Source organism: Arthrobacter sp. P1_D12 (genome assembly GCF_056406175.1).
In genome coordinates, this window is record NZ_JBFUAR010000006.1 from 1 (window position 1) to 55,897 (window position 55,897).

Here is a 55,897-nt window from a genome sequence, read left to right on the forward strand (position 1 = left end):
GCGGCCGCCCCGGCCGCATCCAGGCTGCTGGTTTCGTCCACGATGATCCGGGCGTGCTGCCAGGAGATCGCCCCCCTTCTGGCTCAGCGCCGTCGTCGTCGTCATTACTTACTACGTGCGGAGCCACCTGGACGAAACCCCGGTGTTCGCCGAGGCGAAGGAAGAAAGCGCCGTTCGCAAGCTGCCGTTGAACGACGTGTTCAAGTACCACTGGCGGAAGGTCATCCGCGTCGCCGGGGCGTCATTGATGGCAGCGATGCAGACCTTGTTCGCCGTGTTCAGCCTTTCGTATGCCACCTCAGTCGGGGTGGACCGGAGCGCGATGCTCGCGATCATCTCCGGCGCAATTGCGCTGTCGATTATCGGAATCCCTGCGGCCGGCTACCTCTCCGACGTCATCGGCCGCAAGAAGACGATGCTGATCGCCTCTGCCGGCTGTTCGCTCACGATCTTCGGATACCTTTGGGCGATCTCGACGACGGATATCGTGCTGATCGCGATTTTCGGGTTCCTTAACATGACGCTGTTCTTCAGCTGCTACAACGGCGTGTGGACATCGTTCTTCGCCGAGCAATTCCCCGCACCCGTCCGGTTCACGGGCATGGCCGTCAGCAACCAACTCGGCAACCTCCTTGCCGGATTCGCCCCGATGGTCGCGGCGATTCTCCTCAAGCCGGGCCCGTCGGGCTGGCTTCCGGTGGCAATCTTCGGCGCGGTTGCCGCCGGCATTGCCGCGGTCGCGGTGATCGGGCTGCGCGAGACGTCCAAGACTCCGACGGAACTGCTCGGTGGTCGCCGGGCGGCGGACCGGGTGCATCAACTGGACACCGTCACGACCGCCTGATCCCGCTCCCAGGTGAGCCAGCCGCGGCGGGCTGACCCGTCGACGAGGTTGTCGCTCATCCAGCTCTGCCCAGTGGAGACACCGATGACCTCGAAGAGGTCCCCGGCGGGTACTCCGTGTTCGGCCGCGAGGTTGAGCATCCGTGATGTGGCGGCAAGGTTGTAGGTAGCCAGGGCGTTGTTGAGGAGTTTCACCAAGGCCGGCTGGCCATAGGACTGCATCCGGAAGACGCGGCCGGAGATGTCAGCCAGCAACCTGCCCTCGGCGTCGGTGGGGGCAGGGCCGGCGAGGAAGATGGTCATCGAACCGTGGCGTGCACCCTGGGGGCCGCCTGAGACCGGGGCTTCGAACGCGCGCCAGGACTCTGGAGCCGACGCAAAGATCCTCCGGGCGTCCGCGGGTGCGAGCGTGGTGTGGACAAAGACGGTCAGCGGCCGTTCGGTATGGTCTTTGAGGGCCTCGAACACGGAGGAGACCTGGTCGGCCAACCGCACCGCAATGTGGACGCTGTCGACCGACGGCCAGTCAACACCGGCGAGGTCGTTGCCGGCAGGTGATTTGTTCTCGTCCGACCACTCCCGGATGCGGTCCTGGTTGAAGTCGTAGCCATAAACAGCTTGCCCCAGCTCGGCGAGGTGTGCGCCGATGTTTCCGCCGATGGGTCCGAGTCCTATTACCAAATGCATGAGCGTTCCTTGAGTGTGAGGGAGGAGATTGTGGGAGGCGATGGGCGGAGTAGCATCTCAGTCCGTGGGTGAGTCCGGGGTCAGACCGCGCTCCGCCATGACCTCCTTGACGAGGGTCAGTGCGTTAAGTACGCGCGGGAACCCGATGTAGGGGATGCAGTGGATCAGGGCACCGACGATCTTCTCTTTGGTCAGGCCCACATTGAAACCTGTGTTGATGTGCAACTTCAACTGGGGCTCGGTGCCCAGGGCAACAAGCGTGGAGATGGTCACCAGTGTCTGCTCCTGCTGGGTCAGGGCAGTCCGGGAGTAGATGTCCCCGAAGGCGAAGGAGACGATGTAGTCGGACAGGTCCTCGTCCAGGCTCTTGTAGGACTCGACGAGCTTGACGTGGTCGAAGGTGTTGGCGTGTTCCGTGGAGACGAGTTCCATCATGCGGTCGAGTCCGCGCTGGTAACGATCTGTGGCCATGTCGGCGCTCCTAAAAGTGCGTAGGGTGGTTGTGGGTTTGTCGGGTGGGGGTTGCTTCAACCACCCACGAAACGCTACGTTGCGTAGCGTTATTAACTTTAGCGCTTCTGGCGCGGAACGGGAAGGGGGCGTGGATGTGGCTAACCCCACAGTGACGGGCGAGGACGGGACGGCCGCGGCCCCTCAACCCGCGGACACGGGTCGGCGCGCGAGGACGGAGAAGTTGATTCTTGCCGCAACGAGGGAAATGCTCGCGGAGTCTGGAGTCAACGGCCTGACTGTCGAGGGCGTGGCGAACCGTTCCGGCGTGGCCAAGACGACCATCTACCGCCGGTATCGGTCGAAGACCGACCTCGCACTTGCCGTCCTGCTGGACTCGGTCGAGTACCTGGGGACGACGCCGGATGTCGGGGATACGTACGCCGAACTGGCGGCAGTGGTTGACCGCACCATCGAGCTCCTTAGCTCCACCCTGATAGGCCGCATCATGCAGGGCCTCGTATCGGAGGTCGCTGCGGACCCGGAACTTGCGCGTGCTTACCGGGAGCGGGTGGTGAACCGCCGGGTGGCAGATGTACGCCTCCTGGTGGAGCGGGGCATCTCCCGAGGAGACCTGAGCCCGGACGTCGACGCCGAGATGCTCACCGACCTCCTGCTGGGGCCGATCTACTACCGGTTCTTCCTGAGCGGCTCGCCGCTGAATGAAGGCTTTGGGGTCCGGCTGGTCAACACGCTGTTTTCGCGCCGACCCGCCCACGGGGGCACGCCGTAGAAGCGATGACGGCGCGGGGCCCCGTGCCGACGTCGATCCCCTGACTCTTATTCGAAGACGGTGGTCAGCGTCCCTCACATGGGCGCGGGCATGTATAGCCCTGGCAGCAGCTCCGGGTGCGCCGGGACGAAGAGCGCGAAAACGATCAGCGAGACACCAGTTATCCGGCTGAAGGCGGGCCCGTATTTCCATGTCTTCTCCAGGAAGATAACTACCGTGAGCACGGCCATCCACGCCAGGTTCATCACGCCCACGGCAATCAGCACCAGCATGAGCCCCCAACAGCAGCCGACGCAGTACACGCCGTGATACATGCCGACGCGGACGTCCCGCAAGCGGCCCTTGTACCCGGATACGTGCAGCAGGAAGGCTATGGGCGACCGGCAGTGCCTGAGGCAGAAGTCCTTCAGCGGGGTCAGCTGGTAGGCTCCGGCCGCCACGAGGACGCCGGCACCCACCCAGGGTGCGATGTCCGCCGCGTTCTCAGCCAGCAGCGCAGACAGGGCCGCGGCCGCGTAGGCCACGACGCCGAATCCGATCCATGTCAGAAGGTAGCCGCCTACCAGGGCCGTTGTCCGGATGGCCCTGACCCGGCTGCTGCGCACGGCGCGGATGGATCTGAGATACATCGAAGTCAGGGGCGCCAGCGCCGGCAACATCATGGCTGCCATCATCAGCGTCCACACCGCCAGGAAACCCCAGAGCCTCAATCCCATCGTTCCCGGGCCTGTGGACATGTCGGAAAGGCCTAAGAAAGTCAGGTACCAGGCCAGTGCGGCGCACCCGATCAGCGCCAACTCTCCGGCATGGTGGCCGGCTGTCAGGCGGCTGCTGCCCGGCACCTAAGCGGACCAGGCGAAGGGGGCCGAGAAAGAGTTCTTACCGGCGTTATCCCAGGTCATCCCGAACACATCGACGCTGGCGGTGCTGGCTGTGCCCGCTGCCAGAGTGTCGGCCGGGAATCCGACCCCACTAAGTTTCACTCCCCGCCCTGTGGAATCAAATGGATTCATGAAGTCCTCGACCACCATGTCAACGGCACTGCCAATACGGACCTGATGGTTCCGCCCGTCGTCGGCGTAGGCCATTTCCTGGGACTCCATGCCCGCCATTTCACCGATCAAGGGAGCGAGGCCCTCCATCGGTCCGCCGAGCTGGCCGCCGAAGACTGCACCGAGCGCTTCGGCCTGCTCGGCGGAGGCGGCGGCGTCCATCAGGAGACCGACCTTCCAGCCCCCCTCACTCATCAGGGCCGGGGTATCGGCCACGACGCAGACTGTCAGACCGCCGACGTCGACACCGTTGACTTCGCCGGTTTCCACGTGGAAGGCCAAGGCCACGTTGCAGCGGTCATTGTCCGCCGGTGCCGTCTGTCCTGTCGCCGTACACGGGCAGACCATGTCGCAATTGCAGTTCTCAAAATAGGTACCTTCGACATGCCACGGCATTTAGGGCTCCTTTCGAAGAGGCCCCCCAAAACAAATCCTCCTCGCGGCCCTGAGCAGTGTCAACGCCATGCGGACACCCACGCAAAGGGCCCTCCCGGCCGGCCCCGCGCTTCGAATAAAGGGGCGCGGGTCGTCCTGCCGGAACGGTCGCCAAGGCGACTTTTCCGTTTGCAGCAGCGGTGCAACACCGCTGCTAGCTGGCCGGCGTCACGACGTCCTCCAGCATTGACCTGTCGAAGAACCGGACCTCACCCGTTGCCTGGAAGAACACCGGGACAACCGAGGTGCTCGGGTCCTTCGAGGTTTCGTAGATCTCAGGCGCGCCCCCGTGTTTGCGCGCGATGGTTCCAACCAGGTCAGTGCCGCGAACCCGGACGGTTCGATATTTGTAGCTCATGTGGACCCTTTCGTCTGCCGACCCCTTCGTCTGCCAAGGCAAACCCTACTCCTGAGGGGCGCAGTCGTCAGCGGATCCGGGCGTCGCTGGGCTTCCTTGGCGCGGGTCCCTACCCAATGTCGGCCTCATCACACGTCACGGCATAGGATCGAAACTGTGGAACTAACCGAGAGGACGCTACAGGCGGCCTTGTGGCGGGTAAGCAAGCCGCAGAAACTACTTGAGAGTATGGATCATGGCTTCCAAAAATGACCCCGAGTCCGACGTCGATGCGGAGTCGGGCCAGCACGGCGGTGTCCAGTCAGTGGACCGGGCGCTTATGGTCCTGGAAATCCTGGCGCGGGACGGCCACGCGGGCGTGAGCGAAATCGCCGACGAGATGGGCATCCACAAGTCCACAGTCTCCCGGCTGCTGGGTTCGCTGGTGAGCCGGGAAATGGTCCACCAGAACAGCGAGCGCGGAAAGTACCAGCTGGGCTTCGGCATCCTGAGGCTGGCAAGCTCCATCCCCGGGCGGCTCAGCCTGGTCCGCGAGGCCCGGCCCGTACTCGAAAGCCTGGCGGAGGAGTTCAAGGAGACGGTGAACCTGGCCGTCCTGCGCTCCAACTACGCCGTCAACGTGGACCAGGCCATGGGCCCGTCAACCTTGGCCACCTACGACTGGGTGGGCAGCCTGACGCCGCTCCACGCGACCTCCAGTGGAAAGGTGCTGCTGGCTGCACTGTCCGCGGACGAGCGGGACCGTGTCCTGAAGGAGACCGGGCTTCCGGCCCGGACGCCGCGGACCATCACCAACAGGAACAAGCTCGAAAGCCAGCTGATCGACGTCGCCCGTGACGGCTACGGAGTGGTCCGGGAGGAGTTCGAAATCGGGCTCAACTCGATGTCCGTGCCGGTGTACAACCATGTGGGAGCCGTGATCGGCGCGGTCAGCATTTCCGGGCCGGCCTTCCGTTTTGATCCGGAGACGGCGCCGGGACTCCTCGATGCGCTGAAACAGGCGGGGATGCAGATCAGCGCGAAGATGGGCTACACCGGGCGTTAAACTCCACGCTGGTGGTTGGGCTTGCTGGAGCATCACTCGGCACCAGCACGCCGCCCTTGGCATAGACCTTCGATCCCATGGCCGGCTGGCACCGCTCGCAGGCGTCGAAGTCCTGCTGGTTGACGCGGTGGAACAGCTCCACGGACGCGCTGACGTCCTTGCCGCTCTCCACGACGCTGGGCACGTAGAGCCAGTCGCACTCCACGATCGTGTGGTCCGCGGCCATGGGGAACATGCGGTGGATGATCACGTGGTCCGGGACCAGGTTCACGAACACTGTGGGCTTGATGGTGATGGCGTAGTACCGGCGGTCCTGGTCCTCCCCCACCCCCGGAATCAGGTCCAGCCCTTCCGAGCCGTCGATGGTGAAACCCTTGACGTCCTCGCCGAACTCGGCGCCGTGGCCCACGAAGTACTGCGCCGCCAGGCCGTCAGCGAATTCCGGCAGCACCTCGGTGAGTTCGGGGTGGATGGTGGCGCAGTGGTAGCACTCCATGAAGTTCTCGATGATGAGTTTCCAGTTCGCCTTCACGTCATAGCGGATCCGGCGGCCCAGGCTGAGGTTGGCCACGTCGTAGCCTTCGATCGCTTTGAGGTCGCCGAGCCGTTCCTCGATGGCACCCATCACTTCCTCTTCGAATGACGGCGGCTCGTCAGCCAGGCACACCCAGACGTAGCCCAGGTATTCGCGGATATGGACCTTCACCAGGCCGTACTCGTCCCGGTCGATGTCCGGCATCTTGGTCAGGTTGGGGGCCGCGATGAGTTTGCCTTCGAAGTCATAGGTCCAGGCGTGGTACGGGCACTGGAACGAGCGGGCGGCTTCGCCCTGCTCTTCCATGCACAGCTTGACGCCCCGGTGCCGGCAGATGTTGTAGAAGGCACGGATTCCGCCCTTGCGGGTCCGGCTGATCAGCACGCTCTCCCGCCCCACCTGGACCGTCCTCCAGGCACCCGCCTTGTCCAGGTCCGCGGACCGGACGGCGCAGAACCACATCTGCTCGAAGATCCGCTCCTGCTCCGCCCGGAATACGGGTTCATCCACGTAGGTGTAACCGGGCAGGGTGGGGATCAGACTCGGGGCGCTTACCTCAACAGACAATTTGTCCTCCTAACGAACAAAACGAACAACGAAAGCTGGAACTTGTTGGGACGGGATTTTTGGGTCAGGTTTCAGGCACGGTTATCAGGACACGGCGGCAGCCCCCACCAGGGCCACCAGCGCGGAGGCGTCCGCACAGGCAGCCTGCCCGCTGGGCGCGCCCAGCGGCCGGGCGGGTGCAGCGAGCAGGCGTCGCCACTTCGTGAACAGCCGCGGCTGGTTCATCCCGAGGACAGCCACCGGAACATCCCCGCGGTAGTACACGGCAAGACAGCTATGCGTCAGGACGTCGCCGGCTTCGATCTCCACCCGGTCATAGCCGGCACTGTGGCCGGCGAACTGCAACTTGACGCCGTACTGGTCGGACCAGAAATAGTGAGGCTTTGCCGGCTTCGGCGTGGCATCAGAGTCCAGCAGCGCCTCAACGGCCAGGGCCGCACGCTCCAGGGCACCGGTCCAGTGCTCCACCCGGCGGTGTGTGCCGGCTGCAAGGTCGAACCAGGATGCGCAGTCGCCCACGGCCACGATCCCGGGGACACCGGTGCGGCCCATGGCATCGCACAGCACACCGCCGCGGAGCTCCACGCCGGAGCCCTCCAGCCAGCCGGTGTTCGGCTCGGCTCCAATGCCAACCACCACGACGTCGGCGGCCACATAGCGTCCACCGGCCAGCCGGAGCCCGGTGACGTTGCCTTCGCCGCTGTAGAAGTCCTCTATGACTGCTGAGGAAATGAACTCCACGCCGTTGGCGGCATGGAGCCCGGCCACCACGCCGCCCATCTCCGTACCGAGCTGGGCGGCGAACGGGACGGCCTTGGTGTCGATCATCGTGACTTCCATGCCACGCGACGCGGCAGCGGAGGCCACCTCGGCGCCGATGAAACCGGCCCCGATCACAGCCATCCTGCTCCCGGGCACCAGCTCGGGGGCAAGACTCTGTGCGTCCGCCAGGGTGCGCAACGTGAACACATTGCTCAGCCCCGCCAAGATAGGCAACTGCCGTGCCTTCGCGCCGGTGGCAATGACAATTCCGTCCGCTGTCACGCTGCGGCCGTCCCTCAGGAGGATGGTTCGCGAAGTGGCATCCAAAGACGCGGCTCCGGAACCGAGCAGCCATTCGGCCTGCAGCTCGTCGGCGTCGGACTCCAGGAAAAGGTCCTCCGCTGTGATGGCGCCGAGCAGGAAGTCCTTGGACAGCGGCGGCCGGTCATACGGCCGGTGCGGCTCGTCGCCAATAATGACCAGCCGGCCGGTAAAGCCTTGGGCGCGGGCCGCCCGGGCGGCGGAAAGACCCGCCAGGGAAGCTCCCACAATCGCAAGCGCCTGCATTTCGACGTCCCTTCAATTGCTTCTTACGCAACAACAATCGCTATGTGCAACAGCGTGATCCATGCCACGCCCACTGTCAAGGGTCCTTCCGCCAAAGGGACCCTGGCACGAAACAGAGAGGTAATACCTTGACAAGCATTGTGACCTACCGCACTCTGTTGCTTATTGCGATTGCTGTTGTTCACTACGGAACACCACCAGCGGCAGTTGCACAGCCAAGGATCCCGACCGAAGAAGAGGTCCCTCCATGCACAAGGCATGCCCGCTCAGCGAACTGGCGCCCGGGGAAGCGCTGCGGCTGAACACCTCACCGCCCATCGCCGTCTTCCACACCGAGGAAGGCGAACTCTTTGCCATTGACGACACATGCACCCACCAGGATGCTTCCCTGGCGGACGGCTGGGTGGAGGACTGCTGGGTCGAATGCCCGCTCCACGCATCCAGGTTCAACCTGCGTACGGGAAGCGTCGACGCCCCGCCGGCCAAGCTGCCGGTCCGCTCCCACGAAGTCACAGTGATCGACGGCGACATCATGATCACCGAATCCAATGAGGTTCCCAACCTCCCCCCAGGCCTGACAGTGGACGGCCACGTCTAGCCCCAGCCCATGAATCCGAACAGAGGAATCCCTCATGGCATTGAACAGTGACATTGGCTTGAACAGCGACACGAACTTGAACAGTGACATCGGTGTGGACACCGACGTCAACGTCACCACCCCCGCCGGGCAGGCGGCAGTCCTCACGCCTTCAACACCTTTGGAAGCGGAGCCAACTGCCCCGGATCCCCTCCCTCCCGCACTCGTCCCGGATACCGAAAACTATGATCAGCTCCTGCAGGAACTGCGTCAGGGCAAGACCGAGCGGGCCGTGACGGAACGCCGGAACCGCAAGCTGACCCTCGACAAGGTCACATTCGGGATCACGGGCGCATGCGCCGTCGCCTTCGTGATGTGGGGTTTCCTCGGAAGGGATAGCCTTTCTGCCACGTCGCAGGGCGTTCTCGACTGGGTCATGGAGTACACCGGCTGGCTCTTCATGGTGTTGGCTTCTCTCTTCGTGGTCTTCGTGCTGTGGCTCGCCGTCGGTAAGTTCGGCAACATCCCGCTAGGCAAAGACGGGGAAAAACCCGAATTCCGCACCATCTCCTGGATAGCCATGATGTTTGCCGCAGGCATGGGCATCGGGCTCATGTTCTACGGCGTGGCTGAACCCCTGTACCACTACATCTCACCGCCGCCCGGAACCGTGGACGGACGGACCCCCGCAGCCATCCAGACCGCCATGGCAACGTCCATCTTCCACTGGACCCTGCACCCCTGGGCAATGTACGCGGTTGTTGGCATCGCCATGGCCTACGGCAGCTACCGTCTGGGGCGCAAACAACTCATCTCTGCGGCCTTCACCTCGCTTTTTGGCATACGGATGGTCGAAGGGCCCGTCGGCAAGTTCATCAACATCCTGGCAATCTTCGCCACACTGTTCGGTACCGCAGCGTCGTTGGGCCTTGGCGCCCTCCAGATCGGCAGCGGCCTGACGTCCAACGGCTGGGTCGGGGAGATCGGCACCCCGGTGCTCGTGGTGATCGTGGCTATCCTGACCACCTGCTTCGTGGCCTCCGCGGTATCCGGCATCAGCCGCGGTATCCAATGGCTGTCCAACATCAACATGGTCCTGGCCGTCGTCCTGGCACTCATCGTCTTTGTTGCCGGCCCCACGCTCTTCATCCTCAACCTGATTCCAGCCGCGATCGGTGACTATGCCAGGGACCTGGCCGAAATGTCTTCCCGGACGGAAGCAGTGGGAGACGAGGCACTGCGGAGCTGGATGTCCAGCTGGACGATCTTCTACTGGGCCTGGTGGCTGTCCTGGACGCCGTTCGTTGGAATGTTCATCGCCCGCATCAGCCGGGGACGCACCATCCGGCAGTTCGTCACCGGAGTACTGCTGGTTCCGAGCATTGTCAGCGTGATCTGGTTCGGCATCTTCGGCGGCACTGCCTTCAGCATCCAGCAGCAAGCCGACAAGACAGAGAACCCCGCTGACGGCCTCGTGAAAATGGTCGACGGCGCACCCTCCATATCCTTCGACGGTGCCCTCTTCGACCTGGTCAAGAACCTGAACATGCCCGCCTGGGCAACCACCGCAGTCATCGTGCTGGCCATGGTCCTCGTGGCAATATTCTTCATCACCGGAGCAGACTCAGCCTCCATTATCATGGCCTCGCTGAGCTCCAACGGAGCCAGCGAACCTCGCCGCGGACTGGTGATCTTCTGGGGCCTGCTGACCGGCGGAGTGGCAGCCGTGATGCTCCTGGCCGGCGGCGATGAACCGTCCGAAGCGCTATCCGGCCTGCAGCGCATCACAATCGTGGCCGCCCTGCCTTTCGTTCTGGTCATGCTGCTGCTGTGCGTCGCACTGGCCCGTGACCTGCGCCGCGATCCGCTGGCCTTGCGACAGAGGCTCGCCACGACCGTCGTCGAACGTGCCATCCGCACCGGCGTGGAACAGCACGGAGGCGTCCAGTTTGATCTCGTGACCAAGCATGAGTGCGACGGACGCTGTTCCTCAGCCACCCGCTGCCCCGGCGATGCCACAGACAGCGACGCCAAATCCGGAGCCTCTCCCGACGCTGTCGCCACGAAGTAGGAGGAAATCGTGACCACAATTCTTGATGGCCGCCCCGCCGGCGGCATTCCAGCCGCAACGGCCGAGGCCGCTGCTAAGCCCTCGTCGCCCAAAACCCGCACGCCTGAGTTCGTCCTCACCCTGGCCTGCCCCGAAAGGCCCGGCATCGTCCGGGCCGTCACCGCCTTCCTGGCCGACCGCGGTTTCGACATCGTGGAGCATCAGCAGTTCGATGACCACGTCAGCGGGAACCTGTTTCTGCGCACCGCCTTCACCGGCGGGCGCACGGACACCGGTGACGGAACCCGTCCAGATCCCGGTTCCGACGGGCTCAACGACCGGGTTTCCATCGCGGAGAGGCTCACGGCCGGCTTCGCGGCAACGGCCGCCGAATTTGGCATGAACTTCACCTTCCACGACGGCCGGCCGCAGCGCCTCCTGGTCATGGTCTCCAAATTCGGCCACTGCCTGAACGACCTGATCTACCGGTGGCGCGCGGGCAGCCTGGGTGCGGAGATCGCCGTCGTGGTTTCCAACCATGAGGACCTTCGCGCTATGGCCGAAAACGCCGGGCTCCCGTTCATCCATGTTCCGGTGACCCCCGACACCAAACCGGAAGCCGAGGCGCGGCTGCTGGAACTCGTGGCCGGGTACGACGCCGACTTGGTGGTCCTGGCGCGGTATATGCAGGTGCTGTCCAATGATCTGTGCACAAACCTGCGCGGCCGGGCCATCAACATCCACCATTCCTTCCTGCCGGGCTTCAAGGGCGCGAAGCCGTACCACCAGGCTTACGACCGCGGCGTGAAGCTCATCGGGGCCACGGCGCACTACGTGACGCCGGACCTGGATGAGGGCCCCATCATCGAGCAGGAGGTCTTCCGGGTGGACCACAGCCTGGATGCGGACGCCCTGGTGACGGTTGGCCGGGACGCCGAATCACAGGCCCTGTCCCGGGCTGTGAAGTGGCATTGCCAGCACCGCGTCCTGCTCAACAACACCCGCACCGTCGTATTCCGCTAACGCGAACCAGGAGAACAACTTATGAGCGCATCACCACGCGTCGTCATCATCGGCGCCGGCATCGTCGGCACCAACCTCGCGGACGAACTCGCCAGCCGCGGCTGGAACAACATCACAGTCGTCGAACAGGGTCCGCTGGAACTGGCCGGCGGTTCCACCTCGCACGCCCCCGGCCTGGTCTTCCAGACCAACCCGTCCAAGACCATGACGGAATTCGCCAGCTACACGGTGGACAAGCTGCTCTCCCTCAGCGCCGACGGAGTGTCTTGCTTCAACCAGCTCGGCGGGCTTGAGCTTGCCACCACCGAGGTGCGGCTGCAGGACCTCAAGCGCAAGCTGGGGTACGCCACCTCTTGGGGTATCGAAGGCCGGATCATCGACCCCGACGAGTGCGGGAAGCACTACCCGCTGCTGACTACCGGGGCGCTGGCGAACGGCAACGAGGTCCTCGGCGGCCTTCACGTCCCGACGGACGGCCTGGCCTCCGCGGCCCGCGCCGTCCAGCTGCTGATCAGCCGCACCCGCCAAGCCGGCGTGACCTACCTCGGCTCCACCACCGTGACGGGCATCCAACAGGCCTCGGGCAGGGTCACCGGCGTCGAAACGGCCGACGGCGTGATCCCGGCGGACATTGTGGTGTCCTGCGCCGGGTTCTGGGGCCGCGAGCTCGGCAAGATGGTTGGCTTGAAGGTGCCGCTGCTGCCGCTGGCGCACCAGTACGTGAAGACCACGCCACTTCCAGAGCTGAAGGGCCGGAACGAACTTCCCAACGGAGCCCGACTGCCCATCCTGCGCTTCCAGGACAAGGACCTCTACTACCGCGAGCACGGCGACCGGATCGGCATCGGCAGCTACGCGCACCGACCGATGCCGGTGGACATGGCACGGCTTCCCAGGGTTGGCGCGGAGGAGATGTCGGATCACCGCATGCCCTCCCGCCTGGACTTCACGATGGAAGACTTCCTGCCCGCCTGGGAGGACAGCCAGGACCTCCTTCCGGCCCTGCGCGGGGCCCGGATCGAGGACGGGTTCAATGGCATCTTCTCTTTCACTCCCGACGGCGGCCCGCTGATGGGCGAGTCCCCCGACGTCGACGGCTTCTTCGTTGCCGAGGCAGTCTGGGTCACCCACTCAGCCGGCGTCGCCAGGGCCATGGCGGAGCTGCTCACCGAGGGCCAGTCCCGCACCGACCTGCACGGCTGCGAGCTCACGCGCTTCGAGAAGGTTCAGACCAGCGACCAGTATGTCAGCGAAACGTCCCAGCAGAACTTCGTGGAAATCTACGACGTCCTGCACCCGCTGCAGCCCAAGGAATCCCCGCGGGACCTGCGCGTCAGCCCGTTCAACATCCGGCAGAAGGAGCTCGGGGCGTTCTTCCTGGAGTCCGCTGGCTGGGAGCGCCCGCATTGGTTCGAGGCCAACCGCGGCCTGCTCGACGAACTGCCGGCGCAATGGCAGGCACCCGAGCGGGACGAGTGGTCCGCGATGTTCCACTCCCCCATCTCGGCGGCCGAAGCGTGGAAGACGCGTACCGCCGTCGGGCTTTATGACATGACGCCGCTGAAGCGGCTGGCGGTCACGGGGCCCGGGGCGCTGCCACTGCTGCAGCGGCTGAGCACCGGCACCATCGCAAAGAAGCCGGGGGCCGTGACGTACTGCCTCCTGCTGGCGGACGACGGCGGCATCCGCAGCGACGTGACGGTCGCCCGGCTCGCTGAGGAGCAGTTCCAGCTCGGCGTGAACAGCAACGTGGACTTCGACTACCTTCGTGTCGAGGCCAGGAAGCAGTCGGCGGCGGATCCAGCCCGGTGGGTGCACGTTTCCGACATCACCGGCAGCACCTGCTGCATCGGGCTCTGGGGGCCGCTGGCACGTGAAGTGATCGGCAAGCTCAGCACGGACAACCTCAGCAACGAGGGCCTGAAGTACTTCCGCACCAAGGACATCTCGGTGGGCGGCATCCCCGTCACCGCCATGCGGCTCTCCTATGTAGGCGAGCTTGGCTGGGAGCTATACACCACCGCCGAGTACGGGCTGAAGCTGTGGGACCTCCTCTTCGAGGCAGGAAAGGAACACGGCATCATCGCGGCCGGGCGTGGAGCGTTCAACAGCATGCGGCTCGAGAAGGGCTACCGGTTGTGGGGCACGGACATGACCTCCCAGCACCACCCTTATGAGGCCGGCCTGGGATTCTCGATCGCCAAGGACAAAGAGGGCTTCGTGGGCTGCGAAGCCCTGGCCGCATGTAGGGATCAGCCGGCCACAAGGGCGCTGCGGTGCCTGACCATGGACGACGGCACGTCCATGGTGCTGGGCAAGGAACCGGTGTACGTCAACGGCGAGGCCGCGGGCTATGTCACCAGCGCCGCGTACGGCTACACGGTGCGCAAGCCGATCGCCTACGCCTGGCTGCCTGCCTCGGTGACCGAGGGCGACGCCGTAGAGGTGGAGTACTTCGGCGGGCGCATCGCGGCGACCGTCACGGCCGAGCCACTCTTCGATCCCGGCATGGAGCGGCTGCGCGGCTGACGCGATCCGGCCCGCCGGTCTGGGGAAATCCCGAGGCTGGCGGGCCGTTCGCGCGAACAGACAATGGAGTCCGCCCTCCTGCCGCCAGCTGGCATTTAACGGCAGTCCCGGCGTCGGACACTGCCGTCATCTGCCACCTGGAGCAAAGAGGCGCAACAAAATGGCCCCGCCTCCCGGGCTGGATTCCAACCAGGAAGCGGGGCCGCTCCGTCGTAGTGGCTAGCTCGCCGTGGCCGCCCCAAGCGCGGCAGCCGGCTCGAGGCGCTCCACAGGGTGCGGCACGAAGCGGACGAACATCGCCTTGAAGCCCGGGGTGTTGGATTCCCGTGCCACGTTCTCCTTGTGGACCAGGGCGTTGGCCTCGGGGAAATACGCCGCAGCGCAGCCCTTGGCCGTCGGGTAGGCCACCAGGCGGAACTTGTCCGCCTGCCGGTCGTGACCCCGGAACGTGCTCACCACGTCCACCAGGTCCCGGTCCCGGAAACCAAGCTCTGCCAAGTCCTCCGGATGCACCAGGATTACCCTGCGCCCGTCCGAGATCCCGCGGTACCTGTCATCCACGCCGTAGAACGTGGTGTTGTACTGGTCGTGGCTGCGGATGGTCTGGAGGACCAGGTGGCCCTTCGGCGGGGTGAGGTACTCCAGCGGGCTGACGGTGAACCGGCCGCGGCCGATGTCCGTCTTGAAGGACCGGGTGTCCCGCGGCGGGTTGGGCAGAACAAAGCCGTTCTTGGTCCGGATCCGGGCGTTGAAGTCCCCGAAGCCCGGGATGACGCGGGAGATGTGGTCCCGGACCACGTCGTAGTCCCCGGCCATGGCCTTCCAGTTGACCGGGTGGTCCTCGCCGAACGTGGCGTCGGCCATCCGGGCGATGATCACCGGCTCCGCGAGCAGGTGCTCGGAGACCGGCTGGAGTCTGCCCTGCGTGGAGTGGACCACGGACATGGAGTCCTCCACGGACAGGAACTGGGCGCCGCCCGGGTGCTTGTCGTCCCTGTCCGTCCGGCCCAGCGTGGGCAGGATGAGCGAGGTGCGCCCGTGCACCACGTGGGAACGGTTCGGTTTGGTGGAGATGTGGACGGTCAGGCCGATCCGCTGCATCCCGGCTTCGAGGGTTTCGGTGTCGGAGCAGGCGAGGGAGAAGTTGCCGCCCATCGACACAAAGACGTCCACGTCGTCGCGTTCGAAGGCCTCCATGGCCTCCACGGCGTCAACGCCGTGGCCGCGCGGGGACTGGATTCCAAATTCCTTGTCGAGGGCCTCCAGGAGCCATTCCTTGGGCTTCTCCCAGATGCCCATGGTCCGGTCACCCTGGACGTTGGAGTGCCCGCGGACCGGGCAGGCCCCGGCCCCGGGCTTGCCGAAGTTGCCCTGCAGGAGCAGGACGTTGACCATTTCCTTGATGGTGTCCACCGAGTGCGGCTGCTGCGTCACGCCAAGGGCCCAACAGAAGATCGTGGCCTTGGACCGGATCAGCATTCCGGCCACGTCCTCGATCTGCGTCCGGGCCAGGCCGGTGGCCTTCTCGATTTCGTCCCAGTCCAGCTCCCGGCGGGCGTCGCGGTAGGCGTCGAAGCCGTCCGTCTGCGCCTCGACGAAAGTCCGGTCGACGACGGTGCCGGGTGCCCGATCTTCCTCCTCCAAGAGCAGGTGGCCCAAGGCCTGGAACAAAGCCAGGTCCCCGCCCACCTTGATCTGCAGGTACTCGTCGGCCAAAGGTGTGCCGTTGCCGAGCACACCGGAGACGGTCTGCGGGTCCTTGAAGTTGAACAGCCCGGCCTCGGGCAGCGGGTTCACCGCCACCACCTTGCCGCCGTTGTCCTTGCATTCCTTGAGCGCTGAGAGCATCCGGGGATGGTTGGTGCCGGGATTCTGCCCGACCACAAAAATCAGTTCCGCGTCGTGGATATCGTCAAGGGACACGGTGCCCTTGCCGATCCCGATGGTCGGATTCAGCGCCGAGCCCGAGGACTCGTGGCACATGTTTGAGCAGTCCGGCAGGTTGTTGGTGCCCAGGGCCCGGGCGAACAGCTGGTACATGAACGCGGTCTCGTTGGCCGTGCGCCCGGAGGTGTAAAAGACGCAGCGGTCAGGGGTTGAAGCGCGGATGTGCTCCCCGATCAGACCGAACGCTTCGGCCCAGGAGATCGGCGAATAATGCGTGTCTCCTTCGCGGATGACCACGGGCTCACTGAGCCGGCCCTGGTTGCCCAGCCAGTATTCCGTCTTCCCAGCCAGTTCGGCGATGGAATGCCGGGCCCAGAACTCCGCCCCGACCGTGCGCAGGGTGTTCTCCTCCGCCACCGCCTTGGCGCCGTTCTCGCAGAACTCGGCCGTTTTGCGCTTCTTGTCCGATTCCGGCCACGCGCAACCCGGGCAGTCGAACCCGCCGCGCTGGTTCAGCCGCAGCAGCGAGTGGGCCGTCCGGGATACTCCGGCCTGGGCCACGGCGCGCTCCAGCGCCACCATCACCGCCTTGACGCCCGCTGCTTGCTTCTTCGGTGTGTGGACTTCCAGCTCGTCCTCGTTGATGTCCGCGACGGGAGCCGGCTGCCTGCCTAATTTCACAGCTTCACCTTGGCCAGCGTCTCCCGCTCCGCCCCGATCGTGGTGCTGTCGCCGTGCCCGGTGCGGACCACGGTCTCGGGAGGGAGCGTCAGCAGCCGTTCCCGGATCGAGGCGAGGATGGTGGGGTAGTCGCTGTAGGACCTGCCGGTCGCCCCCGGGCCCCCGTTGAACAGAGTGTCGCCGGTGAACACCGTTCCCTCCCCCGCCAGCAGGAAGCAGGTGGATCCGGGTGAGTGGCCGGGGGTGTGGATGGCCCTCAGTGTCGCGCCTCCCACGCGGAAGACCTCGCCATCGGCAAGATCACGGTCCGGCTTGACGTCGGGATAAACCTGTTCCCAGAGCATCAGGTCATCGGGGTGCAGGTGGATGGGGGCATTCACCGCCGCTGCGACCTCGCGGGCCGCGCCAATGTGGTCGTTGTGCGCATGGGTGAGCAGGATGGCAAGGACCTTCCGGCCGCGGACCTGGTCGATGATTGCTGCTGCGTCGTGCGGGGAGTCGATGATCACGCATTCTTCGCGATCGCCGACGATCCAGACGTTGTTGTCCACGTCCCAGGTGCCGCCGTCGAGCGAAAACGTCCCCGACGTCACCAGGCTCTCGATGGTGACGCTCATGCGGACTCCGCCACGGCCGCGAGATCGGCGGACGGCCGGATTTCAACCACGGAGCGCAGGACCTTGCCCTCGTGCATCTTGCCGAAGGCCTCTTCCACCTGGTCGATGGTGATGCGTTCGGTGACGAAGGCGTCCAGGTCCAGATTGCCGAGCTTGTAGTGCTGGACCAGCATCGGGAAGTCGCGGGACGGCAGGCAGTCTCCGTACCAGGAGGATTTCAGCGACCCGCCGCGGCCAAAGACATCCAGCAGCGGCAACTCGAGCAACATGTCCGGCGTCGGCACACCCACCAGCACCACGCGGCCGGCGAGGTCCCGGGCGTAGAACGCCTGCTTGTACGTTTCGGGGCGTCCCACCGCCTCGATCACGACGTCGGCACCGTTGCCGCCGGTCAGCGCCCGGATGGCTTCTATCGGGTCTTCCCTGCTGGAGTCCACGCCGTGGGTGGCGCCGAGGGACTTGGCCATTTCCACTTTGTTGGCGTCGATATCCACCGCGATGATCGTCGTCGCGCCAGCCAGCTTCGCGCCGGCGATCGCGGCGATGCCCACGCCGCCGCAGCCGATGACGGCGACGGATTCGCCGCGCTTGACCTCACCGGTGTTGATGGCGGCGCCGATGCCCGCCATCACACCGCAGCCGAGCAGCCCGACAGCTGCGGGATCGGCGTCCTCGTCAACCTTCGTGCACTGCCCGGCCGCGACGAGCGTCTTCTCGGCGAAGGCCCCGATGCCGAGCGCCGGCGAGAGCTCCGTGCCGTCCTCAAGAGTCATCTTTTGCGTTGCATTGTGGGTGTTGAAACAGTACTGCGGCTGGCCCTTGGCACAGGCACGGCACTCGCCACACACCGCGCGCCAGTTCAGGATCACGCGGTCCCCGGGAGCCACTTCGGTGACGTCCGGGCCGACGGCGCTGACCACGCCGGTGGCCTCATGGCCCAGCAGGATGGGGAAATCATCGGTGATTCCGCCCTGCTTATAGTGGAGGTCCGTGTGGCAGACGCCGCAGGTCAGAATGTCCACGAGCGCCTCACCGGGTCCGGGATCCGGCACGAGGATGTTCTCGACCGAAACAGGGGCATTCTTTTCTTTGGCGATGACCGCCTTTACTTTGTGAACCATCGTTCCTGTGTTCCTTTCCTGAGTCCGCGAGGGACTCTTTTGCGGGACTCTTGGCGACGGACACGCGATGCCAATCTGGCCCAGCCGTTGCGGCCCGAAATCGTCTGCCCGTGCCCCCAAGCTCTTGTCCTGTGCTTGGACGGTGAGGGCACGTCCCCCACCTGCCATCGAATTGCGTATTACACAACACGATTCACATAGCGCGTACTCTGAAAATATGGCAGTCATCACACCGGAGTGTCAATAGATTCCCGCAGTGCGACCTTCGCGTCCTGACGTGAAAGCTCTGCGGCGCGCGACACCGTACAGAACTCCACGCAGATCCCTTTTGTACGCGCCAGCAACCTGGGCAAAAAGTGTCAGCTACATCGCCGCCCGCGTGCCAGAATCCTCACATGAGCAAGGAACGCAATGAACTGAAGAGCATCGGATACGAAATCTTCATCGGTATCCTTTCGATCCTGTCGATCGTCAATCTCGTACTCTTGTACGCCGCGCAGGACGAGTCGCTCGACACCGTACTGAAGGCGATGAACGCCCTGTTCAGCATTATCTTCGTCGCCGACTTCCTCTACCGGATCTTCACCGCACCATCGGCGGGCGCCTATTTCTTCAAGCACTTCGGCTGGGCCGACCTGTTGGCCAGTGTGCCTTTGGCGCAGTTCAAGATCCTGCGCGTTTTCCGGCTTGCCCGGGTGTACCGGCTGCTTCGCGATGTCGGCATCCAGACGGTCGGCCGAGCGCTGATCAAAGATCGGGCCGGCAGCTCCCTGTACATACTGCTGCTCATGGGCATTTTCGTGCTGGAATTCGGAAGCCTCACGATGCTCGGCGTCGAGCAGTACGCCCCAGGGGCCAACATCACGACCGCCTCGGACTCCCTCTGGTACACGATCGTCACGATCTCGACCGTCGGATACGGTGACCAATATCCGGTCACCGATGCGGGCCGCATGATCGGGACGGGCATCATCGTCGTCGGTGTCGGCATCTTCGGCACATTCACCGGCTATCTGGCCAACTTCTTCCTGGCTCCCAAGAAGGCTTCCGCACCGCCCGTCGATGCGGCTGACACGAGTGCCGCAACGGTCGAGGGGCTCCGCCTGAGCCTCGAAGAGTCCGAGGCAAAGCTCGCCGAGATCAGAAAGCTCCTTGCCGGGCCAACCGAGTGAAAGTTCGCGCCAGACCCGACGCCACGTGTGCCAGCCCCTCGTGACCCGGCGCCTCTGACCCGGCGCCTCTGTTGAAGGGATTGTTCAACCAGACGGGGGCGTGAACTGGCTGGCGGTAAACTCCGCCCCCTGGGGGTCCCGGATCAGTGCCGTGCGCGTCCACTCGGTCTCGCTTTGGCTAAGGACTTGGGCGCCGAGCCGCTTCGCATCAACCACCGTCTGGTCCCGGTCGGCAACGGTGAACGAGACGTGCCACTGCGGCAGCTCGTCGGGGGCCGTGGTCGCGATCCAGGCGATCGCATCCTCGAAGCCAGGTGGAGGGGCCAGGGCTGACTGCCTCGCCCTGATGCCCGGATCGATTGTCGCCTCAAGGTGATCACCGTAACCGGGCCTGCGGACCATGATCCCGAAGCCGAGGTCGTCGACTTGCCAGCCAAACACGTCCTCATAGAACTTGATGGCCGCGCCGGGGTTAGGCGTGTGGAGGTCGCTGAAATTCCAGGACCCCGGCGCATTGGCGACCTGTGCCCCCAAGCGTCGCCTGGCTTGCCAAATGCGGAACCCGACGCCCCCTGGATCGGTCAACGCAGCACTGCGGCCGCCTTCTCCAGCGTCTGCGGCTGCCGACCGCACCGTAGCGCCGGCTGCGACCAGACGCTGCACTGCGGTATCCGCGTCCTCGACGGATATGTAGGTATTCCATGCCGCGGCACCACGGGCGTCCGCCATCCCGGCGACGTCCTGGCCATCGAGCTTGGCTATCAAGTATCGGCCCGGCGCGCCCGCCGGCACGGCGTCCTCGAACGTCCAGCCAAAGAGGCCGGCATAGAACTCGGCGGCCGCCTCGACGTCGGGCTGCTCGGTGTCGATCCAACACGGTACGCCCTGAGGGTAGGTTCGCTGCGTCACATCTCGCTCCCGTCCATGGACATAGCCTAACGAGCGGGGGCCCGGCCGGGCGCTCAACTCCTCTATTTAAATAGTCTTACTATGAGTCTTTGAGAGGTCCTTCGGACCCCGGTCAGGAAAGATCCGATATGGGCCGAGCCGTTGCCTGGTCAGGCACATGCGGCCCTCAACTAAAGGTGGAGTAGCAATGGTGCCAGGTTCAAAATCCGAAAAGAAACGCGGCGTCCTTTTCGACGTCGACGGGACCTTGATTGACTCCAGCTATTTCCACGCCCTTGCTTGGTGGCAGGCGTTCCGGCGGGAGGGGCTGGACGTCCAGATCTCGGCTATCCACCGCTGCGTCGGCATGGGCGGCGACAAGCTCATCGAACACTTGGTCCCCGGGTGCACCAAGGACATGCAGGACGACCTCAAGTCCTCGCACGGCGCCGTGTTCTCCACCTACTGGCCTTCCCTGCGCCCCTTCGACTCTGCCCGGGACCTCCTGGCCGCATGCTCCGACGCCGGGCTGGCCGTAGGCTTGGCATCATCAGCGCAGGAGCGCGACCTGGACGTCACCCGGCGCCTCCTGGACGCCGGCACGTCCATTGATGCGTGGACCAGTTCCAACGACGCCGCCGAGAGCAAGCCCGCTCCCGACATTCTGCTGGCGTGCCTGGACAAGCTTGAACTCAGCCCGGCGGACGTCGTGTTTGTTGGCGACGCCGTCTGGGACGTGCTGGCCGCCGCGGCAATCGGAGTTCCCGCCATTGCCCTGACCTGTGGCGGAATCAGCGAAGCCGAACTGCGGGAGGCCGGTGCCGCAGAGGTCTACGACAATCCGCGGCACCTGTTGGAAAACCTTGAAAGCAGCGCGATTGGAAAGCTGAGCGCCTGACTACGGCACGCCTGGCCTCAGGGCGCCCGGAGCCTCCCGGCGCGGACTGCCCACCCAGGGCCCAAGTCAGCCAGCGGCGAATTGAACACAGCGTGGTCCGCTGAGCTGTGACGTGGCGGCCCGGCTCAGGGATTACTTCGTCGTTTGGCTGCGGCGAGTTCGCGTTCCAAGTGCCGGTTGGCCGCCTCCAGCTCGAGGACGACCCGGATCCCGGCAAGGTTGAGCCCGTCCTGAAGGAGCGCGCTGATCCTGCGAAGCGCTACCAAATCCTGCTCGCTGTACAGGCGGGTACCGCCGTCGGTCCGGCCCGGCTGCAACAGCCCCTTGCGTTCGTAGAGACGCAAATTCTGCTGTCCCATCCCCACGAGTTCGGCCGCCACAGAGATGGCATAGACGCCCGCGGCCCCACCGGTGTCCGGCCCCATAGGATCCTCCTAAGACCTGTTAATTAACCTCTTGCACCAGTGTGGCACCGGTGTTATAAAAAATCTATCGCAGTCAGGATAGATAATCTGGCTGGGCAACGTCATACACGATCTGTAGGGAGTGAGATAGCCATGCTGATGCGCACCGACCCGTTTCGCGAGCTCGACCGGCTCACCCAGCAGGTCCTCGGCACGGCGGCAAGGCCCGCCGCGATGCTCATGGACGCTTGGCAAGACGGAGAGGAATTTGTCGTCGCATTCGATCTGCCCAGGGTGGACGTCGACTCGGTGGACATCGACATCGAACGCAACGTCCTGACGGTCCGCGCCGAACGGAAGAATCTGACGGACGACACCACGGAACTGATTGCGTCCGAGCGTCCCCGCGGCGTTTTCAGCCGCCAGATCATCCTCGGCGATGCCCTGGACACCGAGGCGGTGAAGGCCAGCTACGACGCGGGCGTGCTGTTGCTACGGATCCCCATCGCCGAAAAGGCAAAACCCCGCCGGATCCAGATCGAGACCAGTAGTGACCAGGCCCAGGAGATCAGCGCCTGACTGCCTCCACACTGACGCCGTCAGGAAAGCAGTCAGCCAAGCAGGGAATTGAGCGACGGCGCCCAGCCCAGGCGGGGGCGTCGCGCACCGGGCAGAATTCTCACCACATCCCAGGCCGGATCCGGAACAACGAAGTCAGCCAAGCTGAAGCCGAGGGGCCGGCCACGAGCAACTGCAGGAAAGGAACTGACATGACCACCACCCACTTTGACAGGTTCCTTAGCGAAGCTCTCGCCACTGGCCGCGAGTCCGACACCGGATTGGGGAAGGACGAGCTCTACGGCCTCTACACGAGTTGGTGCCTGATAAACCAGGACCGGCCACAGCCCGCCCGGTCCCTCTGGGCGGCACTGAAGGAACACCGGATCAATCCTGCGGACAACCGCCTGACTATGACCGGACCGGCCGCTACGGATTACATCCTGGCCAGCGCGCCCAACCTGGCCTGATCCGGCACACCTCCCGGCGGGCGCAGGCCTCGCACCCACTCCAACTCTCGGGAGCAGGTCACAAGTGCGCCCGCCGGTGTGCTCGCGCCGTTCCCGGAATCATTACTTCTTGAAGGCGTCCTTGACCTTTTCGCCGGCCTGCTTCAGGTCAGCTTTGACTTGGTCCCCTTTGCCTTCGGCTTCCAGCGCCGGGTCGTTGGTAGCTTTGCCGGCCGCTTCTTTGCTCTTGCCACCGAGATTCTCGGCGGCGTTCTGGATCTTGTCTCCCGCTCCCATGATGGTCCTCCGATGGTTGCGCCGCGGGCCGGTCGCCAGCGGCGATACTAAAAGTTTAAGCACCCAGGGTTTGCAGCGCGAGATGCTGGGCATCGCGTGGGCGGATCACAGCCCAGGTGCTGCCGGCTCTTTGGGTGCTCACGGTTCCGGAATGCTCACGGCTTCGCGGCAGGCGCGAGTCTAGTCCGGCAAGTGTCCAGCAGCAATGTCTCCAGGGCCTGAATTTGGACCGCCGCGCGGTTACTTAGCTGTTCCATGCGGTCCGGGTCGATGCGCTTGTCTTCACGTGACAGCACCTGGAGTGTCTTCCAGAGCAGCAGTTTTCCGGTGACGGCTGAGATCAGCGACTCAAGCTCGAGTTGCCCTTTGGCTCCCTCGATGGAATGCAGCGGGTTGAGCGGATCGAGGGCGGCAACCTGCGCCCCGGCCCAGGCAACGGGCTTCTTGTAGGCAGGCATGCTCGAATGAAGTTGTTCGCAGATTTCTTCCAGCGCCCGTTTGTCTTCACTCACCTCGGCTGCGAGCCTGCCGACTTCGCCGGCATGGGACGTGTCCCGCCAGGACTTGGCGGCCTGCTCGAAGAGACGCTCCCCCGCGCTGGCGGCGGTCAGATGGCTGTGCAAGTATGCGGACAAGGAATGGCTGGCAGCTGTATCTTCGGAATCGGCGCTCTTCTTCATCGCAATTTCCCCTCTGTGATCGGACTGATGGTCGTCTGCGGACCGGCTGTGTCCCCGGCATGGTCGGGGGATTTGCTGCGGGGTGTGCCGTCGAAGCTGCGGATCCGGTCCACCACCGCAGTGGTGGACTGTTCAGGAACGTAGTCCAGGATCGCCACCCGGCCGCCATAGCGCTCCACGACGGAGGTTTCTGCCAGCATTTCGGGGCTGTAGTCGCCGCCCTTTGCGTAGATCTCCGGACGGATCCTCTTGAGCAGGGGAATGGGCGTGGGAGTGTCGAAAACTGTGACATAGTCCACGCAGCTAAGGGCGGCAATCACAGCGGCACGGTCTGTGATGGTGTTAATGGGCCGTCCGGGCCCTTTCAACCGGCTGACGGATTCGTCGCTGTTCAGAGCCACCACCAGGACATCGCCCAACTGTTTGGCTTGATTGAGGTAACGGGTGTGGCCGCGGTGCAGGACGTCGAAGCACCCGTTGGTGAGAACCACGCGGCGTCCCTCCTCACGGTGCCGGCGCACTTGCCGGGCGAGCTCGTCGGCGTCGAGGGCGGCACCGGTGAACCCCTCAAGGTGACGGCTGAGATCCTCAGTACTGCACACCGAAGTTCCCGGACGGTGCACCGCAACGTCGGCGGCGGCCTGGGCAAGATCAACGCTGGTGGTCAGCGGCAGTGACGCCGCCCGGGCAACTGTCAGCGCGGCAACGAAAGTGTCGCCTGCGCCGGATGCTTGCGCCTCCTGGACGGGACGTGCCCAGGTCCGGTGGACTTCCCCGGATTTGGGCAACAGAACCGTCCCTTCGCGGTCCAGCGTCACAACGACCGCCTCCGCGCCGGCCGCTTCCAGCAGCTCGTTGCGGTGATCGACGACGGCGGCCGCCCGCTCGGGTCCGGCGGTGAGCTTAACGCCGAGCATGGCGGCAGCTTCCAAGGCGTTCGGGGTGGCCAGGTCCGGTTTCAGTCCGGCCCAGGCGCGTGGCTGATGCGCGTCCACGACCAGCAGAAGATCCGAGCGTCCCGGCAGCACGTCAAACAGAGCGCTCCGTACCGCTCCGCTGAGCGCCCCGGCTCCGTAGTCACACAGGACCACTGCGTCCTGGTCTTGCAGCAATTGAGGGATACATTGTGCCAATCGGCTCAAGGAGTCCGCCGGGGTCTCACCTGCGACTTCGTCGAGCCGGAGCAGAATTTGGCCGCCGCTGCTGATCCGGATTTTGGTGGTTGTGGTCAGACCGGCCACCTGGTCCACGTAGGTGGCGTCCACGCCACTGTCCCTTAATTGGCGGAGCAGCTCGGCCGAGGCATCATCGCGCCCCGTTAGCCCTGCCAGTCGTACCTTGGCCCCGAGGGCGGTCAGGTTCACGGCGGTGTTGGCGGCGCCGCCCGGAGAGAATTTCCGCTGGCCGACTTCCACGACCGGGGCCGGCGCCTCACGACAGAGCCGGTCAATGGATCCCGACCACCAGCCGTCGAGCATCACATCGCCGATGACGGTGATGGAAGGCTCAGCCGCCGCCAGCCGTCGGGGCAGCCAGCCGGTCAGGCCGCGCTGGTCCGAGAGGCCGCCCCGACGCTCGTCGCCATCCTGCGGGCGCGGGCGGGTCACGGCTTCACCCCGCAGTGTCTGATCTGCACGATCGCTGGCATGTTGTTCCTTTCCGGCGGCCCTGTGGTTTGAATGCAGACTGCCCCGTCACGGTCCGGGCGGGAGATCACTCCTACGTAGACCCATACCCTCGTGCCGGGGCATCTACACCCTGCAGCCACGGACAGTTTCACGTTCCCGAACATCCAGTGCCGGTCCGCGGAAACCGGACCATTGCTTGCGGGGCGAAATGTAGCCAAACGTTGCGTCCGGGATTTATGGTGGCCCCACACATGTGCACCGGACGGACAGGACAGGACGGGTGGTGGCGGACCTCAGGGTGGAATTCGGTGGAGCTGACATAGCAGGCTGGGGCGTCGGGCCGGTGCTGGAAAAATTTCCGAAGGTCTCGCGGATCGCGGTCCTGCGGGGCGGCGGGCTGGGTGATCTGCTGTTTGCCCTGCCGGCAGTGTCGGCGCTCGTCGCGGCGTACCCCGGGGCAAGTGTCACGATGCTGGGGACCCCCGTCCACACTGAACTGCTGGGCGGCACCCTGGGGCCGGTCAGAGACGTCCGGGTGCTGCCCATAGTGGAAGGCTTGAGGCCCGGCAGGGAAGACCCCGCAGCGATCGACGCCTTCCTGGCCTCCATGCGGGACGAGGAGTTCGATCTCGCGGTTCAGCTCCATGGCGGCGGCCGCTACTCCAATCCGTTCCTCCTGCGCTTGGGGGCCCGCCACACCGTGGGAACGCGGACGGCCGACGCTGCGCCACTGGAGCGTAGCGTCCCCTACGCCTATTACCAGCACGAGCCGCTTCGGGGGCTGGAGGTGGCGGGACTGGCCGGCGCTCCCCCGGTTGACCTGGAAGCCAGGCTGCGGCCACAGGACCAGCACCTGTCCAAGGTCAAGGAATTCCTTGATCGCCTCCGCGACAGCCCGGCAACCCCTCTTGTGGCTGTCCATCCCGGCGCCATGGATCCCCGCCGGCGCTGGCCGGCGGAGAGGTTCGGCGAGGTGGCGGCGGCCTGCGCCGCCGATGGCTGCCGTGTGGTGGTAGTGGGCACCGCGGACGAACGGCAACTCGCTGACGGGGTCGTGACGGCGGCCGGCTCAGACCGGGTCATCTCACTGGCCGGCACACTCAGCCTGGGCGCCTTGGCGGCGTTGTTGGACAGCTGTGCTGTGTTGCTGGGCAATGACAGCGGCCCCCGTCATCTGGCCCAGGCCCTGGGGACGCCGACGGTGGGCTTGTACTGGGTTGGCAACCTGATCAACGCAGGGCCGCTGGGCCGGAGCCTGCACCGCATCCATCTGTCATGGGTGACGCGGTGCCCGCAATGCGGCGCCGACCTCACCCAGGTGGGATGGACGGCGCCGCGCTGCGAGCATGATACCTCCCTCCTGGCGGGAATCAGTCCGGCGGATGTTTACGCGGACGTGCGGTTGTTCACGGCCAGGACTCCTCTTGCGCATGGCAGATGAGCAACTCGCGGACTTCACAACCCGGAGGCTGGCAAAGTGCAAACATCACGGCCTGCGCCACCCTGGCCGGATCGTTCAGGCGCGAACCGTCCTGGGGCTTGTACTTCTCGGCCCGGTCGTCGAAGAACCGGGTATTCATCCCGCCCGGGATCAGCGTGGTCACGCCGATCTCTGCACCCGTCTCCGCGGCAAGCGCCTGGCTGAATCCGATGACGCCGAACTTGGACGCGCAGTATGCCGAAGCCTCCGGCAGCGCCCGCAACCCCAACGTCGAGGCCACCGTGACAACCCGGCCGCGGGAGGATTTCAGGTACGGCAGGGCCGCCCGCACCACCGAGACTGTACCGAGGAGATTGACGAAGATGACCTGTTCCCAGTCGTCTGCCGGGACGTCCTCAAGCTTTCCGCACCGGTCAATTCCTGCCGCTGTCACCACCGCGTCCAATCCTCCCAGGGCCTCCGCGGCCTGCGCAATGGCGGCCGTCACCGCTGCCCGGTCAGCAACATCGACTTCGAGGGCCTTCGCCGCGGACACGTTCCGGACATCGCGGTCGAGGACGAACGGCGTCCCGCCGGCGTCGAGCACGGCGTTGACGACGGCGGCACCAAGTCCTGATCCCCCTCCGCTCACCACGACCCTGCCGGGCGTGGATGGGGCAGGTGGGCTAAACCTTTTCATGGTGTTCCTTTCATTGGCGGCCAATACCTGGCCGGGTTGGATTCACGGGAATTGGATTCAGATGATCTGACCATTTGCCGCTGGGTCAGCCCACCCGGGCGAGCGCCGCGGCGAGCAGGGTCGTGGAGCGGGCAGGGTGGAAGGGAACGCTAAGGCAACGGCCTCCCCAGCTCTCCACCAAGGCGGACTCGGGCAGTTGTTCTGCGTCGTAGTCACCGCCCTTCACCCAAATGTCCGGGCGCAGCCGTTCAAGGCACCGTTCCGGGGTGTCCTCGTCGAACACCACTACGGCGTCGACGCTTTCGAGGGAAAGCAGCAGCTCGGACCTGTCCTGTTCGCCCATGATGGGACGGCTTGCCCCCTTGATGCGGCGGGCCGAGGCATCTGAGTTCAGGCAGACGACGAGGCAGTCGCCCAGGGCTCTGGCTGCTGCGAGGGTGCGGGCGTGTCCGGCGTGCAGGAGATCGAAGCACCCGCCGGTCGCAACCACGGTTCCACCGTTTTGCCGCACCCTGCGGATCCAGTCCAGCGCGTCAGTTTCCTGTACCGGGAAGGGAAGTGGCGGAGGCGCCGACGGCAGGGCGGCAACGCCGCCTGTAGCCAGGAATGACGAGGCCTCGCGGACCGCTCGGCGGCAGGAATCTTCGAGCCCCCCTCCGGCCATAAGGTGGACCGCCAGACTGGCCGCGAGCTTGTCGCCCGCACCGCAAGCATCAGCCACAGCGGTCCGCGGCGCCGGGAGCTGAACAGGCGCGGGTGACGACTCCCGTACGAGGGTCGCTCCCTGTCCGCCCTGCGTGACGAGGACGGCCCTGCTGCGCCAATGCCGCAACAGCTTGCCCGCGAGTTCACCGGTCCCCGCCATCGAGTCCGTCCCTGCCTCCGGGAACGGAGCCGCCGACTCCCTGGCCCTCAGGGCGGCCGCGATGTTGGAGGCCTCGGAGTGGTTTGGTGTCACGACGGCGACCCCTGGAACAGGATCGGCTCCGGCCGGGTGCGGGTCCCAGATGACGGGGATGTCCCGGGCGAGGCGTTCGAGTGCAGTGCGCAGGGCACGGTTCGACGTCAGGCCGCGGCCGTAGTCCGCCACGACCACGGCCCCGGCTCCCTCCAGTGCCTGGAGCATGTCTGGCGTCACTTCCGGCAGGGGCCGGCACTGGCAACCTTCGTCAAACCGGGCCACCGGGTGCCCTCCTGCCCGAAGGCGGGTCTTGACCGGGGTCGGCGCTCCTGACGGGCCGGCGACCACGGTGATGCCGCCCAGCTGTTCCAGGAGCCGATGGCCTGGTTCGTCCCGGCCGAGTGCGGTCACGAGGCACACCTGGTGGCCGTCATTGCTCAGCATCCGGGCCACGAGCCCGGCACCCCCGGCTCTCGCTCTGACGGCCGCGACGTCCACGACGGGCACCGGCCCGTCCGGGCAGAGCCGGGTCGCCGAACCGTCAAGGTCAACGTCGAGCAGCACGTCACCCACCACCGCGATCGTCATCGCCTGCCCCGTTGCTGCTGGTCGTGCCGGTCCAGTCGATGGATCTCGGCGTCGAACGCCCGACACATTGCGTGCAAGGCGATCAGATGGCACTCCTGGACGTTGGCTGCGGGCCCGTCGATGGCAATCGCTTCATCGCAACTGAGCGACAGGGGGTTCGGCCCCCGGCCGGTCATAGCCCACGTCGTGACGCCCACCCGGGCGGCAGCCTCGGCCGCGCGGAGGAGGTTGGGGCTTTTTCCGCTTGTGGACAGCAGCATCAGGATGTCCCGGCGGCGGCCGTGCGCCCGCACTTGCCGGGCGTACAGCTCCTCGAAGCCGTAATCATTGGCGATGGCTGTCACCGCGGAGGTCTCGGCGTGCAGCGAAATGGCGGAGAACGGCGCCCTTTCGGCGTCGAAACGTCCCACCAGCTCGGCCGTGAGATGCTGGGCCTCCGCCGCGGAACCGCCGTTCCCGGCGGCAAGCAGGCGGTTTCCGCCCAGCAGCCGCCGGGCAAGTTCCTCGCCCCAGGCAGCCAGTGTCGGGGACTGGCTCAGCAACGATTCCAGGGACGGCAACACACATCCCAGGTGCGCCTGGACTGCTGCGACCGAGTCAGGACGAGTCTTGGTGTCCGCGCTTTCGCCACCATGAACCGCTGACGACACCAGGCCGGCCCACGGGACCGATCGGGATGTGATTTGTGCCTGCGTAAGCGGCGGCTCGATAGTCACAGCACTGCTCCTTCCGCGGCGTGCACTTGGCCGGCGGCGCCCAGCCGCCGGGCCGTAGCGTTTCCGGTGAGGGTCTGCAAATAGGCCTTCTCAGTCTCGGCCGCCACCCGGTCCCAGCTGTAGCGGGCCCGTGCGCGCTGCTGGCCTGCGCGGCCCAGCTCCTCCCGCAGCCCCTTATCGGACAGCAGCCGGGCGAGCGCAGCAGCGGTGGCCCCGGGGTCCAAAGGCGGAACGTGCAGGCCAGTGCCGCCGTCCACTACGGTGTCCCTGAGGCCGCCCACGGCCGAGGCGACCACCGGGACGCCGCAAGCCATGGCTTCGAGGGGCACGATGCCGAACGGTTCGTACCACGGCGTACACGCGACGGCGTCTGCGCTGCGGAAGATCTCCGGCATGGCCTCCCGGGGCACTTGTCCACGGAAGATGACGTGCTCCCGGACACCGAGTTCCGCAGCGATGACCAGCAGGCGGCGGGCTTCGGCGTCTGACTCGGTTGCTGTGGCATCGCCTCCGCCGCCAACGATCAGGAGTTCGACGTCGGAAAATCCGGCGTCCATCAGCAGCGGCAGTGCCCGGATGACCACGTCGACGCCCTTTCGAGGCACAAGACGTCCGACAGACAGGATTCGGTGGGTCCTGTTGCGTTTGTCGGCGGGTCCGGAACCGGTAAAGAGATCCAGATCGACCCCGCATGGGGCTATCGAGATCTTCTCCGGAGGAATCCCCATCGCCTTGAGCTCGAAGGCTTCGTCGGAGCACGTGGCGATGATCCGGTCCGCACCTTGGCCGACAGACGGCTCCAGCCATTGCCTCTCAAGGGGGCTGGTGTCCGCTCGGCCCTGATGGCGGCGTTTGACTGTGCCGAGGGCGTGGAAGGTCTGGAGCACCGGGAGGTGGGCGCTGCCGCCCGGCTTGCGCCGCGCCGCGTCAAGTGCCGCCACGCCGGACATCCAGAAGTGCCCGTGCACCAGATCAGGGGGCCGTTGCTCCCAATCGCGTGCCAATCCGTTCGCCAGTTCCCCCATGAAGGGAAGGAGTTCGTCCTTGGGTACCGGCATCGATGGGCCGGCCTGGACGTGGACCACTTCCAGCCGCGGGGAGATCCGGACCCTGCCCGGCAGGTCCGCTGAGTCCCGCCTGGTGTACACCGTGACGTCGTGGCCGCGCCTCGCCAGTGCGGCCGACAGGGCCGCCACGTGGACGTTCTGCCCACCTGCATCAACTCCGCCGAGGGCGGCCAGGGGGCTGGCGTGCTCGGAAACCATTGAAACTTTCACTGGTTCTTCCCTTCTTGAGTTGGACTAAGGAGCCGGCCGGTGCGGAAGCGCGGGTCGGTCACATCCCCCAGCAGGACATCCCAGGCAGCGAGGAAGGCCTGGAGGCCATACCGGTCCAGGGCCACCTCGCGGGCAATGTCACCACGCCGTCTTGCTTCCTGCGGGTCCTCGATGAGCACCCTCGTGGTGCGCACGAGTTCGTCGACGTCGGTGGAGATCGCTCCCGCTTCCGGCGGCAGTGCGCGTATCGCCTCTGTGGTCGCCAGCGCTACTGCGGGCATGCCGAGGTGCATGGCCTCGAGAAGTGCCAGGCCTAGAGAGGTCCAGCGGAAGGGGTGGAGGTAGACACGGCAACGGGACATTTCCCGGTGCAGCTCGGGCGTGGGCAGATCTCCGCAGATTGTGAGCCTTTGGGGCGGCAACGCGACAGCGGCCCGCAACCCGTTGGCGCCCATGCCAAATATCCGCAACGGCGCCGCCGCAGTAAACCGGTCCAGGAGGTCTGAGCCGGTCACCCGCCACCGCCGGACGGGCTCGTTGATGACGGCTGCCAGCTCGGGAATCTCCCCGGTGTAGGTATGCCCTGGATCAGGGATGCCGTGCTCAATCACCAGCGTGGGCGCGGCGCCGTTATCCCAGAACAGTTCATTGAAATGCGTGACGTGGACTATGGGGATGAACTGCTGGTCTGCCAGCGGATGCACCGAATTCGGCACGTTCCCCTTGGGGGTGTTGTGCTCTACATAGGCTGCCGGCAGGTCTTTCCCGGGCCGACGGCCCAAGACGCGGGTCACCTCGCCCAGTTCCTCCGGCCGTTGCAGCACCACAGCATCCACACTGTCGGCATCAAGGTCGACGAGCCGGACTTCGCGGACAGAGGTCGGCCAGGGCCGGCCTGCCCGGCCCATACCCCATGGCCCCCGTTCGGGCAGGACCGGCAGGAGATACTGATGGGCACCGCGGACGAACGCGTCCGTCCAGGATCCATGTACGTGCCAGAGCAGTATTCTCATGGGTGACGCACCTTTCGGCGGGTGGATAGCGAGGACACGCCGCCGATCAGTCGTTCCACTGCATCCACGAGCTGTTCGGGAGCCACAGTCGACAGGCAAGGATGGCCCGGGACCGGGCACTCCGTGGCACGGCTGAGTTTGCAAGGTGCGTTCTGGTCGCCGAGGATCTCCAGGGGCGCGCCGTAGGGGGCCCATCGGATCGCGGGCACCACGGGCGAGAACAGGCATGCCACCGGTGTACCCAGAGCGGCGGCGAGGTGAGCGGGCCCTGTGTTTCCGGTAACCAGGGCTTCGGCTCCGGCAAGCACACCGGCTAGGGCCCTCAGGTCCGTGCGGCCGCCCAGGTCCAAGGCGGATGGGCCGGCGACTGTTGCCGTGAGGCCCGTTTCTCCGGGCCCTCCTGTCACCACTACCCGGTGTCCTGCCCCTTCGAGCAGTTCCACGGCCGCGGCGTGATGCAACGGGGGCCACGCCCGTGCGGGGGCGGACGCCCCGGGGTGGACCACGACATAGGGCTCCTCCCCCACCAGATCCCGGACATCGGGATAATCCTGCACCCGGAGCTTCCCGGAATCTCCGCGGGGCAAGGTAAAGCCGGCTGCCTGGGCGATGCCGAGCGCACGTTCGGCTTCAGGCTGGTCTTCGGGAAAATCCTCACCGGGCCTGAGTCGAACGTCCATCAGAGTGCCGGCATAATCCACTGAAGCTCCCGTGATCCGTCCGACTCCGGCAAGCCGCAGCAACAAGGCCAGCGGCAAGGGAGACTGATGGAAGGAAGTCAAAATGACGGCCTCGGTGACCCTGGAGTCCCTCACGAACGATGTCAGGGTTTCCAGATGGGGCCCAGCGACTCGTGGAGCAGGCTTCACGATCCACGGGCAACTCCAGCTGTAGACCTCGGACACGCCAGGCAGGAGGGACGCAGCTGGTTCACCTTGGGGGCCACATAACAGGATGACATCGTTCGGCGCCCCGCCATCCGGATGCCGCCCGTTCGCGACTGCACGGATCGCTGGCCCCGCCAGCAGGACATCGCCGACCCCGTCCAGCCGAGCCACCAGGACGCTGCTCACGAGGCGGCCCGTCCGGATGGTGCCTTCATCAAAAGGCACAACGCGGAACGAAGATCCACAGCGACCTCTGGAGCAGCGTCAACTTCCGCCGGTCGTGTCAGGGGCGTGGGGACCATGACGCCGCGGGCACCCGCCGCGCGGGCCGCCTCAACGTCAGCTCCAATGTCGCCAATGTACGCGGCCTCGGCGGTAGTGATTCCCAACCGGCGGCACGCCCCGCAAATCATGAAGGGTGCCGGCTTCCGGCAGTTGCAGCCGTCCTCGGGCCGGTGCGGGCACAGTTCCCAGACATCGAACCGTCCCAGGAGCTGCTCAACCCGAAGATTGACCGCCGCAACCTGCTCCGTGGTCAGGATCCCGCGGCCTATCCCCGATTGGTTGCTCACGACGCCTACGGCAATTCCCATGGACCGAAGGGTTTGCAGCACGTCCCTGGCGTGAGGCATCGGTTCCACCAAATTGGGATCGCCATTGTATGGCACGTCACGGATCAGGGTGCCGTCCCGATCGAAGAGTACGGCCCTCAGCGGTGGTCGGGCAAAAGGTCCCATAAGTGCCTTGTTCCCCGATATCAGTCCAGCTAAACGCCCGGCGGGTCCATCTCCGGACTAAAATCCGAAATCAGGCGAACTCGGAAGGGCGGCCACGATGGGCGGATTTCGAGAAGATGGACGGCCGGTACTGCTGGTCCTACGGGCGCTGCAGCTCGGCGATCTGCTGGTTGCCGTCCCGGCTCTGCACGCCCTGGGCCGCGCGTACCCCAACCACCGCCGGCTGTACGCGGCACCGAGCTGGCTCGGCGAGGCGGTAGAGCTGGTCGGGGGTTTTGAACTGTTGACGGCGGAAGGGCTAAATGAGCCACTGGCACTGAAACCCGGGAGCGTGGACGTTGCGGTAAACCTCCACGGCCGCGGCCCCGAGAGCCAATCCCGGATTGAAGCGCTCCTGGCCACCCGGGTGATCGCCCACGACGCGGGCGCCGGTGCTGGTTCCGGGCCGGCTTGGGTGGAGGGCATCCACCAGCGCGAACGCTGGACGCGGCTACTGCAATGGCATGGAATCGACGCTGACGCCGAGGATCTGCGCCTGGCCGCCCCGGCCGTCGCGACGCCGCAGCCGGGGGCCACAGTGGTCCATGTGGGCGCTGCCTACGGCAGCCGGTTGTGGCCTGCCGGACGGTTCGCCGAGGTTGCTGGACTCCTGCGGGACGCCGGGCACAGCGTGCTCTTCACAGGCAGCGCCGCGGAGCGGGGCCGCGCCTCGGAAGTTGCCAGCGGGGCCGGGTTCCGGGCCGATGCCGTCCTTGCAGGCCGCCAACCGCTGGGGGAATTCGCGGCTCTGATTGCCGGGGCCCGCCTGGTCATCTCGGCTGACACGGGTGCGGCCCACCTCGCGTCGGCCTACGGGCGGCCCTCCGTTGTGCTCTTCGGGCCAGCCACGCCGGCGGAATGGGGCCCCCCGCCGGGGCCGCACATCACCTTGACCAAAGCCGAACTGCGCCGCGGCGACCCCTTTGCCGGGGACCCGGATCCTGCGCTTTTGGGTGTCTCTGTTCACGATGTGCTCGAAGCGGTCCGTGGGCTGGGGTTGCTCTGAGATTCCGTTTCCGTGAGCCGCCGCTGCAGTTGCACGAGCACCCGTGAGAGCCGGCGCGAAATTTGCATCTGCGACACTCCAAATCTCCTGCCCAACTCCGTTTGGCTTTCCCCGCAAAAATAGCGCCGGTACAAGAGCGCCCTCTCCGGGGCGGAGAGCTCGGCGATGACCCGGGTCAGGCACATCACCTCCTCAAGCCGCTCAAATCCCGGCTCCTGCACCGCCGGCTCTTCCGCGGCCGGCGGTGCGTCACCGCGGCCGTCGGAACTATCGAGCGAATCGGGGCGCATGCTGGAAACAGCTGCCGCTGCCTCCAGGACGGACTCGACCGTTACACCAAGTTCCCGCGCCAGCTCCGCAGGAGTGGGGGTGCGGCCGAGGTTCTGCGCCAGGGCCGGCTCAGTGCGCAGGAGTTCGGCACGGAGGAGCTGTATGCGCCGCGGGGGCCGGACGACCCAGCAGCGGTCGCGCAGATAGCGTTTCAATTCCCCGGTGATGGTTGGGGCGGCAAAACCGGGGAAGGTGGTGCCTCTGGATTCGTCGAACGCCCTAGCCGCCTTGACGAGTCCCAGATAGGCCACCTGGATCAGGTCTTCCCGCTCGTGGCCCCGGCCGGCGAAGCGTGCCGCCAGGGACTCAGCGAGATCCAAGTAATCAAGGACAAGCCGGTTCTCGAAAGCCTGGCGGATCTGCCCGTGCGGGGCCGGAATTTTCCTGGAGTCAGCCATGTCAGTGGTCCCTTTGAACATGGATTCTGGTCTAGCCCGTGGCAGGACTTAGAAGCAGGAAAACATAAGTCTACTTATAATTCAATGCCCCTTCCTTCTCGAGTCCCTCCTCGGAACCCCCGAGGCGCGAAACACCGCCGTGCGATGCCAGGATGGGACTCTTCGGAAAACTCTGGACTGCTGCTAAGCATGCTGATAAATCTGGTTCTCGGGCCGATGTTTCAACAACGGGACCCGCACTTCAATGGCCGCGTGGTCTCGCCAACAGCCGGGGCGGCCGGATGTGCCGGGTCCGGCAACTGCAGGGGTACCGCTCCTAACGTGCGGGGCAGCTGAACAGGAGGATGAGAGTGGTTGACCGGATTGCCGAGATTTGGGGCACACGAACCCCCTATCCGAAGGACGGCCTGTGGCCGGTGCGGGTGGACCAGGCTCTGGATGCGACCGTCACCGAGGGCGACGTGGACCGGTGGGTTCAATCAGCGTGCGTGCTGTGCAGCAACGGCTGCGCGTGCGACATCGCCGTAAAAGACGGCGCCATGGTCGGGATCCGCGGCCGCGCAGGGGATCTGGTCAACCATGGCCGGCTTGGGCCCAAGGGCCTCTTTGCAAGCTGGCAGGGGATGTCCGGGAAAGACCGGCTCACGCGGCCTTTGATCCGCGAGAACGGCCGGTTCATCGAATGCGACTGGGATACCGCGATGGACCGGATCACCCAGCGAAGCCGGCAGCTGCTGGGGGAACGGGGACCCCTCAGCCATGGTTTCTACACCAGCGGCCAGCTGTTCCTCGAGGAGTACTACGCCCTTGCCGTCCTCGGCAAGGCCGGGATTGGCACTCCCCACATGGACGGCAATACCCGCCTCTGCACGGCGACGGCGGCTGCAGCGTTGAAGGAGTCTTTCGGGGCGGATGGCCAGCCCGGAACCTATGCGGACATCGACAGTTGCGACGCGATCTTCCTTTACGGGCACAACATGGCCGAAACGCAGACCGTGCTGTGGTCGCGTGTGCTTGACCGCATTGCGGGACCGGACCGGCCCAGGCTCGTCTGCGTCGACCCCCGCGACACCGAGGTTGCCAAGTATGCGGACGTTCATCTGGCTGTCCGGCCCGGTACCAATCTCGCCCTGATGAACGCGCTGGTCCGTGAAGTCCTGGCCAACGGCTGGGCCGACCAGGAGTACGTGCGGGCGCATACTCTCGGCCTGGACGAACTCAGGGCCGCGGTCGAGCCATGGACGGCTGAAGCGGCCGCAGCGGTCTGCGATGTGGACGCCGCCGGCATCAGGGAAGCGGCGAGGATCTTCGGCACCTCATCGCGGGTGCTCTCCACTGTCCTTCAGGGTTTCTACCAGTCCGCCCAAGCCACCGCGGCGTCGTGCCAGGTCAACAACCTCCACCTGCTGCGGGGGCTGCTGGGCCGGCCAGGGTGCGGGATTCTGCAGATGAACGGCCAGCCAACGGCGCAGAACAACCGCGAATGCGGGGCAGACGGCGATCTCCCCGGCTTCCGGAACTGGGAAAACCCGAACCACATCGCGGAACTCGCGGCGCTGTGGGACGTGGACCCCCTGACCATCCCGCACTGGGCTCCCCCGACCCATGCGATGCAGATCTTCCGCTACGCCGAACAGGGCTCGATCGAATTCCTCTGGATTTCGGCAACCAACCCAGCCGTGTCCATGCCCGAACTCCCTAGAATCCGGAACATCCTGGCCAACCCCGGGCTGTTCCTCGTGGTCCAGGATCTGTACCTGACAGAGACGGCGCAGCTCGCGGACGTCGTGCTTCCCGCCGCCGGGTGGGGCGAAAAGACCGGTACCTTCACGAACGCCAACCGGACAATCCACCTCTCGGACAAGGCCGTGGAGCCGCCCGGGGAGGCACGCAGCGACCTGGACATTTTCCTCGATTACGCCCGCCGCATGGGCTTCACCACGTTACGCGGGGAACCCCTGTTGCCGTGGGCGGGCCCTGAGGAGGCCTTTGAGGCGTGGAAGGAATGTTCCCGCGGCCGGCCCTGCGACTATACCGGCATCACCTATGACAGGCTCCGCGGCGGCAGCGGCATCCCGTGGCCGTGCAACACCGGCAATCCGGAGGGCAGGGAACGGCTCTACGAGGATGGCATCTTCCCCACCGACCCTGACTACTGCGAAAGCTACGGTCACGATCTCCTCACCGGCGCCACCGCCGGGCCGGAAGCATTCCGAGCCCAGGCGCCGGGCGGCCGCGCCATCCTGAAAGCGGCGGACTACCGTCCCCCGCATGAGGAGCCCGACGGCCGCTACCCGTTCCGGTATACGACCGGCCGGACCGCCTACCACTTCCACACGAGGACCAAAACCGGAAGATCCCGGGTACTGACAAGCGCGGCCCCCACCGCGTGGGTGGAAATCAGCCCGGACGACGCCGGCCGGCTGGGAATCCGGGAAGGCGACCTCGTCAAGGTGACGTCGCGGCGGGGCCGGATCGAGGTCCCTGCCCGCGTCAGCGACATCCGAAACGGCACCGTCTTCGCACCGTTTCACTACGGTTATTGGGACCAGGACGGTGCCCCCGGAGAACACCCGACGGCTGCCAATGAACTCACGATCACGGAGTGGGATCCTGTGTCCAAACAGCCCGTCTTCAAGAATGCCGCCGTGAGTGTCGAGAAGATCAGTGACGCCACCGGGCCCGCCCCGGCACCCACCACGACGGCATCGCGCCCGGCTGCTGCCGCTGGGCCACGATCCATACGGCCGACCGCTGGAGGCAAAGACGCCGAAGCCACTGAACGGGTCGGCGCCTCTCCGCCCCGTTTTCCCGATGCGGTCCGGCGCGGCCCGCAGGGAGGAACGCCATGAACCTGAAAATCTATTTGGGTATGCTCCGTAAGGCCGAACTGACCCTCGCGGAGTCTTTCCGCCAAGTGGCAGACGGCCACGCCGCCGAGCCCGACGTGCACTTCCTGTGCCATACGCTGGCAACGCAGTGTGAGGAGCACAGCCGGCTGCTGCTCCCCGTCGTTCAGCGCTACGGCGAGGACCGCTCAGATAACGAGCCCGAACGGATCCATGCCGAAGGGCTGTCCGCAACGCGGCAGGGTCCGGTGGGCCTGCTGCGCGACCTCCAGGACCTCTATCTCCTGGCGAGCCTCGTCGATGTCACCTGGGCCATGGTCAAACAGGCCGGCTCGGCGCTCCGCGACCGGGAACTCCTTGACGTCGTGTCCCGCTGCGACGGCGAAACAGCCGTCCAGCTGCGCTGGTTGCAGACCCGGATGAAGCAGGCAGCCCCGCAGGCGCTCGTTGTAGCGCGCTAAAACCTGGCATCCAACGCCTGAACGGCCGCCCGGGCAGCACAGTCTGGAATTCTCAGTCCGTGCTGCCCGGCGGGTGTCCTGCGTGTCTTACCTGGACGCCGCGGCCGTCAGTTCGCCCCGGCGCCGACGCCTGCCTCGACGGCCGGGCCGGCTGTGGAGCCGGCGAGCCGGAGCCAGGTGTCCACCACGGTGTCGGGGTTCAAGGAGACCGAATCGATGCCTTCCTCGACCAGCCACTCGGCGAAGTCCGCATGGTCGCTCGGACCCTGGCCGCAGATGCCGACATATTTGCCGCGCGCCTTGCAGGCCGCGATGGCCATGCTCAGGAGCTTCTTGACGGCCGGATCGCGTTCATCGAAGCCGCCCGAGACAATCGCGGAGTCCCGGTCCAGGCCCAGGGCCAGCTGGGTCATATCGTTGGAGCCGATGGAGAACCCGTCGAAGTAGTCCAGGAACTCGTCGGCGAGCAGCGCGTTGGATGGGATCTCGCACATCATGATCACCTCGAGGCCGTTCTCGCCGCGGGTGAGGCCGTTCTCCCCCAGCAGTTCAATAACGCCGCGGGCCTCATCCAGGGTCCGCACGAACGGGATCATCAGCTTGACGTTGGTCAGGCCCATTTCGTTGCGGACAAAGGACAGGGCCTCACACTCGAGGTCGAAGCAGTCCCGGAAGGACGGCTCGAGGTAGCGTGAGGCGCCGCGGAAGCCGATCATCGGGTTCTCTTCGTGCGGCTCGTAGGCGGGTCCGCCGATCAGGTTGGCGTACTCGTTGGACTTGAAGTCGGACATGCGCACAATCACGGGTTCCGGCGCGAACGCCGCCGCGATGGTGGACACGCCCTCGGCCAGGCGCTTGATGTAGTAGTCGCGCGGGGACTCGTACGCGGCGATGCGCTCACGGATTTCCGCGGCGACGTCCGCCGGCTGCTCGTCGAGGTTCAGCAGTGCCTTGGGGTGGATGCCGATCTGGCGGTTGATGATGAATTCGAGCCGGGCCAGGCCCACTCCGTGGTTGGGCAGTTGCGCGAACGTGAAAGCCTGCTCCGGGGTGCCGACGTTCATCATGACCTTGACGGGGGCCTCGGGCAGCTGGGTAATCTCGGTTTCCTCGACGCTGAAGTCCAGGAGCCCTTCGTAGATCACGCCGGTTTCACCGTCGGCGCAGGACACGGTCACGTCGAGGCCGTCGGAGAGGGCATCGGTGGCGTCCCCGGTGCCGACGACGGCGGGAATCCCAAGTTCCCGGGCAATGATGGCCGCGTGGCACGTGCGCCCGCCGCGGTTGGTCACGATGGCGGAGGCACGCTTCATGATCGGTTCCCAGTCCGGGTCGGTCATGTCGGCGACGAGGACATCACCGGTTTTGAAGGCGGCCATCTGGTCGATCGCGGTGAGGATGCGGACGCTGCCGGCGCCGATGCGCTGGCCAATGGCGCGGCCCTCGACCAGCACCCGGCCGGTCCCATTGAGGCGGAAACGGCTCAGGCTGCCGGAGGCCCGGCGGGACTGCACGGTCTCCGGGCGCGCCTGCAGGATGTACAGGCCGCCGTCGATCCCGTCTTTGCCCCATTCGATGTCCATGGGGCGGCCGTAGTGGTTCTCGATGGCGACGGCGTGCCGGGCGAGCTGCTCGACGTCGTCGTCAGTGAGGCTGAAGCGGTTCCGCAGGGACGCCTCGACCGGCACGAAGTCGATGGTGCGGCCGATTTCGCGGCTGCTCGTGTAGGTCATCTGCAGGGCTTTCTCGCCCAGTCCGCGCTTGAGGATGGCGGGCCGGCCGGCCTGCAGCGCGGGCTTGTACACGTAGAACTCGTCGGGGTTGACGGCGCCCTGGACGACCGCTTCGCCGAGGCCGTAGGAGGACGTGACGAACACGGCGTCCTGGAACCCGGACTCCGTGTCCATGGTGAACATGACGCCGGAGGCGCCGACATCGGAGCGCACCATGCGCTGGACGCCGGCCGAGAGCGCCACCTCGGCGTGCTCGAACTTGTGGTGCACCCGGTAGGCGATCGCCCGATCGTTGTAGAGGGACGCGAACACGTCCTTGATGGCGAGCAGGATGTTCTCGATGCCGCGGACGTTCAGGAAGGTTTCCTGCTGCCCGGCGAAGGAGGCATCGGGGAGGTCTTCCGCCGTGGCGCTGGAACGGACGGCCCAGGACAGGTCCTCAGAGCCGCCGTGCTTGTCCACCAGCTGCTGGTATGAGTTCCGGATCTGCGCTTCGAAGTCAGGCAGGAAGGGCGTCTCGCGCATGAGGGCCCGGATCTCCTGCCCGGCGGCTGCCAGGGCGGTGACGTCATCGGTGTCCAGGCCGACCAGCCGGTCGGCGATCTTCTGGTCAAGGCCCGAATCCGCCAGGAATTTGCGGTAGGCATCCGCGGTGGTGGCGAAGCCGTCGGGAACCTGGACGCCGGCGGAGGTCAGGTTCTGCACCATCTCACCGAGGGAGGCGTTCTTTCCGCCCACCCGGTCCAGGTCCTTGAGTCCGAGTTCTGAGAACCACAGGATGTCTGTCGTCATAGTTACTGCTCCTTTGCAGATGATGGCATGCAAGTGCGCCGCCCCGCTTGCGGCGATGGCCGGTTGATGGGCGCAAGTCCTGTCCACAGTGACAGGTCTCCAGCGCACTTTCCACATGACGTGCGCCACACTAAGTTTGTGAAACTTTTCCCTAATGCTTGAGGTTCATCCGCTGCAGGATGGTTGCCGCCATTTCCTCGACGGACACCGTGGCCGAATTCAGGTACGGAATCCTATGGGAGACGTACAGCTGCTCGGCGCTGCGCAGCTCGAAGCCGCACTGCCGCAGCGACGCGTAGGGTGAGCCCCGGCGCCGTTCGGTGCGGATCTGGCTCAGGCGCAAGGGGTTGGAGGAGAGCCCGAAACACTTCTCAACGAAGGGCCTCAGCGGCTTGGGGAGTCCTTCCCGTTCAAAGTCTTCGTCCACCAGCGGGAAGTTGGCGGCGAAAATGCCGTGCTGCAGGGCCAAGTACATGGTGGTGGGCGTTTTTCCGCAGCGGGACGGCGCCACCAGGATGACTTGGGCCTTTTCGAGCGCCCGCAGGCTTTGGCCGTCGTCGTGTTCCATGGCGTATTCGACGGCGGCCATCCGGGATTGATACCGCTCCGCATTGCCCAGGCCATGGGCCCTGCCGGGTTCGCCGCTGGCCGCGGAACCGAGGGCCTGCTCCAGCTGTCCGACATGTGTCCCGATGAGATCCACGATGATTCCCTGGCATGTACCCAGGACCTGGCGGATATCGCTGCTTACCGCGGTGGAAAAAACGATCGGTTGCAGGCCCGTGGCGGCCAGTTTGTCGATAGTGCCGACCACCGTCCTGGCCTGTTCGACCGTGGTGATGAAGGGGACCGTAATGCGGTCAAAGTGGTTTGCGGGGAACTGCGTCAGCAAGGTGTTGCCGAGCGTTTCCGCGGTGATGCCGGTGCTGTCCGAAAGGAAGTAGACAGGCCGAAGATCGTCTTTGGTCATGAACGCATTCTCCCCCACGCCGGGACCGGTCCGGTATCGGGCAGCCGGCGGGTCCCTACCCGGCCTCCGGTCCCGGACGTAGACTGCTCGCTTACAACGCCACCAGCTATCCGGGAGATCGACATGAACTATGCAGGGACCGGGAACGAGAAGGCCGTCGCGGCAAGTGACCTTAACCGGACACATGTCGGACTGACCGTGAGCTTCCAGCCGGACGAATTTACCGTGGTCTTCGGCCGGATTGGCGCCATTGCGCGCAAGGAGGGTGGTGTGACCATCGCGCTGGCAGGGGTGGACGGTACAGCTGGCCTGGCGTCCCACTACAGCCTGCCTCCCGCCCAACAGGTCTACATCCAGCCGGACATGCTCACCAATACGGAGACGACCATCAAGGATTTGTTCGGCAAGGTTCAGGAGAATCTGCGGAGCCACAAGGGAGATCAGCGGCCGGACACCGTGTAGGGCGTCACTGACCATTTACCGGCGTGGTGCGCCGCCGCCACACCGTTCTGCCTCCCTTGCGGTATCTGTGACATCGGGCACAATGTGCTTCATGGGGCGTTGGAGCGAGGAACGGGTGATCAGCGCCGCGCCCGACCCATCGTCACTGACGGCCGCCCGCAAGCTGGCACATCCCGGCCCCTGGTCCGACACGGGGAGCAACGACGTCCTGGTCTGGGGGAAATGCCAAGGCAGCGGAAAGACTCCCTACCAAGTGAGCATTGATGTTGCCGCTCCTGCCTATCGATGCTCCTGCCCGAGCCGGAAGTTCCCGTGCAAGCATGCCCTGGCGCTGCTGCTTATGTGGACGCGGGGCGAGGCGGCCGACGCCGCCGCGGAGACAGCCGCCTTCGCACAGGACTGGGCCTCCCAGCGGGCGGAGCGGACGGCCGTGCGCGAGCGGCGCCAGTCCGAGCCGATTGTGGATCCGGCGGCACAGGCCAAGCGACTGGCCGACCGGCTGGCATTGATGGATGCGGGGATTGACGACTTTGCCCGGTGGCTTACGGACCTGGTGCGGACCGGTCTGGCTTCGGCCCGCACCCAGCCGTATTCATGGTGGGACGGCGTGGCGGGGCGCCTTGTGGATGCCCAGCTTCCGGGGTTAGCTGCCCAGGTGCGGGCGATGGGATCAGATGTGCACGCCCGGACCGACTGGGGTGTTCATCTGCTTCTGCGGGCCGGGCGCTGGTGGGCGCTGACCAAGGCGTGGCGCAGACGGGACACCCTGACTCCCGACGAGCTCGCCGATCTCCGGGTGGCCGTCGGCTGGGCGGTGCCCACCGCCGAAGTTGAGGGCACCGAAGCGCTGCACGGTCCGTGGCTGGTGCTTGGCACTCACCGCAGCGACGACGGCCGGCTCCAGCAGCAGCGGACCTGGCTTCGCGCACCCGACGGAACGGTCATCGTGGTACTCGATTTTGCTGCCCACAGCGACGCTCCGGCGACGCCCCAGCTCGCGGGTGCGGTGCTGGATGTCACCGTCGCGCGGTATCCTGGCTCCGGACCCCGGCGGGCAATGTTCACCGGGCCCGTAGCCCCGCAAGGACTGGCGGCCAGCCTCGGCGAGGGTGGGAACATTGGGCAAGCGTTGGAAATTGAATCGGCGGCGGTGGCAGTCTCCCCGTGGTGTGAGCGTCACCCGGTCCTGTTGAGCGGGGTGCGCATCTGCCCTGGCAATTACGGCTGGCTCCGGGACGGATCCGGCAACGCACTCCCCCTGGTCGACGCGCCCCTGGATTCCCTGTTGGCCCTGACCGGCGGCCACCCTGTGGACCTGTTCGGCGAACTGGAGGAGGGCCGCTTCCGGCCTCTGTCCGCAGTCGTCGGTGGAGCGGTGGTAACCCCATGACTTGGCTGGCCGAGCTTCAAACGGCGGCACTCGTTGGCACCGCGCGCCACCCGGCCCCGTTTCCGCCTGTGGAATTGGGTGTCCGCCCGCCGGATGGCGTCTCCGGCGAGGAGTCACTGCTGGACCAAGCAGCCATGGCCGATGCAGTCACCCGCGCTGCCCGGCCTTCCACTTCTATGGACGCTCCAGATTTCCCTCGTCCGGCCCCACCGGACGATGCGCCCGAGGCCCCGGGCGAGGCCTGCCGCCTGCTGGACCTGCTGCTCACCCAGCCGCCCGTCGGGCTGGAACTCCGAAGCCTGCTGGTGGTCGATTGGCTGGTGCTTGCCGAGGCTTCCGGACGGCGTGTTCCGCACCGGCTGCTGCCCAGCCTGCTGATGTTGGCAGAGGCAAAATCCAGTGTGGCGGAGCATTTACATCCTGCGATCGGAACCCGGGGCCGCTGGCTTCAGGACCTAACGGCCGGGGGCGCCGATCCGCGTCCGGCGATGACGACCGACTGGGCAGAGTTGAACAGTGCTGACGCCACGACGGAACTGGAACGGCGTCGCCGTAGTAATCCGGCCGCCGCCCGCGAGCTGCTGGTCACGCATTGGGATACGCTCGGTGCCCGGGAGCGCGCCGCCCATCTGGCCACCCTGGCCGCGAACCTGCGGGCAGATGACGAGGAGTTGCTGGAGCGGGCCCTTGACGACACCGCAAAGAGCGTGCGGGAGGTAGCCGCCGCCCTACTGGACCGGCTCCCTGAGAGCGCCCGCGCGGTCCGCATGGCTGCCAGGCTGCGGCCGCTGCTTCGCTTCAAAGGATTGTTGCGCAAGCAATTCGAGATCGACCTCCCGCCTGAGCCGGACGCGGCAGGACTGCGCGACGGGATCGCGCCGGCCCCACGCAGTGGTGAACCCGACCGGCTGGGCCGGCTCGACGCCATCATCAGGGGTGCCCCCCTCGATGTTTGGACGACGGCGGCCGGCCGTACGCCAGCGGCGAGCGTGGCGCTGCTGAAGGGCGAACCCCGCGCCCTCGAAACGATCGTCACTACCGCTGCGCTGCGGGCCGACCTTGACTGGGTGCGTGCGCTGCTCGACGTCCGCACGGACCTGCGGCTGCTGAATTGCCTGCCCGCCGCCGAGCGCGAGGACACGCTCGTCCGGCACCTGCGCGGCGGCACGGCAAACCCCTGGACACTCGTTCAACCGCTGCGCGACATGCCAAGACCATGGGGACGCCCCCTGGCTGATGCCGTGCTTGAGCAGATCAACGCCAAGAACGGCGGCCAGCTGGCAACCATGCTGGCCGACACCCTCCCTGCGGCGCTGCCGCCCGAGGCCGCCGAACAAACCCGGCGGCTGCTTGAGCATCCAGACGCAGACGCCGCCCGGCGCCGCGTGCTTCGTGATGCCGTTCAATACCAATCATTTCGACAATCCCTGACGGAGGCTTTTCAATGAACGACGCCCCGACCGCCCCCGATGTCCTCCGCGCCCATGCCGAAAACGCCTACGCTGAGGAGCTCAGCGCGTTGACGGCTGTTGACGACCGGCACCGGCCGCCCAGTTGGCAGCTGTCTCCGTGGGCGGTGACCACCTATATCCTCGGCGGCACCCTGCCGAACGGCGTACAGATCACACCAAAATACCTGGGTTCCGCGCGGCTCGTCGAAATCGCCGTCGCATCGCTTGCCACAGACCGCGCGCTGCTGTTGCTTGGCTTGCCGGGCACCGCGAAAACCTGGCTGGGAGAGCACCTGGCCGCGGCCATTTCGGGAGCCTCTACCCTCGTGGTGCAGGGCACCGCAGGCACGCCGGAAGAGGCACTGCGGTACGGCTGGAACTATGCCCGGCTGCTCGCGGACGGCCCGTCCCGGGCGGCCCTGGTCCCGGGACCGGTGATGCGCGCGATGGAGGCAGGGAGCCTGGTACGGGTGGAGGAACTGACCAGGATCCCGTCCGATGTGCAGGACTCCCTGATCACGATCCTCAGCGAAAAGACCCTGCCGATCCCCGAACTCAATGCAGAGGTCCAGGCCCGCAAGGGCTTCAACATCATCGCGACGGCCAACAACCGGGACAAGGGCGTCAACGATCTGTCGTCGGCATTGCGCCGCCGCTTCAACACCGTGGTGCTGCCGCTCCCGGACAGCATCGAGCAGGAGATCGAGATCGTCACCACCCGCGTCCGCAGCCTGGGCACTGCCCTGGAGCTTCCGGCTGATCTGGGAGCTCTCTCCGAAGTCCGGCGGGTGGTCACCGTCATGCGGGAACTGCGCGCCGGAGTAACGCAGGACCAGCGCACAACAATCAAATCGCCCTCAGCGACCCTGTCGACGGCAGAGGCCATCTCGGTGATGACGAACGGGCTCTCCCTCGCCGCCCACTTCGGTGACGGCACCGTCCGGGCCCTGGATGTGGCGGCCAGCCTGGTGGGCGCAGTGGTCAAAGACCCCGTCCAGGACCGTGTGATCTGGCAGGAGTACCTGGAAACCGTCGTCCGGAACAGGCCGGAGTGGAAGGACCTGTACCGGGCCTGCCGCGACCTCGAATCATCGAACTGACCGATGACAGACGTCTACGTCCTGGGGATCCGGCATCACGGCCCCGGTTCGGCGCATTCCGTCGCCGAGGCGTTGGCATCCCTCCGGCCGGATCTGGTGCTGGTTGAAGGTCCCCCGGAACTTGACCAGGTGATTCCGCTGCTGTCCGATCCGCAGATGACGCCGCCCATCGCCGGGCTGATCTACGCAGCCGATGAGCCTCGGCTCGCTTCCTTTTACCCGATGGCGAGCTTCTCGCCGGAGTGGGTGGCGTTTGGCTGGGCGCTTTCCACCGGCACCCAGGTGCGGGCGATCGACCTGCCCGCGGCGCACACCTTCGCCCTCCGCATGGCTCCCGCGCCGGACGGGCCAATAACAGCCATCGACGACGGCGATCCCCCCGTGGATGGCGCCGAACCTCCTGCCCCGATGCAGCAGCCGTACCGCCCCGATGCGATTGGGATGCTGGCCGGCGCCGCCGGCTACACCGATCCGGAGCGGTGGTGGGAGGACGCCATCGAGCAACCGAATACAGACCCCGTCGAGCGGTTCGCGGCGTTGACCGAGGCCATTGCGGAGATCCGGGCGGCCGACGACAGGCCCAGCAGCCATCCCGACGTTATGGAGAACAACCGTCGGGAAGCGGCGATGCGCCGCCTGCTGCGTGCCGCCATTCGCGATGGGCATGGGCGGATCGCCGTGGTGTGTGGTGCGTACCATGCGCCTGCCCTAGTGCCCTCAGGCTTTCCCCCGGTCTCTGCCGACAACAAGGTGCTGGCCGGGCTGCCCAAGGCCAAGGTCGCGGTGACTTGGGTGCCATGGACCTCGGACCGGCTCAGCTTGCGCAGCGGCTATGGGGCCGGTGTCACTGCGCCCGGCTGGTACCAGCACCTCTTCACACACTGGATGGCGCAGGAGCCCGGCACGGACGTTTCCACTACCTGGCTCGTCCGGGTAGCCCATGCACTGCGCCGTGAACACCTCGACGCATCGACTGCCTCTGTAGTGGACGCCAGCCGAATGGCGAATGCCCTTGCCGCCGTCCGTGGACGGCCCAGCCCGGGACTGTCCGAACTGGACGACGCCGCGCAGGCAGTTTTGTGCGACGGTTCACCTCTGCCGCTGGCCCTGGTCCACCGTGAACTCACCGTTGGGCTCGAGCTGGGGAATGTACCGGAGTCTGCGCCCACAGTCCCCCTGGCCGCCGATCTGGCAGCCACTCAACGCAGGCTCCGGTGGAAACCGAGCGCCATGGAAGAGGTCCTTACCCTTGACCTGCGCAAGCCAAACCAGCTGGCCCGCTCGGTTCTGCTGCACCGGCTGGCGCTGCTTGGAGTGCATTGGGGCACACAGAGCGAATCCGGCCGGACGACGGGCACGTTCAAGGAGGTGTGGACACTGAACTGGGAGCCGGAGCTGACGGTGGCCGTGGTGGAGGCCAGCCGCTACGGCACCACGGTCGCCTCCGCTGCCGCGAACTGCGTGGCCGAACGCGCCCAGGACGCAGGCAGCCTGACGGCGCTCAGCGAACTGCTCGCAAGCTGCCTGCTCGCTGACCTGCCGGACGGCATCGGCGGCGTGGTGTCGGTGCTTGCCGAGCGCACCGCCTTGCAACAAGACGTCGCGCCGCTGCTGGAAACCATCGCCCCCCTTGCCCGGACCTGCCGGTACGGCAACGTGCGCGGCGTGAACGTCACGGGCGTACGGAAGATTCTTGACACGACGGTTGTGCGGGCGTGCGTGGGGCTGCCCACCGCCTGCGCCGGGCTGGACGACGAGGCCGCCGACGCCATGCGACGCGCCGTCGATTCGGCCCAACAGGGCCTCATTTTGCTGCCCGACCTGCCACCGGACGACTGGCACCGGGCGCTTGCCGCCGTCGCAGGCTCGGACGGCATCCACGGCTCGGTGGCAGGTCGGGCCACGAGGCTCCTTCTGGACGCAGGCCTGGTCGACGGGAACGACGTCGCGGCGACGCTGAGCCGGCGGCTCTCGATCGCCACTCCCTCACGGCAAGCCGCCGCTTGGCTGGACGGCCTCATCTCCGGAGACGCAACACTGCTGATTCATGATCGGCGGCTCCTGCAGATCGTGGACGACTGGGTCGCCGGGGTGGACGACGCCATCTTCGACGACGTCCTGCCGCTCCTGCGCAGGACATTTTCAGCATTCAGCCGGCCGGAGCGGCGCGAGATCGGAGAGCAAGTCAGCCGCATTGGCGACAAAGTGGGCATCGTCAGCCAGACCGACCTGGACCTGACCGCCGCGGGCCCCGCGGTCCGGACGATGGCCAGGTACCTCGGATGGGAGGCGATCGCGTGACCGACGCAGATACCGACGGCCGCGGCCGGCTGGGCCGCTGGCGCCTTGTGCTCGGCGGCCATGAGGCCGACGGCGTCACCACAGCGGAGGGACACAGCGTCGTCCTCTCCACCGCTGACGCCCGGCGCGACCGGGCCCTGGAGGACTTGTACGGAGCCGAAGAAAAGAAGGGCCGCGGGGGTCTGGGCGCGTCCAGCCCTCGCGTTGCCCGCTGGCTCGGCGACATCCGGGGCTATTTCCCGTCCACGGTGGTCCAGGTGATGCAGGCCGACGCCATGGACCGGCTCGGCCTTCGGCAATTGCTCCTCGAGCCGGAGATGCTGCGAACCGTGCAGCCCGACGTCGGGCTGGTGAGCACGCTCGTCGGCCTCGGCCGTGTCATCCCCGAGCAGTCACGCGAGACCGCCAGGACAGTCATCCGTCAGGTGACGAACGAGCTTGAGGACCGTCTGCGCTCCAAGACGATACAGGCGCTCTCCGGAGCATTGAACCGGGCGGCACGGACACGACGGCCCCGGCATCGGGACATTGACTGGAACAGAACTATCGCCGCAAATCTTAGGCACTACCAGCCCGCATACCGGACGATCGTGCCCGAGCGTCTGGTCGGGCACACCCGGCGCAGCACCGAGGTCCAGCGTGAAATCATCCTGTGTATCGACCAGTCCGGGTCGATGGCCGAGTCCGTGGTCTACTCCAGCGTGTTCGGGGCGGTGCTCAGCTCGCTGCGGTCGGTGCGGACCCGCCTGGTGGTCTTCGACACGGAGGTTGTCGACCTGACGGACGAGTTGGACGATCCGGTTGATGTGCTCTTTGGTGTGCAACTCGGCGGCGGCACGGACATCAACCGCGCCTTGGCATACTGCCAGGACCAGATCACCCGGCCCACCGAGACGATTCTGGTGCTCATCAGCGACCTCTACGAAGGCGGCATTGCCGAAGAGATGCTGCAACGGGCGGCCACGATCGTCGGGTCGGGGACGACCATGATCGCGCTCCTGGCGTTAAGTGACAGCGGTCATCCGTCGTTCGACTCAGACCATGCCAGGGCACTTGCCGGAATTGGCGTCCCGGCCTTCGCCTGCACGCCCGACCTGTTCCCGGATCTGATGGCCGCGGCCATTGAACGCCGGGACGTGGGCGAATGGGCAGCCGCCCAGGACATCCCGACGAGCCACGAGGGTTAGAGGGTCGACGGCTTGCCCGGCACGGTACCCGGTCCGGGAAAGACCGGGAAACGGAAGTTTCCCCGAAGGTGGCTACGTGTTGAGGTCCCAGTGGACACGGATCGCCTCGGCAACCGGCCCAGCGGTGACATCAATCCGGAAAGCAACGGGCGCGGTCCCAGTCTCCTCGATGACGGCGTCATGGTAAACGCGGCCGCAAGAGGAGCACAGGGTGTAGAGATCCTCGTCCTCAGGCCAGGTAGCCAGGCCCGCGGGCACGGGAACGTTGCCGCCAATGTGAACGGGCATTCCCTCTGAGTTGGCCTGAATCAATCCCTCGCTGCTGACGGTATTGCCGCAAACGCAGGTGATGGTGGTGACGTCATGATCGATGACCTCGGCGAATTCGGTATCCATGATCAGCTCCCCTCAGGTTCCGCAGAAGGTCCGGTACGGGCCAAAGCTTTCCGGGGCGGCAGCGGCGTAGCGCTCGAGGCCGGACCGCTCGTCGAAAGGTGCGGCGACTGCGTCCAGCAGCCGTGCCAGCGGATCCAGGTTTCCGCCGGTAGCGGCCGCCAGGGCCTCCTCCACCAGGTGGTTCCGCGGGATGTAGACCGGGTTGACCCGGTCCATGGCGTCAGCATCCGGCGCCAAGGCACGCCAGCGCCCTACCCAGGCATCGAAGGCTGCCGTGTCCAGGACCTGGGCCCGCGCGGCTTCGGCACGGCCGCGGGCGGCTTTGCCGAGGTGCCGGAAAAACGAGGTGTAGTCGGCCCGTGACTCCTGCATTAAGGCCACAACTTCATCCACGAGAGCCGAGGTCACGCCGTCGTCGATCCCGTCACGGAACCCCAGCTTGGCCTTCATGCCTGCCGACCAGGCGTCACTGTACTGCCGGCGGAACTCGCCGAGGGCTCCCACCGCGAGCTCCACCGCCTGCTCCTCGTCATCGTGGAGCAGGGGCAGAAGCGACTCCGCGAGCCGGGCAAGATTCCACTCCGCCACCACCGGCTGGTTGCGGTAGGCGTAGCGCCCGCTCTCGTCGATCGAACTATAGACGGCGGCCGGGTCGAAGCCTTCCATGAAGGCACACGGCCCGTAGTCGATCGTTTCGCCCGAAATCGTCATGTTGTCGGTGTTCATGACCCCGTGAACGAATCCGACGAGCATCCACTGGGCCACCAGCGAAGCCTGGGCGGATATGACCGCTGGGAAGAGTGCTAGATAGCGGTTCCCGGCCTCCGCGGCGGCGGGGTGGTGACGGGTCAGGGCGTAGTCGGCGAGGCGGCGAAGGAGGCCGATGTCGCCCGTGGACCGGGCGTACTGGAAGCTGCCCACGCGCAGGTGGCTGCTGGCTACCCGGGTCAGAATGGCGCCCGGCAGGAGCGTTTCGCGCTGCACCGAACGTCCCGTCGCGACGACGGCGAGGGAACGGGTCGTGGGGATGTGCAGCGCGTGCATCGACTCGCTCACGATGTATTCGCGCAGCATGGGACCGACCACCGCCTGGCCGTCCCCGTTGCGGGCAAACGGCGTGCGTCCTGATCCCTTGAGGTGGACGTCGCGGAGCTGCCCGTCCGCGTGCCCGATCTCGCCCAGCAGGAGCGCGCGCCCGTCGCCGAGGCGGGGCGCGTACCAGCCAAACTGGTGGCCGGCGTAGGCCTGCGCCACCGGACTGGCATCGGCAGGGACGGCGTTGCCGGTCAACAGGCGCAGACCCTCCGGACTCCGGAGGAAGGCCGGATCGAGGCCCAGCTCAGTGCCGAGGTGCTCGTTGAGCACCAAAAGGTGCGGCTCGGGCGCCTCCTCCGCGCGCCAGGGAATGGCCATCTCCTGGAACTCCCGGGCGAAGCGGCCATCAAATGTGACGGTTGAATGCGCTGTGCCACTCATCTTTCAAGGATACCGGCCACAGCGTCAGCAATGCCGCTGGTCGCGGCGGAGCAGATTCGGGCCGGTGCCATGACGTGGCGCGGAGCTGGTGGCAGGATGGGCGCATGGAACTGCACATCACGGGCGACCCCGCCGCCGACCAACTGCTCAGCAATGACGCGTTCGCACTCCTCGTTGGCATGCTGCTTGACCAGCAGGTGACCATGGAGTCTGCGTTTGCCGGACCCGAAAAGATCCGGACGCGCATCGGGTCCATGGCCCCTGCCGCAATCGCCGAATACGACCCGGCCGGCTTCGTTGAGATCTTCAAGGAGCGTCCATCCATCCACCGCTTCCCCAGCTCCATGGCCGGCCGCGTCCAGGACCTCGCCGCGACCGTCCAAGGCGATTGGAATGGGGACGCAACTGCCATCTGGAACCAGGACGGCCCGGACGGTGAGGAAGTGCTGCGCAGGTTGAAAGGCTTGCCCGGCTTCGGAGAGCAAAAGGCCAAGATCTTCCTTGCGCTGCTCGGCAAGCAGTGCGGCCTGCAGGCGCCAGGCTGGCGTGAGGCCGCCGGCCCCTATGGCCAGGAGAGCGCATTTCTTTCTGTCGCCGACATCGTGGACCCCGAGTCGCTGAAAAGAGTGCGCGCCAGCAAGCAGGCTGCCAAGGCCGCCATCAAAGCCGCTAAGGCATCCGAGCGCTGATACGGAGGGCCTGGATCAGCGGCTTCCAATGGCTTCGCCCGGGAACACGATGCCGAGCTGGTTCCTGACGGCGTCGGCGACGGCCATGGTCCGGATGGATTCGGCGAGCGGCCGCTGCGGAACCTCCAGCCGCCCCGCCGCAATGGCGCGGGCGACGGCGGCAGCCTCGAAGTGCAGGCCCTCGAAGTGCGCTCCGGCCGGCTCCTCGTAGGCCAGCCGGGTACCGTCCGGGAAGTGGACGCTGAAGTTGCCTGGCATGTTGAAGGGCCCGTCAATTGACAGTGAAGCCTCGGTGCCCACAATGGTGGCGGACGTCGGCGTGAAGTTGTGCAATTGGGTGTTCATCATGGCCTGGCGTCCGCCGGCAAAGGACATGACGGCCGACAGCTGGGCATTGACTCCGGATTCGTGCGGTTCACCGAGTGCCAGGAGGCGATCCGGTTCGCCCAGGACGGACGTGATGAGCGAGAGCGGATAGGTCCCCAGGTCCAGCAACGGGCCGCCCGCCAGAGCCGGGTCAAAGATCCGGTGGCTGGGGTCAAAGTGCTCACCGTATTCGGCGAAGACCGTAGTAACGTCCCCGAGCATTCCGGAGTCGAGCACTTGTCGGATGACGTCGAACTTGGGCAGGAAAAATGTCCACATGGCTTCGGCGGCGAACAGGTCGGCGTCGGCGGCCCGGCTGGCGATGCCGGCCGCCTGCGCGCGGTTGATGCCTATCGGCTTTTCGACCAGAACGTGCTTGCCGGCGTCGAGCGCCATGAGGGCGGCCTCGTAGTGGAAGTTGTGCGGCGTGGCCACGTAGACGATGTCGACGTCGGCGGCGGCCAGCTCCTCATAGCTGCCGAAGGCAGCGGGGATGCCGTGCCGTCCAGCAAAGGCTTCGGAACGGTCCAGCGAGCGGGACCCGATTGCGGAGATAATCTGCGAGGTGTGCGCCTGGACGGATTCCGTAAAGCGCTCCGCAATCCAGCCGGGACCCATGATCCCCCAGCGGAGTGGTGGTGCGGTTCGGGAATCCGGGACCCGGGACACCGGGAGTGAGGAGTTCCCGGTCATGTGCCGGCTTCCATTGTGTTGACATCGATTCGCATGAGACTCATCGCCCTTCCCTGGATTTGTCCTGACATAGTAACAAATCGCTTCATCGGTAAAAGCCTGAAGAAATACCCGCTCCACCCCGGCGCCACGCACCAGGCTTCCGGCGTCCTCCCCGCCGCCGCGCCCGCACGGACTTGCCCCAACCGGCCGCCTCCAGGACGCCCGTCGACCCTTTGAGCGCATGTCAAGACAAACTCTTGACTGTCGCGTTAGAGCGCTCTAACGTAGAAGGCACGTGATCCAGCGCACTCCCGGAGAACGCTCCGAATTCAAAGTCCGCCCTTCAGGTCGGCCGAATCGAGGAAGTCAACAATGTCGTTGCACACAGCAAGCTCGCCCGCATCGGGCTCGAAACATCGCGGATATCTCGCCCGTCTCACTGTCATCTCCACACTCGGCGGACTCCTGTTCGGCTACGACACCGGTGTCATCTCCGGTGCGCTGCTCTACATGCAGGACTCCCTGAACATGAGCCCCGTAGAAGAGGCCACCGTCGTCAGCGCACTGCTCTTCCCTGGTGCCGCGGTGGGCGCGCTGAGCGGCGGCAGGCTCGCCGATAAGCTCGGGCGGCGCGGCACGCTGCTCGTCTGTGCGCTGCTCTTCCTCCTCGGAGCGATAGGCTGCGCCATCGCGCCGACCGTCGGGTTCATGGTGGCGGCCCGCGTCATTCTCGGCCTTGGCGTCGGCGCCGCCGCCGTGACGTGCCCCCTCTACCTTGCAGAAATGGCGCCTGCACACCTGCGCGGACGCATGGTCACCATCAACGAACTGATGATCGTGACCGGCCAGATGCTCGCTTTTGCCATCAACGCACTCCTCGACGCCGTCATCCACGACTCCGAGGTCTGGCGCATCATGCTTGGCATTGCCTCCATCCCCGCCATCGCACTCCTGATCGGCATGCTCGCCCTGCCCGAATCGCCGCGCTGGTTCGCTATCCGCGACAGGCTCGACGACAGCCGCCGCATCCTCAACCTCAGCCGCAGCCCTGAGGAAGCCGATTTCGAGTACAAAGAAATCGTTGAGTCCGCGAATACCGCCCGGAACGAGCGCGCCAGCGCCTGGCGCGATCTGAAGAACAATCCCTGGATGCGCCGGCTCCTCTGGGTCGGCATTGGGCTCGCCGCAGCCCAGCAGGCAACGGGCATCAATACCGTGAACTACTACGCCCCCACCATTCTCGAGCGCAGCGGCCTCGGCGTGAGCGCATCGCTCGTGGCAACCATCGCCGTCGGTGTGACGTCGGTGGTGATGACCGTCCTGGGCATCTGGCTCCTGGGCTTCGTCGGGCGCCGCCGCATGCTGGTCATCGGCTTCTCCGGGGTCGTGGCTTCGCAGGCACTCCTCGCCGTCGTCTTCACGCTCCCCCAATCGGACCTGGTCAGCTACATCATTCTGGCGGCGATGATGCTCTTCGTGGCCTTCGTGCAGTGCTTCATCGGCACGTGCGTGTGGCTATTGCTCTCCGAGATCTTCCCGTTGGCCATCCGTGGCTTCGCGATGGGCATTGCGGTGTTCGCCCTCTGGACCGTGAACGCGGCGATCTCGTTCCTGTTCCCGATCCTCGTCGTGGCCCTGGGCTCAACCGGCACGTTCACCCTGTTCGTGCTGGTGAACATTGTTTCCCTGATCTTCGTGGCGAAATTCGTGCCTGAGACAAAGGGACAGTCGCTGGAAGAGCTGGAGGTGCATTTCCGCACCGGAGGCATACCCATCATCGTGCCCCCCACGGTACCGGGCGAGAAGGCGGTATCTCTCTGAGAATCGAACGTCCGCAGCCATTGCCGCCGGGGCCTCCCCCACGGGACAGGCATGCGGCCGGTGTCAGGCAGCAGTGGAACCGGTGCGGTTGCCCATGGGGCGGCGGCCGGAACCGCTGTGTTTCCCGCGATACGCTTGCCGGCAGGAGGCCATTTGTCCAGGAACGAACTGAACCAGCATGGAGCGGCCAAACGCGCCACCATTGAGGATGTG

At 65.9% G+C, this 55,897-nt stretch carries 51 protein-coding genes and 1 pseudogene (1 of these 52 cut by a window edge); 24 read left to right on the forward strand and 28 right to left on the reverse strand.

The window, feature by feature from the left end:
* Positions 1-85: 85 nt before the first annotated feature.
* A pseudogene (locus tag AC1DZV_RS06420) lies at positions 86-844 on the forward strand (MFS transporter); the annotation flags it as partial.
* On the opposite strand, the gene AC1DZV_RS06425 reads toward AC1DZV_RS06420, so the two are convergent.
* Together AC1DZV_RS06425 and AC1DZV_RS06430 are read right to left on the reverse strand one after the other, a co-directional pair.
* Complete coding sequence (locus tag AC1DZV_RS06425; RefSeq protein WP_476953269.1) at positions 817-1,530, reverse strand: NAD(P)-binding domain-containing protein; 714 nt, start codon at positions 1,528-1,530, stop codon at positions 817-819. The pseudogene AC1DZV_RS06420 and the gene AC1DZV_RS06425 overlap by 28 nt on opposite strands.
* Positions 1,531-1,587: 57 nt before the next feature.
* The gene (locus tag AC1DZV_RS06430) at positions 1,588-2,001 is read right to left on the reverse strand and encodes a carboxymuconolactone decarboxylase family protein (RefSeq protein WP_476952217.1); all 414 of its coding nucleotides are present in this window, start codon (positions 1,999-2,001) and stop codon (positions 1,588-1,590) included.
* Between the two features lie 136 nt (positions 2,002-2,137).
* Here AC1DZV_RS06430 and AC1DZV_RS06435 point away from each other — a divergent pair, with 136 nt between their 5' ends.
* Complete coding sequence (locus tag AC1DZV_RS06435; RefSeq protein WP_476953270.1) at positions 2,138-2,773, forward strand: TetR/AcrR family transcriptional regulator; 636 nt, start codon at positions 2,138-2,140, stop codon at positions 2,771-2,773.
* A gap of 74 nt (positions 2,774-2,847) precedes the next feature.
* On the opposite strand, the gene AC1DZV_RS06440 is transcribed toward AC1DZV_RS06435, so the two are convergent.
* From AC1DZV_RS06440 to AC1DZV_RS06450, 3 genes are all read right to left on the reverse strand, one after another.
* Positions 2,848-3,510: a DUF2182 domain-containing protein gene (locus AC1DZV_RS06440; protein WP_459384654.1), complete on the reverse strand. Its 663-nt coding sequence runs from the start codon at positions 3,508-3,510 to the stop codon at positions 2,848-2,850.
* 105 nt (positions 3,511-3,615) lie between these two features.
* Positions 3,616-4,221 (reverse strand): DUF1326 domain-containing protein, encoded by a 606-nt coding sequence (locus tag AC1DZV_RS06445; protein WP_028276219.1) that lies wholly within the window; start codon positions 4,219-4,221, stop codon positions 3,616-3,618.
* Between the two features lie 193 nt (positions 4,222-4,414).
* Positions 4,415-4,618 (reverse strand): hypothetical protein, encoded by a 204-nt coding sequence (locus AC1DZV_RS06450; protein ID WP_043435465.1) that lies wholly within the window; start codon positions 4,616-4,618, stop codon positions 4,415-4,417.
* A 235-nt stretch (positions 4,619-4,853) separates the two neighbouring features.
* On the opposite strand from AC1DZV_RS06450, the gene AC1DZV_RS06455 reads away from it, so the two are divergent.
* Positions 4,854-5,663 (forward strand): IclR family transcriptional regulator, encoded by an 810-nt coding sequence (locus AC1DZV_RS06455; RefSeq protein ID WP_028276217.1) that lies wholly within the window; start codon positions 4,854-4,856, stop codon positions 5,661-5,663.
* Here AC1DZV_RS06455 and AC1DZV_RS06460 read toward each other — a convergent pair.
* On the reverse strand, positions 5,632-6,765 hold the full coding sequence (locus AC1DZV_RS06460; protein WP_476953271.1) for an aromatic ring-hydroxylating oxygenase subunit alpha: 1,134 nt from the start codon (positions 6,763-6,765) through the stop codon (positions 5,632-5,634). The two genes, AC1DZV_RS06455 and AC1DZV_RS06460, sit on opposite strands and share 32 nt — an antisense overlap.
* An 84-nt stretch (positions 6,766-6,849) precedes the next feature.
* Positions 6,850-8,094, reverse strand: a complete 1,245-nt coding sequence (locus tag AC1DZV_RS06465; RefSeq protein ID WP_476953272.1) for an NAD(P)/FAD-dependent oxidoreductase — start codon at positions 8,092-8,094, stop codon at positions 6,850-6,852.
* Between the two features lie 247 nt (positions 8,095-8,341).
* Between AC1DZV_RS06465 and AC1DZV_RS06470 the strand changes: the two genes are divergently transcribed.
* Genes AC1DZV_RS06470 through AC1DZV_RS06485 form a run of 4 tightly spaced genes read left to right on the forward strand, consistent with a single transcriptional unit; the run spans position 8,342 to position 14,273 of the window.
* Positions 8,342-8,692 (forward strand): bifunctional 3-phenylpropionate/cinnamic acid dioxygenase ferredoxin subunit, encoded by a 351-nt coding sequence (locus tag AC1DZV_RS06470; RefSeq protein WP_028276214.1) that lies wholly within the window; start codon positions 8,342-8,344, stop codon positions 8,690-8,692.
* A 34-nt stretch (positions 8,693-8,726) separates the two neighbouring features.
* Positions 8,727-10,742, forward strand: coding sequence for a BCCT family transporter (locus tag AC1DZV_RS06475; RefSeq protein WP_243177879.1), 2,016 nt, complete (start codon positions 8,727-8,729; stop codon positions 10,740-10,742).
* Positions 10,743-10,751: 9 nt separating this feature from the next.
* Positions 10,752-11,744: a formyltetrahydrofolate deformylase gene (purU, locus tag AC1DZV_RS06480; protein WP_476953273.1), complete on the forward strand. Its 993-nt coding sequence runs from the start codon at positions 10,752-10,754 to the stop codon at positions 11,742-11,744.
* Between the two features lie 21 nt (positions 11,745-11,765).
* Positions 11,766-14,273: a GcvT family protein gene (locus AC1DZV_RS06485; RefSeq protein ID WP_476953274.1), complete on the forward strand. Its 2,508-nt coding sequence runs from the start codon at positions 11,766-11,768 to the stop codon at positions 14,271-14,273.
* A 219-nt stretch (positions 14,274-14,492) separates the two neighbouring features.
* Here AC1DZV_RS06485 and AC1DZV_RS06490 read toward each other — a convergent pair whose 3' ends face one another.
* The 3 genes from AC1DZV_RS06490 to AC1DZV_RS06500 are packed head-to-tail and all read right to left on the reverse strand — an operon-like array spanning position 14,493 to position 18,579.
* Positions 14,493-16,841: an FdhF/YdeP family oxidoreductase gene (locus tag AC1DZV_RS06490; protein WP_476953275.1), complete on the reverse strand. Its 2,349-nt coding sequence runs from the start codon at positions 16,839-16,841 to the stop codon at positions 14,493-14,495.
* Positions 16,838-17,458: an MBL fold metallo-hydrolase gene (locus tag AC1DZV_RS06495; protein ID WP_476953276.1), complete on the reverse strand. Its 621-nt coding sequence runs from the start codon at positions 17,456-17,458 to the stop codon at positions 16,838-16,840. The genes AC1DZV_RS06490 and AC1DZV_RS06495 overlap by 4 nt, the downstream gene beginning before the upstream one ends.
* Positions 17,455-18,579, reverse strand: a complete 1,125-nt coding sequence (locus AC1DZV_RS06500) for an S-(hydroxymethyl)mycothiol dehydrogenase (protein ID WP_476950269.1) — start codon at positions 18,577-18,579, stop codon at positions 17,455-17,457. The genes AC1DZV_RS06495 and AC1DZV_RS06500 overlap by 4 nt, the downstream gene beginning before the upstream one ends.
* Positions 18,580-18,974: 395 nt before the next feature.
* Between AC1DZV_RS06500 and AC1DZV_RS06505 the strand changes: the two genes are divergently transcribed.
* Entirely contained in the window at positions 18,975-19,751 is a 777-nt protein-coding gene (locus tag AC1DZV_RS06505; protein ID WP_243177885.1) for an ion transporter, read from the forward strand.
* 84 nt (positions 19,752-19,835) lie between these two features.
* Here AC1DZV_RS06505 and AC1DZV_RS06510 read toward each other — a convergent pair whose 3' ends face one another.
* Positions 19,836-20,660, reverse strand: coding sequence for a VOC family protein (locus AC1DZV_RS06510; protein WP_476953277.1), 825 nt, complete (start codon positions 20,658-20,660; stop codon positions 19,836-19,838).
* Between the two features lie 187 nt (positions 20,661-20,847).
* Here AC1DZV_RS06510 and AC1DZV_RS06515 point away from each other — a divergent pair, with 187 nt between their 5' ends.
* On the forward strand, positions 20,848-21,537 hold the full coding sequence (locus tag AC1DZV_RS06515) for an HAD family hydrolase (RefSeq protein WP_476953278.1): 690 nt from the start codon (positions 20,848-20,850) through the stop codon (positions 21,535-21,537).
* 125 nt (positions 21,538-21,662) lie between these two features.
* On the opposite strand, the gene AC1DZV_RS06520 is transcribed toward AC1DZV_RS06515, so the two are convergent.
* A complete protein-coding gene (locus AC1DZV_RS06520; protein WP_243177888.1) occupies positions 21,663-21,962 on the reverse strand; it encodes a MerR family transcriptional regulator in 300 nt (99 codons plus the stop codon).
* 132 nt (positions 21,963-22,094) lie between these two features.
* Here AC1DZV_RS06520 and AC1DZV_RS06525 point away from each other — a divergent pair, with 132 nt between their 5' ends.
* Entirely contained in the window at positions 22,095-22,520 is a 426-nt protein-coding gene (locus AC1DZV_RS06525; RefSeq protein WP_476953279.1) for an Hsp20/alpha crystallin family protein, read from the forward strand.
* Positions 22,521-22,711: 191 nt separating this feature from the next.
* The gene (locus AC1DZV_RS06530; RefSeq protein WP_028276206.1) at positions 22,712-22,969 is read left to right on the forward strand and encodes a hypothetical protein; all 258 of its coding nucleotides are present in this window, start codon (positions 22,712-22,714) and stop codon (positions 22,967-22,969) included.
* A gap of 102 nt (positions 22,970-23,071) precedes the next feature.
* Here the strand turns inward: AC1DZV_RS06530 and AC1DZV_RS06535 are convergent, their stop codons facing one another.
* The 3 genes from AC1DZV_RS06535 to rfaE2 form a co-directional block, all read right to left on the reverse strand.
* Positions 23,072-23,245, reverse strand: a complete 174-nt coding sequence (locus tag AC1DZV_RS06535; protein WP_043435456.1) for a CsbD family protein — start codon at positions 23,243-23,245, stop codon at positions 23,072-23,074.
* Between the two features lie 155 nt (positions 23,246-23,400).
* Complete coding sequence (locus tag AC1DZV_RS06540) at positions 23,401-23,925, reverse strand: hypothetical protein (protein ID WP_476953280.1); 525 nt, start codon at positions 23,923-23,925, stop codon at positions 23,401-23,403.
* Positions 23,922-25,532, reverse strand: a complete 1,611-nt coding sequence (gene rfaE2 / locus AC1DZV_RS06545; RefSeq protein ID WP_476953281.1) for a D-glycero-beta-D-manno-heptose 1-phosphate adenylyltransferase — start codon at positions 25,530-25,532, stop codon at positions 23,922-23,924. The genes AC1DZV_RS06540 and rfaE2 overlap by 4 nt, the downstream gene beginning before the upstream one ends.
* Before the next feature lie 304 nt (positions 25,533-25,836).
* Here rfaE2 and AC1DZV_RS06550 point away from each other — a divergent pair, with 304 nt between their 5' ends.
* Entirely contained in the window at positions 25,837-26,994 is a 1,158-nt protein-coding gene (locus AC1DZV_RS06550) for a glycosyltransferase family 9 protein (protein WP_476953282.1), read from the forward strand.
* Here the strand turns inward: AC1DZV_RS06550 and AC1DZV_RS06555 are convergent.
* From AC1DZV_RS06555 to AC1DZV_RS06585, 7 genes are all read right to left on the reverse strand, one after another.
* Complete coding sequence (locus AC1DZV_RS06555; RefSeq protein ID WP_476950278.1) at positions 26,960-27,673, reverse strand: SDR family oxidoreductase; 714 nt, start codon at positions 27,671-27,673, stop codon at positions 26,960-26,962. The genes AC1DZV_RS06550 and AC1DZV_RS06555 overlap by 35 nt on opposite strands.
* Before the next feature lie 85 nt (positions 27,674-27,758).
* Positions 27,759-29,162, reverse strand: a complete 1,404-nt coding sequence (locus AC1DZV_RS06560; protein ID WP_476953283.1) for a PfkB family carbohydrate kinase — start codon at positions 29,160-29,162, stop codon at positions 27,759-27,761.
* Positions 29,159-29,812: a D-sedoheptulose-7-phosphate isomerase gene (locus AC1DZV_RS06565; protein ID WP_476953326.1), complete on the reverse strand. Its 654-nt coding sequence runs from the start codon at positions 29,810-29,812 to the stop codon at positions 29,159-29,161. The genes AC1DZV_RS06560 and AC1DZV_RS06565 overlap by 4 nt, the downstream gene beginning before the upstream one ends.
* 62 nt (positions 29,813-29,874) lie before the next feature.
* Positions 29,875-31,155, reverse strand: coding sequence for a glycosyltransferase (locus AC1DZV_RS06570; protein WP_476953284.1), 1,281 nt, complete (start codon positions 31,153-31,155; stop codon positions 29,875-29,877).
* Positions 31,152-32,168, reverse strand: a complete 1,017-nt coding sequence (locus AC1DZV_RS06575; protein WP_476953285.1) for a glycosyltransferase — start codon at positions 32,166-32,168, stop codon at positions 31,152-31,154. Before AC1DZV_RS06575 ends, AC1DZV_RS06570 begins: the two co-directional genes overlap by 4 nt.
* Entirely contained in the window at positions 32,165-33,241 is a 1,077-nt protein-coding gene (locus tag AC1DZV_RS06580; RefSeq protein ID WP_476950282.1) for a glycosyltransferase family 9 protein, read from the reverse strand. The genes AC1DZV_RS06575 and AC1DZV_RS06580 overlap by 4 nt, the downstream gene beginning before the upstream one ends.
* Complete coding sequence (locus tag AC1DZV_RS06585; protein WP_476953286.1) at positions 33,238-33,792, reverse strand: D-glycero-alpha-D-manno-heptose-1,7-bisphosphate 7-phosphatase; 555 nt, start codon at positions 33,790-33,792, stop codon at positions 33,238-33,240. The genes AC1DZV_RS06580 and AC1DZV_RS06585 overlap by 4 nt, the downstream gene beginning before the upstream one ends.
* Before the next feature lie 97 nt (positions 33,793-33,889).
* Here AC1DZV_RS06585 and AC1DZV_RS06590 point away from each other — a divergent pair, with 97 nt between their 5' ends.
* Positions 33,890-34,837, forward strand: coding sequence for a glycosyltransferase family 9 protein (locus tag AC1DZV_RS06590; RefSeq protein ID WP_476953287.1), 948 nt, complete (start codon positions 33,890-33,892; stop codon positions 34,835-34,837).
* On the opposite strand, the gene AC1DZV_RS06595 is transcribed toward AC1DZV_RS06590, so the two are convergent.
* A complete protein-coding gene (locus AC1DZV_RS06595; RefSeq protein ID WP_476953288.1) occupies positions 34,795-35,565 on the reverse strand; it encodes a sigma-70 family RNA polymerase sigma factor in 771 nt (256 codons plus the stop codon). The two genes, AC1DZV_RS06590 and AC1DZV_RS06595, sit on opposite strands and share 43 nt — an antisense overlap.
* A gap of 344 nt (positions 35,566-35,909) precedes the next feature.
* Here AC1DZV_RS06595 and AC1DZV_RS06600 point away from each other — a divergent pair, with 344 nt between their 5' ends.
* Complete coding sequence (locus tag AC1DZV_RS06600) at positions 35,910-38,417, forward strand: molybdopterin oxidoreductase family protein (protein WP_476950284.1); 2,508 nt, start codon at positions 35,910-35,912, stop codon at positions 38,415-38,417.
* Positions 38,414-38,875, forward strand: a complete 462-nt coding sequence (locus AC1DZV_RS06605; protein ID WP_476953289.1) for a hypothetical protein — start codon at positions 38,414-38,416, stop codon at positions 38,873-38,875. The genes AC1DZV_RS06600 and AC1DZV_RS06605 overlap by 4 nt, the downstream gene beginning before the upstream one ends.
* A 107-nt stretch (positions 38,876-38,982) precedes the next feature.
* On the opposite strand, the gene ppsA is transcribed toward AC1DZV_RS06605, so the two are convergent.
* Both ppsA and AC1DZV_RS06615 read right to left on the reverse strand, forming a co-directional pair.
* Positions 38,983-41,400: a phosphoenolpyruvate synthase gene (gene ppsA / locus AC1DZV_RS06610; RefSeq protein ID WP_476950286.1), complete on the reverse strand. Its 2,418-nt coding sequence runs from the start codon at positions 41,398-41,400 to the stop codon at positions 38,983-38,985.
* Between the two features lie 151 nt (positions 41,401-41,551).
* Entirely contained in the window at positions 41,552-42,370 is an 819-nt protein-coding gene (locus tag AC1DZV_RS06615; RefSeq protein ID WP_476950287.1) for a pyruvate, water dikinase regulatory protein, read from the reverse strand.
* Between the two features lie 123 nt (positions 42,371-42,493).
* On the opposite strand from AC1DZV_RS06615, the gene AC1DZV_RS06620 reads away from it, so the two are divergent.
* From AC1DZV_RS06620 to AC1DZV_RS06645, 6 genes are all read left to right on the forward strand, one after another.
* Positions 42,494-42,832: a hypothetical protein gene (locus AC1DZV_RS06620; protein WP_476950288.1), complete on the forward strand. Its 339-nt coding sequence runs from the start codon at positions 42,494-42,496 to the stop codon at positions 42,830-42,832.
* A gap of 91 nt (positions 42,833-42,923) precedes the next feature.
* Entirely contained in the window at positions 42,924-44,222 is a 1,299-nt protein-coding gene (locus AC1DZV_RS06625) for an SWIM zinc finger family protein (protein WP_476953290.1), read from the forward strand.
* The gene (locus AC1DZV_RS06630; RefSeq protein WP_476953291.1) at positions 44,219-45,670 is read left to right on the forward strand and encodes a DUF5691 domain-containing protein; all 1,452 of its coding nucleotides are present in this window, start codon (positions 44,219-44,221) and stop codon (positions 45,668-45,670) included. The genes AC1DZV_RS06625 and AC1DZV_RS06630 overlap by 4 nt, the downstream gene beginning before the upstream one ends.
* On the forward strand, positions 45,667-46,773 hold the full coding sequence (locus AC1DZV_RS06635) for an ATP-binding protein (protein ID WP_476953292.1): 1,107 nt from the start codon (positions 45,667-45,669) through the stop codon (positions 46,771-46,773). The genes AC1DZV_RS06630 and AC1DZV_RS06635 overlap by 4 nt, the downstream gene beginning before the upstream one ends.
* 3 nt (positions 46,774-46,776) lie before the next feature.
* The gene (locus AC1DZV_RS06640; RefSeq protein WP_476953293.1) at positions 46,777-49,074 is read left to right on the forward strand and encodes a DUF5682 family protein; all 2,298 of its coding nucleotides are present in this window, start codon (positions 46,777-46,779) and stop codon (positions 49,072-49,074) included.
* Entirely contained in the window at positions 49,071-50,261 is a 1,191-nt protein-coding gene (locus tag AC1DZV_RS06645) for a VWA domain-containing protein (protein WP_476950293.1), read from the forward strand. Before AC1DZV_RS06640 ends, AC1DZV_RS06645 begins: the two co-directional genes overlap by 4 nt.
* Positions 50,262-50,333: 72 nt before the next feature.
* Here the strand turns inward: AC1DZV_RS06645 and AC1DZV_RS06650 are convergent, their stop codons facing one another.
* Both AC1DZV_RS06650 and AC1DZV_RS06655 read right to left on the reverse strand, forming a co-directional pair.
* Positions 50,334-50,657: a hypothetical protein gene (locus AC1DZV_RS06650; protein WP_028276623.1), complete on the reverse strand. Its 324-nt coding sequence runs from the start codon at positions 50,655-50,657 to the stop codon at positions 50,334-50,336.
* Positions 50,658-50,669: 12 nt separating this feature from the next.
* Complete coding sequence (locus AC1DZV_RS06655; protein WP_476953294.1) at positions 50,670-52,133, reverse strand: protein adenylyltransferase SelO; 1,464 nt, start codon at positions 52,131-52,133, stop codon at positions 50,670-50,672.
* A gap of 104 nt (positions 52,134-52,237) precedes the next feature.
* Between AC1DZV_RS06655 and AC1DZV_RS06660 the strand changes: the two genes are divergently transcribed.
* The gene (locus AC1DZV_RS06660; RefSeq protein WP_476950295.1) at positions 52,238-52,822 is read left to right on the forward strand and encodes an HhH-GPD-type base excision DNA repair protein; all 585 of its coding nucleotides are present in this window, start codon (positions 52,238-52,240) and stop codon (positions 52,820-52,822) included.
* Between the two features lie 15 nt (positions 52,823-52,837).
* Here the strand turns inward: AC1DZV_RS06660 and AC1DZV_RS06665 are convergent, their stop codons facing one another.
* Positions 52,838-53,881, reverse strand: coding sequence for a Gfo/Idh/MocA family protein (locus AC1DZV_RS06665; RefSeq protein WP_476953295.1), 1,044 nt, complete (start codon positions 53,879-53,881; stop codon positions 52,838-52,840).
* 354 nt (positions 53,882-54,235) lie between these two features.
* On the opposite strand from AC1DZV_RS06665, the gene AC1DZV_RS06670 reads away from it, so the two are divergent.
* Both AC1DZV_RS06670 and AC1DZV_RS06675 read left to right on the forward strand, forming a co-directional pair.
* Positions 54,236-55,684 (forward strand): sugar porter family MFS transporter, encoded by a 1,449-nt coding sequence (locus AC1DZV_RS06670; RefSeq protein ID WP_476953296.1) that lies wholly within the window; start codon positions 54,236-54,238, stop codon positions 55,682-55,684.
* 153 nt (positions 55,685-55,837) lie between these two features.
* Positions 55,838-55,897, forward strand: partial view of a LacI family DNA-binding transcriptional regulator gene (locus tag AC1DZV_RS06675; RefSeq protein WP_476953297.1) — the start only. It continues 978 nt past the right edge of the window; the window shows 60 of its 1,038 coding nt (coding positions 1-60); the start codon lies at positions 55,838-55,840; the stop codon falls past the right edge of the window.

What these genes read in the sequence shown, in the direction of transcription:
- AC1DZV_RS06600 (WP_476950284.1), top strand. Translation starts at nt 35,910, where the DNA reads ATGAGAGTGGTTGACCGGATTGCCGAGATTTGGGGCACACGAACCCCC.
- AC1DZV_RS06555 (WP_476950278.1), bottom strand. Translation starts at nt 27,673, where the DNA reads ATGAAAAGGTTTAGCCCACCTGCCCCATCCACGCCCGGCAGGGTCGTG.
- AC1DZV_RS06670 (WP_476953296.1), top strand. Translation starts at nt 54,236, where the DNA reads ATGTCGTTGCACACAGCAAGCTCGCCCGCATCGGGCTCGAAACATCGC.
- AC1DZV_RS06605 (WP_476953289.1), top strand. Translation starts at nt 38,414, where the DNA reads ATGAACCTGAAAATCTATTTGGGTATGCTCCGTAAGGCCGAACTGACC.
- AC1DZV_RS06585 (WP_476953286.1), bottom strand. Translation starts at nt 33,792, where the DNA reads ATGGGACCTTTTGCCCGACCACCGCTGAGGGCCGTACTCTTCGATCGG.
- AC1DZV_RS06455 (WP_028276217.1), top strand. Translation starts at nt 4,854, where the DNA reads ATGGCTTCCAAAAATGACCCCGAGTCCGACGTCGATGCGGAGTCGGGC.
- AC1DZV_RS06500 (WP_476950269.1), bottom strand. Translation starts at nt 18,579, where the DNA reads ATGGTTCACAAAGTAAAGGCGGTCATCGCCAAAGAAAAGAATGCCCCT.
- AC1DZV_RS06595 (WP_476953288.1), bottom strand. Translation starts at nt 35,565, where the DNA reads ATGGCTGACTCCAGGAAAATTCCGGCCCCGCACGGGCAGATCCGCCAG.
- AC1DZV_RS06535 (WP_043435456.1), bottom strand. Translation starts at nt 23,245, where the DNA reads ATGGGAGCGGGAGACAAGATCCAGAACGCCGCCGAGAATCTCGGTGGC.
- AC1DZV_RS06430 (WP_476952217.1), bottom strand. Translation starts at nt 2,001, where the DNA reads ATGGCCACAGATCGTTACCAGCGCGGACTCGACCGCATGATGGAACTC.
- AC1DZV_RS06450 (WP_043435465.1), bottom strand. Translation starts at nt 4,618, where the DNA reads ATGAGCTACAAATATCGAACCGTCCGGGTTCGCGGCACTGACCTGGTT.
- AC1DZV_RS06465 (WP_476953272.1), bottom strand. Translation starts at nt 8,094, where the DNA reads ATGCAGGCGCTTGCGATTGTGGGAGCTTCCCTGGCGGGTCTTTCCGCC.
- AC1DZV_RS06615 (WP_476950287.1), bottom strand. Translation starts at nt 42,370, where the DNA reads ATGACCAAAGACGATCTTCGGCCTGTCTACTTCCTTTCGGACAGCACC.
- AC1DZV_RS06620 (WP_476950288.1), top strand. Translation starts at nt 42,494, where the DNA reads ATGAACTATGCAGGGACCGGGAACGAGAAGGCCGTCGCGGCAAGTGAC.
- AC1DZV_RS06560 (WP_476953283.1), bottom strand. Translation starts at nt 29,162, where the DNA reads ATGACGATCGCGGTGGTGGGTGACGTGCTGCTCGACGTTGACCTTGAC.
- AC1DZV_RS06630 (WP_476953291.1), top strand. Translation starts at nt 44,219, where the DNA reads ATGACTTGGCTGGCCGAGCTTCAAACGGCGGCACTCGTTGGCACCGCG.
- AC1DZV_RS06440 (WP_459384654.1), bottom strand. Translation starts at nt 3,510, where the DNA reads ATGTCCACAGGCCCGGGAACGATGGGATTGAGGCTCTGGGGTTTCCTG.
- AC1DZV_RS06515 (WP_476953278.1), top strand. Translation starts at nt 20,848, where the DNA reads ATGGTGCCAGGTTCAAAATCCGAAAAGAAACGCGGCGTCCTTTTCGAC.
- ppsA (WP_476950286.1), bottom strand. Translation starts at nt 41,400, where the DNA reads ATGACGACAGACATCCTGTGGTTCTCAGAACTCGGACTCAAGGACCTG.
- AC1DZV_RS06520 (WP_243177888.1), bottom strand. Translation starts at nt 21,962, where the DNA reads ATGGGGCCGGACACCGGTGGGGCCGCGGGCGTCTATGCCATCTCTGTG.
- AC1DZV_RS06470 (WP_028276214.1), top strand. Translation starts at nt 8,342, where the DNA reads ATGCACAAGGCATGCCCGCTCAGCGAACTGGCGCCCGGGGAAGCGCTG.
- AC1DZV_RS06625 (WP_476953290.1), top strand. Translation starts at nt 42,924, where the DNA reads ATGGGGCGTTGGAGCGAGGAACGGGTGATCAGCGCCGCGCCCGACCCA.
- AC1DZV_RS06575 (WP_476953285.1), bottom strand. Translation starts at nt 32,168, where the DNA reads ATGAGAATACTGCTCTGGCACGTACATGGATCCTGGACGGACGCGTTC.
- AC1DZV_RS06540 (WP_476953280.1), bottom strand. Translation starts at nt 23,925, where the DNA reads ATGAAGAAGAGCGCCGATTCCGAAGATACAGCTGCCAGCCATTCCTTG.
- AC1DZV_RS06495 (WP_476953276.1), bottom strand. Translation starts at nt 17,458, where the DNA reads ATGAGCGTCACCATCGAGAGCCTGGTGACGTCGGGGACGTTTTCGCTC.
- AC1DZV_RS06445 (WP_028276219.1), bottom strand. Translation starts at nt 4,221, where the DNA reads ATGCCGTGGCATGTCGAAGGTACCTATTTTGAGAACTGCAATTGCGAC.
- AC1DZV_RS06425 (WP_476953269.1), bottom strand. Translation starts at nt 1,530, where the DNA reads ATGCATTTGGTAATAGGACTCGGACCCATCGGCGGAAACATCGGCGCA.
- AC1DZV_RS06665 (WP_476953295.1), bottom strand. Translation starts at nt 53,881, where the DNA reads ATGACCGGGAACTCCTCACTCCCGGTGTCCCGGGTCCCGGATTCCCGA.
- AC1DZV_RS06590 (WP_476953287.1), top strand. Translation starts at nt 33,890, where the DNA reads ATGGGCGGATTTCGAGAAGATGGACGGCCGGTACTGCTGGTCCTACGG.
- AC1DZV_RS06635 (WP_476953292.1), top strand. Translation starts at nt 45,667, where the DNA reads ATGAACGACGCCCCGACCGCCCCCGATGTCCTCCGCGCCCATGCCGAA.
- AC1DZV_RS06475 (WP_243177879.1), top strand. Translation starts at nt 8,727, where the DNA reads ATGGCATTGAACAGTGACATTGGCTTGAACAGCGACACGAACTTGAAC.
- AC1DZV_RS06485 (WP_476953274.1), top strand. Translation starts at nt 11,766, where the DNA reads ATGAGCGCATCACCACGCGTCGTCATCATCGGCGCCGGCATCGTCGGC.
- AC1DZV_RS06505 (WP_243177885.1), top strand. Translation starts at nt 18,975, where the DNA reads ATGAGCAAGGAACGCAATGAACTGAAGAGCATCGGATACGAAATCTTC.
- AC1DZV_RS06640 (WP_476953293.1), top strand. Translation starts at nt 46,777, where the DNA reads ATGACAGACGTCTACGTCCTGGGGATCCGGCATCACGGCCCCGGTTCG.
- AC1DZV_RS06655 (WP_476953294.1), bottom strand. Translation starts at nt 52,133, where the DNA reads ATGAGTGGCACAGCGCATTCAACCGTCACATTTGATGGCCGCTTCGCC.
- AC1DZV_RS06525 (WP_476953279.1), top strand. Translation starts at nt 22,095, where the DNA reads ATGCTGATGCGCACCGACCCGTTTCGCGAGCTCGACCGGCTCACCCAG.
- AC1DZV_RS06660 (WP_476950295.1), top strand. Translation starts at nt 52,238, where the DNA reads ATGGAACTGCACATCACGGGCGACCCCGCCGCCGACCAACTGCTCAGC.
- AC1DZV_RS06650 (WP_028276623.1), bottom strand. Translation starts at nt 50,657, where the DNA reads ATGGATACCGAATTCGCCGAGGTCATCGATCATGACGTCACCACCATC.
- AC1DZV_RS06530 (WP_028276206.1), top strand. Translation starts at nt 22,712, where the DNA reads ATGACCACCACCCACTTTGACAGGTTCCTTAGCGAAGCTCTCGCCACT.